This window comes from Polyangium sp. 6x1 (assembly GCF_029946515.1).
Lineage (GTDB): Bacteria > Myxococcota_A > Polyangia > Polyangiales > Polyangiaceae > Polyangium.
Genome location: NZ_JARZHH010000036.1, coordinates 1 through 57671, shown reverse-complemented (window position 1 = coordinate 57671; position 57671 = coordinate 1). Strand labels below are relative to the sequence as shown.

The 57671-nt window shown below is 69.1% G+C and carries 45 protein-coding genes and 1 pseudogene (1 of these 46 running past the window's edge); 28 read left to right on the top strand and 18 right to left on the bottom strand.

Annotation, left to right across the window (positions count from 1 at the left end; genetic code table 11):
- Positions 1 to 762, top strand: partial view of an ASKHA domain-containing protein gene (locus QHF85_RS29365; protein WP_281330663.1) — the 3' portion only. It extends 774 nt beyond the left edge of the window; only the last 762 of its 1536 coding nucleotides appear in the window; its start codon lies off the left edge, out of view; its stop codon occupies positions 760 to 762.
- 57 nt (positions 763 to 819) lie between these two features.
- Positions 820 to 4191: a carbamoyl-phosphate synthase large subunit gene (gene carB / locus QHF85_RS29360; protein WP_281330662.1), complete on the top strand. Its 3372-nt coding sequence runs from the start codon at positions 820 to 822 to the stop codon at positions 4189 to 4191.
- A gap of 39 nt (positions 4192 to 4230) precedes the next feature.
- Here the strand turns inward: carB and QHF85_RS29355 are convergent, their stop codons facing one another.
- Together QHF85_RS29355 and QHF85_RS29350 are read right to left on the bottom strand one after the other, a co-directional pair.
- Positions 4231 to 4494, bottom strand: a complete 264-nt coding sequence (locus QHF85_RS29355) for a hypothetical protein (RefSeq protein WP_281330661.1) — start codon at positions 4492 to 4494, stop codon at positions 4231 to 4233.
- Positions 4491 to 8165, bottom strand: coding sequence for a DUF3857 domain-containing protein (locus tag QHF85_RS29350; RefSeq protein ID WP_281330660.1), 3675 nt, complete (start codon positions 8163 to 8165; stop codon positions 4491 to 4493). The genes QHF85_RS29355 and QHF85_RS29350 overlap by 4 nt, the downstream gene beginning before the upstream one ends.
- Positions 8166 to 8717: 552 nt before the next feature.
- Here QHF85_RS29350 and QHF85_RS29345 point away from each other — a divergent pair.
- The 6 genes from QHF85_RS29345 to rimI all read left to right on the top strand — a co-directional run bounded on the left by QHF85_RS29345 (position 8718) and on the right by rimI (position 13869).
- Complete coding sequence (locus QHF85_RS29345) at positions 8718 to 9200, top strand: roadblock/LC7 domain-containing protein (RefSeq protein ID WP_136930304.1); 483 nt, start codon at positions 8718 to 8720, stop codon at positions 9198 to 9200.
- A gap of 11 nt (positions 9201 to 9211) precedes the next feature.
- Entirely contained in the window at positions 9212 to 9802 is a 591-nt protein-coding gene (locus tag QHF85_RS29340; RefSeq protein ID WP_281330659.1) for an ADP-ribosylation factor-like protein, read from the top strand.
- Between the two features lie 510 nt (positions 9803 to 10312).
- A complete protein-coding gene (locus QHF85_RS29335) occupies positions 10313 to 10852 on the top strand; it encodes a hypothetical protein (protein ID WP_281330658.1) in 540 nt (179 codons plus the stop codon).
- A gap of 174 nt (positions 10853 to 11026) precedes the next feature.
- Positions 11027 to 12172, top strand: a complete 1146-nt coding sequence (alr, locus tag QHF85_RS29330; RefSeq protein ID WP_281330657.1) for an alanine racemase — start codon at positions 11027 to 11029, stop codon at positions 12170 to 12172.
- Positions 12173 to 12214: 42 nt separating this feature from the next.
- Positions 12215 to 13402 carry a VWA domain-containing protein gene (locus QHF85_RS29325; RefSeq protein ID WP_281330656.1) on the top strand — a complete coding sequence of 396 codons (1188 nt, stop codon included), beginning with the start codon at positions 12215 to 12217 and terminating at the stop codon, positions 13400 to 13402.
- Complete coding sequence (gene rimI, locus QHF85_RS29320; RefSeq protein WP_348652772.1) at positions 13288 to 13869, top strand: ribosomal protein S18-alanine N-acetyltransferase; 582 nt, start codon at positions 13288 to 13290, stop codon at positions 13867 to 13869. Before QHF85_RS29325 ends, rimI begins: the two co-directional genes overlap by 115 nt.
- A 9-nt stretch (positions 13870 to 13878) precedes the next feature.
- Here the strand turns inward: rimI and tssM are convergent, their stop codons facing one another.
- Both tssM and QHF85_RS29310 read right to left on the bottom strand, forming a co-directional pair.
- Positions 13879 to 16824, bottom strand: a complete 2946-nt coding sequence (gene tssM, locus QHF85_RS29315; protein WP_281330654.1) for a type VI secretion system membrane subunit TssM — start codon at positions 16822 to 16824, stop codon at positions 13879 to 13881.
- Positions 16825 to 16914: 90 nt separating this feature from the next.
- The gene (locus QHF85_RS29310) at positions 16915 to 17712 is read right to left on the bottom strand and encodes a hypothetical protein (protein ID WP_281330653.1); all 798 of its coding nucleotides are present in this window, start codon (positions 17710 to 17712) and stop codon (positions 16915 to 16917) included.
- A 221-nt stretch (positions 17713 to 17933) separates the two neighbouring features.
- Here QHF85_RS29310 and QHF85_RS29305 point away from each other — a divergent pair, with 221 nt between their 5' ends.
- Positions 17934 to 18671: a metallophosphoesterase gene (locus tag QHF85_RS29305; protein ID WP_271927457.1), complete on the top strand. Its 738-nt coding sequence runs from the start codon at positions 17934 to 17936 to the stop codon at positions 18669 to 18671.
- Positions 18672 to 18821: 150 nt separating this feature from the next.
- Here the strand turns inward: QHF85_RS29305 and QHF85_RS29300 are convergent, their stop codons facing one another.
- The 3 genes from QHF85_RS29300 to pyrH all read right to left on the bottom strand — a co-directional run bounded on the left by QHF85_RS29300 (position 18822) and on the right by pyrH (position 20706).
- A complete protein-coding gene (locus QHF85_RS29300) occupies positions 18822 to 19634 on the bottom strand; it encodes a class I SAM-dependent methyltransferase (protein WP_281330652.1) in 813 nt (270 codons plus the stop codon).
- Between the two features lie 57 nt (positions 19635 to 19691).
- The gene (rpoZ, locus tag QHF85_RS29295) at positions 19692 to 19931 is read right to left on the bottom strand and encodes a DNA-directed RNA polymerase subunit omega (RefSeq protein WP_136930313.1); all 240 of its coding nucleotides are present in this window, start codon (positions 19929 to 19931) and stop codon (positions 19692 to 19694) included.
- 82 nt (positions 19932 to 20013) lie between these two features.
- A complete protein-coding gene (pyrH, locus tag QHF85_RS29290) occupies positions 20014 to 20706 on the bottom strand; it encodes a UMP kinase (protein ID WP_348652771.1) in 693 nt (230 codons plus the stop codon).
- A 260-nt stretch (positions 20707 to 20966) separates the two neighbouring features.
- On the opposite strand from pyrH, the gene QHF85_RS29285 reads away from it, so the two are divergent.
- Positions 20967 to 22046, top strand: coding sequence for a peptidylprolyl isomerase (locus tag QHF85_RS29285; protein ID WP_281330650.1), 1080 nt, complete (start codon positions 20967 to 20969; stop codon positions 22044 to 22046).
- 18 nt (positions 22047 to 22064) lie between these two features.
- Here the strand turns inward: QHF85_RS29285 and QHF85_RS29280 are convergent, their stop codons facing one another.
- Positions 22065 to 24737 carry a bifunctional serine/threonine-protein kinase/formylglycine-generating enzyme family protein gene (locus QHF85_RS29280; protein ID WP_281330649.1) on the bottom strand — a complete coding sequence of 891 codons (2673 nt, stop codon included), beginning with the start codon at positions 24735 to 24737 and terminating at the stop codon, positions 22065 to 22067.
- A 17-nt stretch (positions 24738 to 24754) separates the two neighbouring features.
- Here QHF85_RS29280 and QHF85_RS29275 point away from each other — a divergent pair, with 17 nt between their 5' ends.
- The 9 genes and pseudogenes from QHF85_RS29275 to nusB form a co-directional block, all read left to right on the top strand.
- On the top strand, positions 24755 to 26323 hold the full coding sequence (locus QHF85_RS29275; protein WP_281330648.1) for an acyl-CoA carboxylase subunit beta: 1569 nt from the start codon (positions 24755 to 24757) through the stop codon (positions 26321 to 26323).
- A 125-nt stretch (positions 26324 to 26448) separates the two neighbouring features.
- Positions 26449 to 26955, top strand: a complete 507-nt coding sequence (locus tag QHF85_RS29270; RefSeq protein ID WP_281330647.1) for a hypothetical protein — start codon at positions 26449 to 26451, stop codon at positions 26953 to 26955.
- Positions 26956 to 27051: 96 nt separating this feature from the next.
- Positions 27052 to 27513 (top strand): hypothetical protein, encoded by a 462-nt coding sequence (locus tag QHF85_RS29265; RefSeq protein WP_281330646.1) that lies wholly within the window; start codon positions 27052 to 27054, stop codon positions 27511 to 27513.
- A 223-nt stretch (positions 27514 to 27736) separates the two neighbouring features.
- A complete protein-coding gene (locus QHF85_RS29260; RefSeq protein ID WP_281330645.1) occupies positions 27737 to 29989 on the top strand; it encodes an Rne/Rng family ribonuclease in 2253 nt (750 codons plus the stop codon).
- 8 nt (positions 29990 to 29997) lie between these two features.
- A complete protein-coding gene (locus tag QHF85_RS29255; RefSeq protein WP_281330644.1) occupies positions 29998 to 30342 on the top strand; it encodes a PilZ domain-containing protein in 345 nt (114 codons plus the stop codon).
- A gap of 22 nt (positions 30343 to 30364) precedes the next feature.
- On the top strand, positions 30365 to 31105 hold the full coding sequence (locus QHF85_RS29250; RefSeq protein WP_281330643.1) for a riboflavin synthase: 741 nt from the start codon (positions 30365 to 30367) through the stop codon (positions 31103 to 31105).
- A 52-nt stretch (positions 31106 to 31157) separates the two neighbouring features.
- Positions 31158 to 32309: a 3,4-dihydroxy-2-butanone-4-phosphate synthase gene (gene ribB / locus QHF85_RS29245; protein ID WP_281330642.1), complete on the top strand. Its 1152-nt coding sequence runs from the start codon at positions 31158 to 31160 to the stop codon at positions 32307 to 32309.
- 10 nt (positions 32310 to 32319) lie between these two features.
- Positions 32320 to 32826, top strand: a complete 507-nt coding sequence (gene ribE, locus QHF85_RS29240; protein ID WP_136930323.1) for a 6,7-dimethyl-8-ribityllumazine synthase — start codon at positions 32320 to 32322, stop codon at positions 32824 to 32826.
- An 18-nt stretch (positions 32827 to 32844) separates the two neighbouring features.
- Positions 32845 to 33264: pseudogene (gene nusB / locus QHF85_RS29235) on the top strand (transcription antitermination factor NusB); the annotation flags it as partial.
- Between the two features lie 76 nt (positions 33265 to 33340).
- On the opposite strand, the gene QHF85_RS29230 reads toward nusB, so the two are convergent.
- From QHF85_RS29230 to QHF85_RS29215, 4 genes are all read right to left on the bottom strand, one after another.
- Complete coding sequence (locus QHF85_RS29230) at positions 33341 to 35773, bottom strand: Smr/MutS family protein (RefSeq protein ID WP_281330641.1); 2433 nt, start codon at positions 35771 to 35773, stop codon at positions 33341 to 33343.
- Positions 35774 to 37690, bottom strand: a complete 1917-nt coding sequence (locus tag QHF85_RS29225) for a sigma 54-interacting transcriptional regulator (protein ID WP_281330640.1) — start codon at positions 37688 to 37690, stop codon at positions 35774 to 35776.
- 88 nt (positions 37691 to 37778) lie between these two features.
- Positions 37779 to 39173: a hypothetical protein gene (locus tag QHF85_RS29220; protein WP_281330639.1), complete on the bottom strand. Its 1395-nt coding sequence runs from the start codon at positions 39171 to 39173 to the stop codon at positions 37779 to 37781.
- Positions 39174 to 39257: 84 nt separating this feature from the next.
- A complete protein-coding gene (locus tag QHF85_RS29215; protein ID WP_281330638.1) occupies positions 39258 to 40256 on the bottom strand; it encodes an NAD(P)H-dependent glycerol-3-phosphate dehydrogenase in 999 nt (332 codons plus the stop codon).
- A gap of 108 nt (positions 40257 to 40364) precedes the next feature.
- Between QHF85_RS29215 and QHF85_RS29210 the strand changes: the two genes are divergently transcribed.
- The 3 genes from QHF85_RS29210 (at position 40365) to QHF85_RS29200 (ending at position 44224) form a co-directional block, all read left to right on the top strand.
- A complete protein-coding gene (locus tag QHF85_RS29210; RefSeq protein ID WP_281330637.1) occupies positions 40365 to 41429 on the top strand; it encodes a hypothetical protein in 1065 nt (354 codons plus the stop codon).
- A 60-nt stretch (positions 41430 to 41489) separates the two neighbouring features.
- The gene (gene lepB, locus QHF85_RS29205) at positions 41490 to 42953 is read left to right on the top strand and encodes a signal peptidase I (protein WP_281330636.1); all 1464 of its coding nucleotides are present in this window, start codon (positions 41490 to 41492) and stop codon (positions 42951 to 42953) included.
- Between the two features lie 71 nt (positions 42954 to 43024).
- Positions 43025 to 44224, top strand: a complete 1200-nt coding sequence (locus tag QHF85_RS29200; protein ID WP_281330635.1) for a zinc-binding dehydrogenase — start codon at positions 43025 to 43027, stop codon at positions 44222 to 44224.
- A gap of 78 nt (positions 44225 to 44302) precedes the next feature.
- On the opposite strand, the gene kbl is transcribed toward QHF85_RS29200, so the two are convergent.
- Positions 44303 to 45511: a glycine C-acetyltransferase gene (kbl, locus tag QHF85_RS29195; RefSeq protein ID WP_281330634.1), complete on the bottom strand. Its 1209-nt coding sequence runs from the start codon at positions 45509 to 45511 to the stop codon at positions 44303 to 44305.
- A gap of 268 nt (positions 45512 to 45779) precedes the next feature.
- On the opposite strand from kbl, the gene QHF85_RS29190 reads away from it, so the two are divergent.
- Positions 45780 to 46874, top strand: coding sequence for a hypothetical protein (locus QHF85_RS29190; protein WP_281330633.1), 1095 nt, complete (start codon positions 45780 to 45782; stop codon positions 46872 to 46874).
- A 35-nt stretch (positions 46875 to 46909) separates the two neighbouring features.
- Positions 46910 to 48316, top strand: a complete 1407-nt coding sequence (locus QHF85_RS29185) for a DUF4331 domain-containing protein (protein ID WP_281330632.1) — start codon at positions 46910 to 46912, stop codon at positions 48314 to 48316.
- A gap of 75 nt (positions 48317 to 48391) precedes the next feature.
- On the opposite strand, the gene QHF85_RS29180 is transcribed toward QHF85_RS29185, so the two are convergent.
- The gene (locus tag QHF85_RS29180) at positions 48392 to 49198 is read right to left on the bottom strand and encodes a hypothetical protein (RefSeq protein WP_281330631.1); all 807 of its coding nucleotides are present in this window, start codon (positions 49196 to 49198) and stop codon (positions 48392 to 48394) included.
- 111 nt (positions 49199 to 49309) lie between these two features.
- Between QHF85_RS29180 and QHF85_RS29175 the strand changes: the two genes are divergently transcribed.
- On the top strand, positions 49310 to 49873 hold the full coding sequence (locus tag QHF85_RS29175) for a hypothetical protein (protein WP_281330630.1): 564 nt from the start codon (positions 49310 to 49312) through the stop codon (positions 49871 to 49873).
- Positions 49874 to 49890: 17 nt separating this feature from the next.
- Here the strand turns inward: QHF85_RS29175 and QHF85_RS29170 are convergent, their stop codons facing one another.
- Positions 49891 to 50853, bottom strand: a complete 963-nt coding sequence (locus QHF85_RS29170) for a hypothetical protein (protein ID WP_281330629.1) — start codon at positions 50851 to 50853, stop codon at positions 49891 to 49893.
- A gap of 105 nt (positions 50854 to 50958) precedes the next feature.
- Here QHF85_RS29170 and QHF85_RS29165 point away from each other — a divergent pair, with 105 nt between their 5' ends.
- Both QHF85_RS29165 and QHF85_RS29160 read left to right on the top strand, forming a co-directional pair.
- A complete protein-coding gene (locus QHF85_RS29165; protein ID WP_281330628.1) occupies positions 50959 to 52320 on the top strand; it encodes a tetratricopeptide repeat protein in 1362 nt (453 codons plus the stop codon).
- Between the two features lie 3 nt (positions 52321 to 52323).
- The gene (locus QHF85_RS29160; RefSeq protein ID WP_281330627.1) at positions 52324 to 53442 is read left to right on the top strand and encodes a HupE/UreJ family protein; all 1119 of its coding nucleotides are present in this window, start codon (positions 52324 to 52326) and stop codon (positions 53440 to 53442) included.
- A gap of 3 nt (positions 53443 to 53445) precedes the next feature.
- Here QHF85_RS29160 and QHF85_RS29155 read toward each other — a convergent pair whose 3' ends face one another.
- From QHF85_RS29155 to QHF85_RS29145, 3 genes are all read right to left on the bottom strand, one after another.
- Positions 53446 to 53730: a hypothetical protein gene (locus QHF85_RS29155; protein WP_281330626.1), complete on the bottom strand. Its 285-nt coding sequence runs from the start codon at positions 53728 to 53730 to the stop codon at positions 53446 to 53448.
- A gap of 27 nt (positions 53731 to 53757) precedes the next feature.
- Positions 53758 to 54321, bottom strand: coding sequence for a hypothetical protein (locus QHF85_RS29150; RefSeq protein ID WP_281330625.1), 564 nt, complete (start codon positions 54319 to 54321; stop codon positions 53758 to 53760).
- 246 nt (positions 54322 to 54567) lie between these two features.
- The gene (locus QHF85_RS29145) at positions 54568 to 55608 is read right to left on the bottom strand and encodes a polysaccharide deacetylase family protein (RefSeq protein ID WP_281330624.1); all 1041 of its coding nucleotides are present in this window, start codon (positions 55606 to 55608) and stop codon (positions 54568 to 54570) included.
- Between the two features lie 280 nt (positions 55609 to 55888).
- On the opposite strand from QHF85_RS29145, the gene QHF85_RS29140 reads away from it, so the two are divergent.
- The coding region (locus QHF85_RS29140) for a serine/threonine protein kinase (RefSeq protein ID WP_281330623.1) at positions 55889 to 57671 on the top strand (1783 nt) is incomplete at its 3' end.

The window sequence follows — 57671 nt, the reverse complement described above, 5'->3', positions numbered from 1 at the left end:
CTCCTCGGATCGTTCGTCGGCGGTGATACGGCCGCGGCGGTGCTCGCGACCGAGCTCGATCGGCCGGGTCCTCCGCGCATGCTGATCGACATCGGGACGAACACGGAGATCGTGCTCGCGCACGAAGGCTCGCTCTACGCGGCGTCGACGCCCGCGGGGCCGGCGTTCGAAGGGGGAAACATTTCGGTCGGGATGCGCGCGGAGCCGGGCGCGATCGTGCGGATCGAGGTGCGAGACGACGGAGCCATCCGTCCGACGACGATCGGGACGGTGAGGGCAAAAGGGATCTGCGGGACGGGCCTGCTCGAAGTGCTGGGCGAGCTCGTGCGCGCGGGGATCGTGGCGAAGGACGGCGCGATCGCGTCGGGCGCGGATCGGATCACGCTCGCGCGAGGCGTGGATCTCCTGCAGATGGACATCCGCGAGCTGCAACTCGCGAAGGGCGCGCTGCGGGCGGCGACGAAGCTGCTCTGCACGACGGCGGGGATCCGGGACAAGGACCTCGCGCGCGTGTCGGTGGCGGGCGCGTTCGGGACGCACCTCAGGCACGACGTGGCGATCCGGCTCGGCATGCTGCCGGAGGTGGATCCGTCGGCGGTCGTCGCGGCGGGCAACGCATCGCTCGAAGGGGCGACGGTGTTCGCGCGGGATCCGGAGGCGGCGCGGGCGAGGCTCGCGGATGCCCGGTCGCGCGTCCGCCACGTGGAGCTCGCCACCCGTGACGATTTCCAGGATGTCTTCGTGGCGAGCCTCGATTTCTGAGCGACCGTTCGCGCATCCATCGACGGTGCCCTGTTCCGGTGCTAACCCGCCCGCCCGATGCCGCGCCGTGACGATCTGAGAAAGATCCTGCTGATCGGCTCTGGTCCCATCATCATCGGGCAAGCGTGCGAGTTCGACTACTCGGGCACGCAGGGCGCCAAGGCGCTCGCGGCCGAGGGGTACGAGGTCATCCTCGTCAACTCGAACCCGGCCACGATCATGACGGACCCGGAGCTCGCGTACCGCACGTACGTGGAGCCGCTCGACGTGCCGACGTTGACGGCGATCCTCGAACACGAGCGGCCCGACGCGATCCTACCGACGCTTGGTGGTCAAACGGCCTTGAACCTGGCGCTCGCGCTCGACGCGGCGGGGGTGCTCGCGAGGCTCGGGATCGAGCTCATCGGCGCGAGCCCCGCGGCGATCCGCAAGGCCGAGGATCGCGCGCTGTTCAAGGCGGCGATGGAGCGCATCGGGCTCACGTGTCCGCGGTCGGGCCACGTGAAGAGCGTGGAGGAGGCGCGCGCCCTCGCGGAGACGTCGGGGCCCTGGGGCGCGCCGCTCGGGTATCCTGTGATCGTGCGGCCGAGCTTCACGCTCGGAGGCTCGGGCGGCGGGATCGCGTTCCGGCCGGAGGAGCTCGACGCGAAGGTGCGATGGGCGCTCGAGCAGTCGCCGACGCACGAGACGCTGATCGAGGAGAGCGTGCTCGGCTGGAAAGAGTTCGAGCTCGAGGTCATCCGCGACAAGGCGGACAACTTCATCGTCATCTGCTCGATCGAGAACATCGACCCGATGGGCGTGCACACGGGCGACTCGATCACGTGCGCGCCCTCGATGACGCTGACCGATCGCGAGTACCAGCGGCTCCGGAACGCGGCGCGCGCGGTGATGACGGAGATCGGGGTGGAGACGGGCGGATCGAACGTCCAGTTCGCGGTGAACCCCGAGGACGGTCGGTTCGTGGTGATCGAGATGAACCCGCGCGTGTCGCGGTCGAGCGCGCTCGCCTCGAAGGCAACGGGGTATCCGATCGCGAAGATCGCGGCGAAGCTCGCCGTGGGCTACCGGCTCGACGAGCTGACGAACGACATCACGGGGACGAGCGCCGCGTTCGAGCCGACGATCGACTACGTGGTCGTGAAGTGGCCGCGCTTCGCGTTCGAAAAATTCCCCGGCGCGGATCGGCGGCTCGGGCCGCAGATGAAGAGCGTCGGCGAGGTGATGTCGATCGGGCGCACGTTCGCCGAGGCGCTGCAGAAGGCGGCGCGCTCGCTGGAGATCGGGCGAGACGGGCTCGAGTCGCTGCTCGGCAAGGTCGACTATCGGCAGCTCGGAAGTGATCCGAACCAGGCGCGCGACATGTTGATGGACGCGCCGCGCGAGCCGTCGGCGCCGGTCGAGATGCCGCCGGCGAGCCACGAGGATCTGGTCGCGGCGCTGGAGAAGATCGTGGGCGTGCCCGTGGCCGATCGCCTCTTCTACGTGGCGGACGCGGTGCGGCTCGGGATCCCGCTCGAGTCGCTGTACGAGGCGACGCGCATCGATCGTTGGTTCCTGTCGCAGATCGATCGGATCGTGCGGTTCGAGCGGACGCTCGCGGAGGTCGCGAAGGAGAAGGGCACGCTCGACGAGGGCACGCTGCGCGACGCGAAGCGGCTCGGTTTCTCGGATCGGGCGATCGCGCGGCTCGTCGGGCAGACGGAGGACGAGGTGCGCGCGCTCCGGATGACGCTCGGCGTGCGCGCGGTCTTCGGCCGTGTGGACACGTGCGCGGCAGAGTTCGTGGCGAAGACGCCGTACCTCTACTCGACGTACGAGCGCGAGAGCGAGGCCGCGCCGAGCGGCCGGCGCAAGGTGATCATCCTGGGCGGCGGGCCGAACCGGATCGGGCAGGGGATCGAGTTCGACTACTGCTGCGTGCACGCGGCCTTCGCGCTCAGGGACCTCGGGTTCGAGACCATCATGGTCAACTGCAACCCGGAGACGGTCTCGACCGACTACGACACGTCCGACCGGCTCTACTTCGAGCCGCTCACGTTCGAGGACGTGCTCTCGATCTGCGACGAAGAGCGCAAGGACGGCGAGCTCGTCGGTGTCGTGGTGCAGTACGGCGGGCAGACGCCGCTGAAGCTCTCGGTGCCGCTCGCGCGCGCGGGCGTCCCGATCCTCGGCACGCCCGCGGATGCGATCGATCGCGCCGAGGATCGAGGTCGCTTCGACGCGCTGCTGACGAAGCTCGGCTTGAAGCGTCCGCGCGCGGCCGTGGCGTCGAGCGTCGAGGAGGCGATCGCGGCGGCGCGATCGATCGGCTACCCCGTGCTCGTGCGGCCTTCGTACGTGCTCGGCGGGCGCGCGATGATGATCTGCCACGAGGAGAGGGAGCTCGAGGCCTACATCCACGCGGCCGTCGAGGCCGCGCGCGAGGCGGGCACGCACACGATCCTCGTCGACGAGTTCTTGAAGGACGCGATCGAGGTGGACGTCGACGCGCTCGGCGACGGTCGCGAGGTCGTGATCGGCGGCGTGATGCAGCACATCGAGGAGGCCGGGATCCACTCGGGCGACTCGTCGTGCGTCTTGCCGCCGCACTCGCTTCCGCTGGAGGTCGTCGCGTCGATCGAGGAGCAGTCGCGGCAGCTCGCGCTGGAGCTCGGCGTCATCGGCCTCATGAACGTGCAGTTCGCGGTGAAGGGCGGGACGATCTACGTGCTCGAGGTGAACCCGCGCGCGTCGCGCACCGTGCCGTTCGTGTCGAAGGCGACGGGCCGGCCGCTCGCGAAGATCGCGGCGCAGGTGATGGCGGGCAAGACGCTCGCGGAGCTCGGGATCACGGACGGGATCATGCCGCAGCACGTGGCGGTGAAGGAGTCCGTCTTCCCGTTCGCGAAGTTCCCGGGCGTCGATACGCAGCTCGGTCCGGAGATGCGATCGACGGGCGAGGTGATGGGCATCGCGCCGACGTTCGCGCACGCATTCGGCAAGGCGCTGCGGGCGTCGGGGATGCAACTGCCGAACACGGGATGCGCGTTCATCTCGGTGAAGAACGACGACAAACCCGCAGCGTGCGTCATCGCGCGGCGGCTGCGCGCGCTCGGCTTCACGATCCTCGCGACGAGCGGGACGGCGCAGGCGCTCGCCCGCGCGCGGATCCCCGCGACGCCCATCAACAAGGTGAACGAGGGCTCGCCGCACGTCGTCGACGCGATGAAGGCCGGTGAGGTCTCGCTCGTCGTGAACACCACGGTCGGCGCGCGGTCGATCCGCGACAGCTACCCGATCCGGCGGAATGCTTTGCTCGCCAACGTTCCGTACTTCACGACGATGGCGGCCGCGATGGCCGCGGTCGACGTCCTCGAGGCGAGCGCGCACGACGCGCGCGCTTCGTATCGGGTCCGCTCGCTCCAGGAGTGGAACCCGTCGTCCTGAGACGCCGCGAGGGCCGCCGGTGTTCGATGCGCCGGCGGCCTACGTGCCGTTCGGATCGTTCGCGTCGTTCTTGCGCGTGTCGTTCGCGCCGTCGTCGTCGTCGTCCGACGACGCGGGGCGCTCGCGTGGCGTCAGCGCGGCCGTGAGGGCCACCGCGAGCGCGCCGACGACGACGCTCCCGTAGAAGAGAATGTCGATCGCGCTGCCTGCGGACGAGCAGTTCGCGCCCGGGCCGAGGCGCACCGCGAGCACGCCTTCGGGCAGCTCGGGCGGCCCCTCCGGCGTGCTCGCGCGTTCGGTCACTTGCCCACCACGATGCGCTGGCCGAAGGCGCGGTCGACGGCCTCGCAGAAGGAGCGGAACGCCTCGTACTCGGCCGGCGTGACGCGCGCCTTCTTGAAGGACAGGCCCGTCCGCACGGTGATCTTGCCCGGCGCTTGCTCGACCGTGACGTGGAACGAGCCGAACGGCGTGTCGAGTTTCTGCGCGGCGGGCGCCGCGCGGACCTTCATGCCCGCGGGCACCTTGATGACCCACTCCTCTTCGCGGCTCGTGAGCGCCGTGAGCGTGAGGTCGAGCGTGCGCTTCGACGAAGGCGCGAGCTCGGCGACGAGGCGCGGCGTGATGCTGGCGGGCACGCTGAGCGCGTCACCCTCGCGCCGCGCGAAGCTCGTGGCCTTGCCGCGGGTGCGGATCTTCACGGCCTGCTCCACGTCGTCGAGGTCGCCCGTCTCCACGCCCGCGCGCCCCTTTTCGAGCTCGATGGGGCCGAAGTCCGAGGCGAGGTCCTGCGACGCGCGCTCGTTGCGCGTGCCCTCGGCGAGATAACGACGGCGCCAGTCGGGCGCGTACGCGCCGGTCACCTGCACGTCGGACACGAGCTGCGCCGAGCCGCCGTCCGCGAGCGTCACCTCGACGTGGCGACGCGTGAGCGACTGCTCCGGCGGAGGCTGCGGCAGCCGCACGAGCTTGGGTTTGCCCTCGTTCACGAGCAGCCCGATCGCCGAGCGATCCATCACGGGCAGCTCCATCGAGCCCGTGTGCTCGGCCGTGCCGTCGAGGTAGAGGTCCATCGACGGCACGTAGACGATCGCGTGATCGAAGGGCGCGAGGCTCGCGGGCTCGGGGGCGATGTCGCCGCGCATGCGCGTGCGGAGCAGGACGATCGTCGAGTTGATGCCGAGCTCGCGCAGCATCGTGACGATCAAGGTCGCCTTGTCCTTGCAGTCGCCCCAGCCGCGCGCGAGCGTCTGCGCGGCGCGACGCGGCCGGATGCCCTCGATGCCGAACTCGAGCGCGACGTAGCGCGTCTGCGTGGCGAACTTGTAGATCGCCTTCACCTTCGCGGCGTCGTCGGTCAGGCCCTTCGTGAGCTCGCGGGCGCGCTTGCGCACCTCGTCGTCGACGTCGAACTGCTCGCGCGCGAGGCCCCAGTACCACGCGCCCACCGCGTCCCACGTGTCGAACGTGGAGACGTGCACCGTGCCGAGCACCTCGGACCACGGCGGCATGTTGGGCTCGGGCGCGAGCGCCGGGACGTTCGTCCCCGTGAAGCGGTAGATGCGCTTGTCGCCCTCTTCCTTCACGTCCTCGACGAGCCCGGGGAGCCGGTCGGTGCGGATGAAGAAGCGGCGCGACTTCGGCGTGATGAGGACGTACTCGCTGCTCGCGATGGGTTTGTCGTTCTGGAGGTACTGGACCTCGCCGAAGTAATCGCTCTTCTCGTTGCGCGGCGCGACGTCTTCCACGCGGTAGCGCAGCTCCACGATGTCGCCCGCGTTGAGGCGCGGGAAGAGGACGACGAACGCGCGCTGCGACGTGTACATCGAGATCGCAGGGTTGTCGGCCGCGCCCTCGCCGCTCTCGATCGCCTCGTCGATCTTCCCGTTCGCGCGGTAGACGCGCGCGGCGCGCAGATCGACGGTCTGCCTGTCGGCCTCGTACGCGAAGTCGTACTGGCGCGCGGACGCGGCGCTCTCGTCGGTGAGCGGCTGGAAGACGACCTGGTGGAAGCGGCTCGCGAGGCCGTTCGGGTACACCGTCGTCACCGTGAGGTTGCGCATGAAGCGCATCGGGTAGCCCTGCGCGGGCTCCTTGCGCATCGGCAGGAACTTCTCGGGCGCCCACGCGTACGCCTCGTCCGCGCGCGGCGCCTTCGGCTCGATGTGCTCGACGTACTCGCGCACCTCCTTCGCCTGCGGGACGATCGTGAGGATCTGCCGCAAGAGGTCGAGCTGCTTGTCGCGATCACCTTCCTCTCCGTAGAGATCGGAGAGCGCGCGCAGCGTCTGCACGTCCTCGGGCGCCATCGCGAGCGCCTGCTGGTACGTCGCGAGCGCGCGATCCTTCTGGCCGAGCGCGCGGTACGTGCGCGCCGCGAGGCCTCGCGCCCACGCCGAGCCCGCGTCGACGCCGAGGAAGCGGTTCAGCCATCGCTCCGCGCCCGCAGCGTCGCGGCGCGCCACGGCGAGCTCGACCTTCTGGCTCAGGAAGTCGGCGTCGTCGAAGCGCAGCGCGGCGTAACGCGCCTCGACCTCCTCGGCCTCGGTGTCGCGGCCGAGCGAGCGCAGTTGCGTGGCGAGCGCGGAAAGGAGCGAGACGCAGCGCGGATTTTTCTGCACCGCCTTCTCGAGCATGCCGAGCGCGGTGCGCTTGAGGCCCGCCTCGACGGAGAGCTCCACCAGGCCGAGCGTGCCGCCGAGGTTGTCCGGATCGAGCGCGAGGATGCGCTCGTAGATCGGCACCGCGTCGCGCCAATTCGCTCCCGTGCGCGCGAGGAGCGCCTCGGAGAGCAGGACGTCGAGCTTCTCCTCGTTCGTCTTCGCGAGCGCGCTCGCGCGTTCGACCCACGAGCGCCGCTGGTTGCGATCCTCGGCGAGCTCGCCGGCGAGCAGGAGCCTCGGCACCGTGGGCTCGGCCTCGGCGGCGCGCCGCGCGAGGTCCCGCGCCTTGTGATCGGCCTTCGGATCGCCGCCGGTGATCGCGAGGTAGCGCGCGTACTGCTCCAGCGCGGCGGGCGCGGGGCTCTTGCCGGACGTGAGCGCTTCGAACGCCTGCACGGGTCCGACGACGCCACGGCTTTGCTCCTTCGGCTCCTTCGTCTTCGCGCGCTCCTTCATCGCGGCGGCGGCCTCGCTGCTCGCTTCGAGGTCCGCGCGCACCTCCACGTCGAGGTCGGGCTTGCCGGTCTCGTCGCCGATGCGAAGCGCGAACTTCGGCGCCTCCTCGTCGCCGCAGACCTTCACCGTGATGCGGCTGAACGTCGGGCGAAGCGTCACGGTCGTCGCGTGCCGATCGATGTCGAGGTCGCGATACGCGGCGTCGTCGAGGATCTTCTCGCCGTCGTAGTAGAGCTTGAACGCGCCCGCGGAGCCTATCCACAAGGTCGCCTTGCGCGCCTTCGTGCCGGGCCGCGCGCGGACGAACGTCGTCGCGTAGCCGCAGACCGACTCGCGTGGGCGCAGGATGTCGCCGAAGTCGAACCACCCGTACGACGACATCGTCGGCGGCACGCGCCATCGCACGGCGCGCTCCTTTCCTTCGTACGCGCGGCCCGCGGGGATCGCCTCGCTGAGCTCCGCCTCGGGCTGGTAGTCGATCGCGAAGCCCGACTTGTTGTCGTTGTCGAAGGGGCCCACGGTCATGTAGCGGCCGACGAACCCGAGCTTCTCGATGCGTGCGAGCGCGCCTTCGAGATCGCCGCGGCGCCGTCTCGCGTACGCGCCGAGCAGCTCCGCGTAGACACGCACGGGCGCGGGGAGCGCCTTGTTCTCCGTCGCTGCGACGATCGCCTCTTCGACGTGCGTCGGGTCGGCGCGATCCCAGGTTCGCCAGAGCTCGCGCAACATCGTGTAGGCCGCGGGTCCCTTCGCGGCGGCGATCGCGGCGCTCGCTTCGAGCACTTCGGGGTGGATCGCGCCGCCCTCTGCGCTCGCGGGGTGCGTCGGGGCGATCGCGCAGCAGGCGAAAGTCAACGCGAGGGCGAACCGTGCCTTTGCGCGGGTCGCGCGATCCAGAAGAGCGCCACGTTCACGAGCCATGACGGGCTATCCCGTGCCATGACCGGCTGGTCAAGGGGATGAGGTGGCCTGCAAAGCAAGCTTCACGACCGTGCGGCCGCAGGTAGATCCCGCTGTGTGGCAGCAGGCTTTTTCACCGCGTTTTTGTGAGTTGTCGCGGGAAACGCTCGACCTGCGTGGGGTGGGGTGGTCATCCACATTACCAGGCTTCGCGATCCTCGCGGTGGCCATGGTGCGGAGGGGCTCCGGGTTTGGCGCTCGCGGAGGGGTCGGGCAGGAATCTGCGCGTTCGTTCCAAAAGGCCACCTTGCTCCGCGACGCCTGCTTCGGATAGAACCATCGCTGCACGCGTCGAATGTGCGCCCGTGCGAAAGCTCGAGCGGGTGCGCGAGGGTGGCTCTCCCGCGCCGTCATTTGGGGACGGGGCCCTCCGGCGGATCCGGCGGAACGAAAGCACTCTAGGCAACGAGACGAAGACCCCATCGCGGAAGCGCTGGCGGAGGAACGATGGTCAATCCTCAGATGGTGATGTACGAGGAGGAGTTCAATCAGATCCAGAATGTCGTGGATCGCCTCGTCAAGGACGCCAATGCGAAGGTCGTTTTCATCGTTGACAAGAACGGGCAGCTGATCGCTGCGAGCGGCGACGTGGACAACCTCGACACCACGTCGCTCGCGTCGCTGACGGCCGGCAACATCGCGGCTACCGGCGGGATGGCGAAGCTCCTCAAGGAGAACGAGTTCGCAACTCAGTTCCACGAGGGCGAGAAGGCGAACATCCACATCCAGCTCGTCGGCAACCGCGTCATCCTCGTGGTGATCTTCGACTCCAAGTCCAGCCTCGGCCTCGTGCGGTTGCGCGTTCGCCGGGCGAGCGAGGAGCTGAACAACATCTTCGAGGCGCTCTTGAAGAAGGTCGCGGATCCCGGCGCCGACTCTCCGTTCGCCGAGATCACCGACGAAGACATCGACAACCTCTTCAACGACTAGGAGCGCGCGCGATGAGCTTCATCAACTACATGGCGCGCGAGATCAACTGCAAGATCGTCTATTACGGCCCGGGTTTGTGCGGGAAGACGACGAACTTGCAGTACATCTACGAGCGCACGAACCCCGACGCGAAGGGGAAGATGATCTCGCTCGCGACCGAGACGGATCGCACGCTCTTCTTCGACTTCCTGCCGCTCGCGCTCGGCGAAATCCGCGGGTTCAAGACGCGGTTCCACCTCTACACGGTGCCCGGTCAGGTCTTCTACGACGCGAGCCGCAAGCTCATCTTGAAGGGCGTCGACGGCGTCGTGTTCGTGGCCGACTCGCAGATCGACCGCATGGAGGCGAACGAGGAGTCCGTCGAGAACCTGAAGACGAACCTCGAAGAGCAGGGCTACAAGCTCGAGAAGATCCCGTACGTCATCCAGTACAACAAGCGGGATCTGCCCGAGGTCGCCACCGTCGAGGAGCTTCGCGAGAAGCTCAACCCGATGAACGTCCCTGACTTCGAAGGCGTCGCGCGAACCGGCGTCGGCGTGTTCGACACGCTGAAGGCGGTCGCGAAGCTCGTTCTCACCGAGCTGCGCAAGGGTGGTCCGTAACCCTCGCGTCTCGCGAGATCACCCAACGCACTCAACGCCTCGGTTCTCTCGCGACGCTCGCGCGCGAGGGGCCGGGGCGTTCGTGTTCCGTGACGACAAAATGCCGAACGGCCGAAGGTCTCCGGGGAGACGTCTTCGGCCGTTGGCTTTTGGGCAAGAGCCCGGAAGCTTACCCGCGCTGGTAGATGCGGTTGCGGCGACCCTTGTTCTTCGCCTTCAACTTCGCGCGGTGGCGCTTCGACTTGCTGCGGTTGGTCTTCCGAGGACCCTTCGAGAGCATCAGGAACATGAGCCGACTTCCTCGTCTTGTGCGGCGCGATGGACGGCCGCTCCTGTAGGGAGGGCGGGAAGGTAGGCCATGTCGGCACGAAGTTCAAACGAGATCGCGAAGTTTTCTCGCGCGGTCGAGGTCGTCTGCGGAAGACCACCTTCGCGGTAGACTCGCGGTCGATGCCGCGAGCGCCCACGCCGTCACGACCCCGAGCGCCTCTGCCCAGGGCGATCACGCGGGTGCGTCTCGGTGTCGCCGCGGCCTTCGTGCTCGTGACGGCCTCCTGCGGCGCGAGCATCAACGCCGTGTACGAGGGCGACGTGCGGTTCGAGCACTGCATGGCGCTCGACATGGAGAAGCACGTCAAGCCCACGATCCGGAAGGCGTGCTGGGAGGAGTGGACGAAGTTCTACACGTTCGGACAGACGCGTGATCGCGTGGAGTACGCGAAGCTGCGCATGAAGCAGCTGAACGGCGCGACCGAAGCCGAGACGTCGGACCTCGGTACGGAGGAGCCGCGCGCAGCGTCCGCCGTGCCCGAGCCGACGACCGCGCTCGCGCCGCCGCCGATGATGCTCGCGGTGGACGCGGGGACCTCGGGGCCCGGGGCGGACGCGTCGACGGACGCAGCGGCGGACGCATCGACGGCGCCGCCCGGATCGGCCTGCGCCGCGGGATGTGAGACGACGTGGAACGAGTGCAAGGCGGCCTGCACGACGGCGACGTGCGAGCGCGGATGCACGGGGCAGTACAAGCGCTGCATGCGCAAGTGCTTCTGAGCACGGGCGCGCCGCGGCAAAAAGCCCCGGAATCTTGACGTTTTGCCAGGCGTATGGGTATCGGCAAACGAGATGACGTCGCTGCCCGCATACGAGGACGGGGTGGCTCCCCATGAGGGGGGGCGGGGTGGAATTCGGGTGTTGAAGCCGCGCAGGGCCGCACCCGCAGACGCCGTGAGGCCGACGCGCGCCGAGGTGAACCTCGCGCACTTGCGGCACAACTACCGCGTCCTCGAGAAGATGTTCGGCGACGGCACGACGAAGCCGGCGATCTGGGGCGTGCTCAAGGCCGACGCATACGGGCACGGCTCGGCGGCCGTCGCGCGTACGCTCGAACGAGCCGGGATGCCGGGCCTGTGCGTGGCCCTGCTCGAAGAGGCGATCGAGCTGCGGGACGCGGGGATCCGTGTGCCGATCCTGGTGATGGGCGGCTACTACGGGCCGCGGCGCGAGGGGCTCGAGGAGATCCTCGCGCGGGATCTCGTGCCGGTCGTTTACGACGCCGGGCAGATCGAGCGCATCGCGACGCTCGCGCGCTACGAGAACGAAGGTCGGCCCGTGCGCGTGCACCTGAAGGTGGACACGGGCATGGGGCGGCTCGGCGTGACGATGTCGGAGCTCGACGATGTGCTCGACGCGTTCGACGGTCGGCCGGAGGTGCAGCTCGACGGGCTGATGACGCACCTCGCGTGCGCGGACGGCGACGATCTCGGGCCGACGATGGAGCAGCTCGCGCGGTTCGCGGAGGCGCGAGGCCGCGTGCGGGCGCGCGGATTCTCGCCGCGGTTCGTGCACGCGTCGAACAGCGCGGGCGCGATGCGGCTCTCGGAGGCGCGCTTCGATGCGGTGCGGCCCGGGGTCGCGCTCTTCGGCGTGTCGCCGGTGCCCGGCCTCGCGCCGGAGCTCAAGCCGGTGATCCGCGTGCGGACGGAGGTCGTCGCGCTGCGGACGGTCGAAGCAGATCAGCCGATCGGCTACGGGTACACGTGGCGGGCTCCGCGGCGCAGCGTGATCGCGACCGTGCCGATGGGATACGCGGACGGCCTCGATCGGAAGCTTTCGAATCGTGGTCACGCGCTCGTGCGCGGTCGGCGCGTGCCGATGGTGGGCACGATGTCGATGGATCTGACGATGCTCGACGTGACGGAGATCCCGGGCGCGCGCATCGGCGACGAGGTCGTGTTCCTCGGGCAGCAAGAGGGCGCGCTCGGGCGTGATGTCATCACGGCGGAGGAGATCGCCGAGACGACGGGCACGATCCCGTGGGAGGTGCTGACGAGCATCTCGCGGCGCGTCCCGCGGTTCTATCGCGAGCCCTGACGATCGAGAGCGCGTGGCCCGGTCCTGCTACGATCGGGTGTGATGGACCATCACGCGCTTCGTTCGGCTCGGGGGATCGTGGCGTCGTTCGTGTTGCTCGGCGCGTGGGGGGTCGCGTCGGCGATCGGAGGGTGTGGGTCGACGAGCGATGACTTGCCGCCGCGACCGCCGCGACCCGTGGCCGATGCGGGCGGCGAAGGCGGGTTCGACGGAGTCGGTGGAGGCGGTCCGCCGGCGCCCGACGCGGGTGGGTACTGCGGCAACGAGCTGCACCAGACGATCGTCGACGCGCCGAACCTCTACTTCGTGCTCGACGCCTCGGGGAGCATGAACGCGCCCGCGCCCGGAGGGACGCGGTACGACGCGGTGCGGGCCGCGGTCGTGGGTCTCGTGCGCAAGCTCGGGCCCCTCGTGAAGGTGGGCGCGGCGATCCTGCCGGCGCATGGTTCGACGCAGGATCAATGCGCGGCGGGCAAGCAGGTCTTTCCCGTCACGCAGGGCGATCCGATCACGGGCGAGGACGGGCCCACGACCACCGGGATCCGCCTCACGACCGCGACGAATCCCGTCGGAGGCACGCCGATCTCGCCGACGCTCGAAGCGCTGACGCCGACGCTGCTCGCGCTCGAAGGCAAGACGTACGTGATCCTCGCGACGGACGGTGGTCCGAACTGCAACGAATCGGCGTCGTGCGGGAGCGAGTCCTGTCAGCCGAACGTGGAGGGCGACGAGGCATGTCTGTCCACGGGGACGAACTGCTGCGCGCCTGGACAGATTTGGGGTCCAACGTTCTGCGTGGACGAGCCCGCGACGGTGGCCGCGATCGAGGCGCTTCGCGCGGGAGGGCTCGAGGTGTTCGTCGTCGGGATCCCGGGCAGCGAGGCGTACGCGGGCGTGCTCGACGCGATGGCGATCGCGGGCGGATCGCCGAAGGACACCGCGCCGTTTTACTACCCGGTGAGCGAGCTCGGATCGCTCGGCGGCGTGCTCGCGGAGATCGCGGCGGTCGCGGTGACGTGCGAGTTCGCGATCGTGGATCCGCCGGAGGAGGAGGGCATGACGAACGTGTACCTGGACGATGAGGTCCTGCCGTACAACGATCCCGACGGATGGATGTGGAAGCCGCCGTGGATCGTGCGGCTGCTCGGCAAGGCTTGCGAGCGGCTTCAGGGCGGGCAGGTGAAGCAGGTGCAGATCGTGAGCGGTTGCCCGACGGAAGTGCCCAAGTGAGCGAGCGTCTCGAGGTGTCGGTGGCGCGCGCCACGCGCGAGGTCGAGGACGCGGAGGCGCTCGAGGCGATCGCGCGCGCGGCGTTCGCAGGGCCGTCGTTCTCGCCGGTAGACGAGCTCGAACGGCCCTGGGCGCGTGTGTGGGTCGCGCGGGGCGGAGCGCCGGGGGAGGCGTCGCGCGCGCTCGGGTTCCTCGTCGCGTGGCACGTCGTGGACGAGCTTCACGTGCTCAACGTGGCGACGACGCCGGAGCTCCGGCGGCGCGGGATCGGCGCGGTGCTCGTGGAGGCGGCGCTCGCGTTCGCGGCGGAGAATGGCGTGCGGCTCGTGCTGCTCGAGGTGCGACGCTCGAACGAGCCTGCGATCCGGCTCTACGAGAAGTTCGGCTTCGTGGTGTCGGGGGTGCGGGAGAAGTACTACGCGGACAACGACGAGGACGCGCTGGAGATGCAGCGCGTCCTCGCGTAGCTGCGACGGTTACCGCCGGAACGGGTTCGGGAACCGATCCTTGGGCTTGTCGACGTAGTTGCCGCCGCCGACGGCGGCGATGCGCGTGCCCGAGATCCGGAGCGGGTTCAGGAGCAGCGGCCGCAGGAGAGCCTTGGCCTTCTCGTCGAGCGGCTGCAGGAAGGCTTCGACCTTCTTCGCCACATCCGAGAGCTGCTCGCTCAGGTTGATCATGTCCGTCGACGTGGGCGGCGTCGGGATGTCCTGCATCACGCGACGCAGCTCCGTGAGGCTGTCGAGGTACTTCTGGAGCGGCGTGTCCGTGATCGGCTGACCCGGGCGCGTGTTCTCGGGCGGCACGCCGAACGAGATGAGGCCCGCGAACGAGGGCGGCACCGTGCTCGGGCGCTCGCCCATCTTCGTGACGTCGACGTTCGTCGTGATGCGCAGGCCGCCGGTCTTCTGCGAGAACTGTTGCTGGAGCTTCGTGTTGAACATCTTGTTCAACTCGTCCTTGTTCACGCTCGGACCGTCGCCCTTCTTGTACTTCTTCCACTGCGTGTGGTCCTCGACCGCGCGCAGGATCTGCAGGTACGGGTAGGGCGTGTTGAGCAGGATGTTGTAGAGGTCGAGCGCCTCTTTCACGGTCGACGGCGGCGGGATCGTGATGTCGGCGAGGAAGTCGCTCCACTGCTCGATGTAGCGCTGGTCGTAGTCCTCGGAGAGGCGCTTCAGGTTCGTCGGGATCTTGTCGACCGCCTCGTCGGGCCCGAGCGGCGCCACCCACTGCTCGCTGAGCAGGAGCGCCTCGGCGTTCGCGACGTTGAGGACCACGATGTAGTGACCCTTGTCCGTGTAGGGCCCCTCGACTTCCTTGAAGCGTTTGTCCTTCTGGTACCGGGCGCTCTGGATGGACTTCGTCGTGTTCGGGCGATCGACGAAGAGGTCGGCGAGGCTGATCGGCGGGTACTTGCGGTTCTCTTTGCGATCGTCGCCGGCCTCGTCGTACCGCTCGTCGTTCAGGCTGTTGACGAAGAGCTCGTAGTAACGGTCCTGGACGGGGACGGCTTGCAGCGTTTTGCGGACGCTGTCGACGAGGTCCTTGTCCGCGGGCAGCGGCAGGACCTTCTTCTCTTTGACGAGCTCCAGGTAGTACCGCACGTGCTTGGCGAGCCGCTCCTTGAGCTCGTACTCCGGCATCGTGCTGTTCGTGGCCTTCAGGATCTCGGCCCAGAGGCCCGTGAGCCGTCCCGTCTCCCAGTCGACGTCGAGGTTCCCGACGTCGCTCATCATCAGGTACGTCTTCAGGTCCGTGCGCTCGCGCAGGTACTGCTTGCCCTTCGCAGCCTTCAGGCGCGCCTCGAGCTTGCCTTTGCAAGGGAGCACGAAGCCGGTCTGCAGGAGCGCGACGTACGCGGTGACCGTGGGGCGGTAGATCTCGTCGCCGCGGTACATGCCCCAGCCGTAGCTGAGCGGCAGGTTCGAGCGGAACTCGTCGAGCTCCTTCAGGCGGTTGAAGACGGGATCGAGCTGCTCGAGCTTCGGGCCCGGCTCGCCTTCGCCCCAGTTGATCTTCATCGCGTTCTCCACGCGCTCCTGCGTGGTGAACATGAGCTCGCGGTTCTGGGCGAAGGAGCGGATGCTCGGGATCGAGAGGATCAGGCCGAGCGTGAACGCTGCGGCGCTGACGGCGATGCGCATGATCCTCTGCCGCTTGATCTCGGCCGCGCTGCGCGAGGCGACGTCGCCGTCGGGGAAGACGACGTTCATGAAGACGTCGTGGAGGAAGTAGCTCTTCGACTCCGTGACCTGCTGCGCCGCGGTCTCCGGCGGGCGGATGCCCATCGCGTGGCCCATGCGCGCGAGCACGCGATCGAGCGGACGACCTTCCTGCGTGCCGCTCGTGAAGTAGAAGCCGCGGAAGAGCGGCGTGCCCTGGAAGGCGTTCACCGCGAAGATCGTCTGCACGAGCTCGGTGAGGTTGCGCTTGATGCCCGCGAACTCGAGCGGGAACTGGTAGATGCGCTCGCGCGCCTCGCGGTTTCGCTCCTGCGCGAGGCGCTTCAGCGAGCGGGCGTGGACCTTCTGGACGAGCGTGTCGAACTCGCGCTCGAAGAGCTGCTGGGGGTTCGACTTGTTCTCGGTGAGCTTGACCGTGGCGCCCCAGGCCTGCGCGCGGTCGCTCTTGCGGATGTCGCCGAAGAACTCGATGAAGCCGGCGATGAGGTCGCACTTCGTGAAGAGCACGTAGACGGGCACGACCATCTGGAGCTGGGTCATGACCTCGTCGATACGGGCGCGTAGCTTCTTGCCGGTCGACTCGATCTGCTGCTCGGAGGCGTCGATGAGCTCGGCGATGCTGATGGCCACGAGCACGCCGTTGATCGGCTTGCGGCTGCGGTAGCGCTTGAGCATCTGGAGGAACGAGATCCACTCGTCGTGGTCGTCGCCCTCCGTCGTGTAGCGACCCGCGGTGTCGAGCAGGATCGCCTCGTTCGTGAACCACCAGTCGCAGTTGCGGGTGCCGCCGACGCCGCGGACGCCGCCGCCGCGAGGATCGGCGAAGGGGAAGACGAGGCCGGAGTGCTTCAGCGCGGTCGTCTTGCCGGCGCCCGGAGGGCCGATGATCACGTACCAGGGCAGCGAGTAGAGCGCGGCGGCGCCGCCCTTCTTGTTCTTGCCGAGCTTCGAGGTCTTGAGGGCGTTGATGCCGCCCTGGACCTGCTTCTGCAGCTCCTGGATCTCGGCGCGACGCTCAGGTCGCGCGTTGAGCGCCTGCTGCGCGCCTTGCTGCGCGATGGCGCGCTCGAGCGCGGAGGCGGCGCGGCTCGCCCGAATCCGGGTCCAGAGGAGCCGCACGACCGAGGCGAGCACGATGAGCACCGTGCCTACGATCGGCAGCCAGAGCGGCAGCTTGAGGATGTACCAGAGCGCCCAGACGATCAGCGCGAGGAGCGCAGATAGAACCCACCACACGGTGGAGCGACATTATCACGAGGGGCGGCCCTCGCTCCGCATCCTTTGGATCGAGCCGCGTCGCGCCGCGCCCGCGAGGACGACGCGTGTTCAGGAGTAGTCGTCGGGCTCGAGCTGCGCGTCGGCTTCCATGCCCGCGGCCATGCGGCGGGCGCGGATGGTCTCGACGATGATCTCGACGACCTCCAGGTGCGTCGACGGGGCGTGATACTCGGCGTCGGAGACGGGCGGGAGCAAGGCGAGCCGCTCGGCGACGGCCGCTCGGTCGTCCTCGTCGAGCTCGAGAAGCGCGGGGCCGAGGTCATCCGTGGGATCGGGGGCGACCATCTCGTCCGGCGTCGCCTCGCTCTCTGCGGCCGCCTCTGCGCCCTCGCTCTCGTCGTCCTCGTCGTCCTCGTCCTCGTCGTCCGCCTTGCGCGCCTGGATCGGCGACGCGTCACGCGGGGGCGTGGGGGGCAGATCGAGCGCGCGCGTGGCGAGCTCGATGGGTCGCAGGATCAGGTAGACGGGCTCGAGCTCGACGCGCCACGAGCGCGGATCGTGTTCGTCTTCGAGGCGCCAGAAGCCCTGGAATTTGCGGCGCGCGATCTCGCCGAGGTAGGCGCCGACGGCCTGCGCGAGGAGCGGGCGCGCCTCCTTGCGCTCGCGCGTCTCTTCGCGTGCCTTCTCGATGTAGTGATCGAGCACGGGCAAGGTCTCTGGCTCGAAGTCGAGCTTGAAGCCGATGGAGCGTTCGACGAATCGAACGCACGAGTCCGCGAGGTCCTGAACCGCGCGCGGCGGCGGCCGGATGTTCGTGCTCGAACGTTCGCTCGCGCCTTGCGTGGTCGCCGATGGGATCGCGTGACCGTTGGTTTTGCCGTTGCTTTTCCCGTTCGTCCCTGTCACGCGAGCTTTCCTTCCATCTTTTCAGCGCAGGGTCCACGAGCGCTCGAACTGCGCTCGCGAAGCGCGAGAACACGCTGGATCTTGGTGTTCGTTCTCTAACGATGGGCAACGTTTTTTGCGACGAAACCCTTTAAAAAAGGCCGATCCGAGCGAAAATTTTTTTCTGCGAAAATACTACCGTAACGGTAGGTGCCTCATGCTACCCTCCGGTCCTCACGCACATGCGGATTGGAGTCTTCAGCGACACGCATGCCAACTACGAGGCGCTCAGTGCTGTGCTGGAGGCGTACCGGCGCGAGCGCATCGACGTCTACTACTGTCTGGGCGACACGGTAGGCTATGGCGGATCCCCGAACGAATGCGCCGATCTGGTCCGGAAGATCGCCAAAAAAACGATCCTCGGGAATCATGACGCGGCCGTCGCCGGACGAATGGACTACTCGTATTACTACGAGGCCGCTCGTCAGGCCCTCGACACCCACGCGTCGATGCTCTCAGCCGAGAACGCCGCCTGGCTCAAAAACCTGCCGTACCAGGAGAAGTTGACGGATATCGGCGTCGACCTCTGCCACGGCTCACCGGTTCGCCTCGAGGAGTTCGAGTACATCTTCGCGCCGGAGCAAGCGCGCGAATGCCTGCCGATGTACAGCGAGCTCGGGCATCTGACCCTCATCGGCCACTCGCACCTCTGCAAGGTCTTCGCGCTGACGCCGACGACCGTGGAAGAGCTGCCTGCGGTCGACTTCACGCTCGACCCGAACAGGAAGTACATCGTGAGCGTCGGATCGGTCGGCCAGCCGCGCGACTACGACAACCGCGCGAGCTACACGATCTACGACAGCGAAGTGAAACGCTTCGAGTTCAAACGAGTCGAGTACGACATCGAGACCGCAGCCGAGAAGGTGCTGCGGGCGAAGCTCGAGCGCAATTTCGCGCATAGGTTGTACATCGGCGTTTAGAAAACGCCGATGTACCGGTGGGGGGCGCCGGTCGGACTGCTTTGCTGTCCTTCCTCTGCCCCTCACACCCCCCGCGGGTTCAGGCTGAAACGGCTCTCCATGCGAAACCCTCGCGGGTTCGTGGCGGGAGCCGTGATTGCGGCTGCTTGATCAGCGGCGGGCGCGGGCGCGTAGGAGCAGCGTGATCGACTCGCGGGTCGGGGGCGATCGGTCGAAGTCGCCCCACGTGTCGAGGATCTCGAAGCCGTTGTAGTGGAGGAGCGCTTCGAGTTCGCGCGGGTAGAACTGCCGGTGCGCGAGCGGCGTCATCCAGGGCTCTTCGCCCGAGACCGGCGAAAACTCCATCGCGACGAACAAGACCTGGCGGATCGGGTCGTAGTCGAAGCGCTCGGTATACCGAACCGGCATGCCCTTGCCGTCAGGCGTCGGATACTTGAAGCGCGGCGCCGCGTAGGCACGCGCAGGATCACGCGCGAGCTCCTCGGGCTGCGGGATCGAGACGTCGAAGACGAGCTCGCCGCGCGGCGCGAGATGCTCGCGCACACGCGCGAGGAAGCGCTCGACGTCGACCCGCGTGTAGAGGTGCAGGAAGGCGTTGAAGGGGCAAAAGACGAGCGGGAAGCGCCGGCCAAGGCGGACCGCCCGCATGTCGCCGCGCTTCGTGGTGACACGCGCGCGCACGTCCGCAGGCTCGTCGCGGAGACGCGCGCGCAGGTCGGAGAGCATCTCGCTGGAGAGATCGACGCCCGTGACGTCGAGGCCGAGCCGCGCGATCGGGAGCGTGATGCGCCCGTTGCCGCAGCCGTACTCGAGCACAGGGCCGCCGTGCTCCGCCGCGTAGTCCGCGTAAAAGCGGACGTCGTCGAGCCGCGAGCGGTAGGTCTTGGTGTAGTAGGCGGGGTCTTCGTAATGAGCCGAGGTGCCAGCCTCGAGCTCGAGATCACGCCGTGCACGCGTGCGCATGCGCTCGGGGCGTTTGCTCGGAGGAGAAGACATGTCCGGGGCTGCCCGGCGACGCGATCAGCGGTCGAGGGCGTGCTGGTGGCGGAGCCACTCGTACACGACTTCGGAGGAGTTCCGGTGGAAGTGCACCTTGCCAGCCGCGATCTCGCGCAAGCTGGTCACAGCGGGCTTGTTCCTCGTCTTCAGCAGAGGCTCGGCGCCCTTCATGAGCTGCCGGGTGCGGTTCGAGGCCAGGACGACGAGGGCGAAGCGGTTCTCTTCGCGCTCGAGGCAATCTTCGACGGTGACGCGTGCCATAGGTGGGACTCGGGAGGTTAGCCGTCCTCGGGCAAAGGCGCAACTTGCGTTCCCCGACGACTCTCCGTCGGGGACGCCAGGATCACGCCTCGACGACGGTGCCGATGTTTTCGCCTTTGCAGACGCGCAGGATGTTCCCGCGCGTCGTCAACTTGAAGACGCGGATGGGGAGCTTGTTCTCACGGCAGAGCGTGACGGCGGTCGAGTCCATCACGCCGATCCGGTCGACGAGGAAGCGGTCGTACGAGAGCTTCGTGAACATCTGCGCGTCCTCGTGGCGCGCCGGATCGCGGTCGTAGATGCCCTCGACCTTGGTGGCCTTGAAGAGCGCCTGCGCCTGGATCTCCATGGCCCGAAGCGCCGCGGCCGTGTCCGTCGAGAAGAACGGGTTGCCCGTGCCAGCCGCGAAGATGACCACGCTGCCCTTCTCCAGGTGTCGCATGGCGCGGCGACGGATGTACGGCTCCGCGACCTGGCGAATTTCGATCGCCGTCATCACGCGCGTGGGGACGCCGTGCTTTTCGAGCGCGTCCTGGAGCGCGAGCGAGTTGATGACGGTCGCGAGCATGCCCATGTAGTCGCTCTGGGAGCGATCCATGCCGGCGCTCGCGCCCTTCAAGCCGCGGAAGATGTTGCCGCCGCCGACGACGATGCCGATCTGCACGCCGAGCGAGGAGAGCTCTGCGATCTCGGCGGCGACGCGCTGGAGCGTGCCTTGGTCGATGCCGAAGTTGCCCTCGCCGCACAGGGCTTCGCCGCTGATCTTGAGGACGATGCGGCGATATTTGAGGCCGGGGGCCGGGCTCGGCGGAGGAGGGAGGGTCGAGTCGTCGCGGTCAGCGTCGCGGGTCACGCGGGTCTCGTAGCCCCGGTTCGCCTCGTCCGCAACGCGTCGTTCGGCGAGACCGACCCCGGGGCCTCGGCGGGCTCGTCCGCGCGGGTCCGGAAAAGGCCGGAGAAGCGGCAAGCTGCCGCGCGGAGACCTCGCAGAACCGCCCCCCAACCGCATCGAAGAAGTGCTAGACCGGCCGCTCGATGCTGGTGAGGCGCGCGCAATCGTCCCTGTTCGTCGCGGCAATCGTCGCGCTCTCCGCGGGCTGTAACGACAAGGCCGTGGCGCCGCCCGCAGCGGACGCAGCGGCGCCCGCGGCCGGGCTCTCGCAAGAGCAGGCCACGCGGACACTGGCGAAGGTCGGCGATCGGTTGATCACGCTCGGCGACTTCGCCGCGACGCTCGAGCGGATGGATCAGTTCGACAGGCTCCGCTACCAGACGAAAGAGCGCCGAAAAGAGCTGCTCGACGAGATCATCGACGTGGAGCTGCTCGCCGCCGAGGCGCGGCGCCGCGGGCTCGACAAGCAGCCCGAAACGGAAGAGGCGATCCGGCAGATCCTGCGCGACGCGATCCTCGCCGACGCGCGGAAAGGCTTGCCCGCGCCAGGCGAGATCCCCGCGGCCGAGGTGCGCGCGTACTACGAGGCGCACGCGGAGGAGTTTCGCGAGCCGGAGCGGCGTCGCGTCGCGGCGATCGTGCTGTCCGACAAGAAGGCGGCAGAGCGCGTGCTGAAGGACGCGACGAAGATCAAGACGGCGGCCGAGTGGGGCGAGCTCTTCTACAAGCACTCGGTGACGGCGCCGAAGACGAAGGATCCGAGCGCGTCGCTCGATCTCGCGGGGGATCTCGGCGTGGTCGGCGCGCTCGACGATCCGCGCGGCAAGAACCCGAAGATCCCCGAGTCGATCCGCGGCGCGGTGTTCAAGATCGGCAGCGTCGGGTCGGTGCTCGACGAGATCGTGGAGGCCGACGGGCGGTTCTACGTGGTGCGGATGAACGGCATCACGGCGGGGCACAGCCGGACGCTCCAGGAGGCGGATCGATCGATCCGCGTGAAGCTCCTGCAGCAGAAGATGCAGGAGCGCGAGAAGGCGCTCGAAGCGGAGCTCCGGAAGAAGTTCGCCGTGGAGATCGACGACGCGGCGCTCGCGAAGGTGAAGCTGCCCGAGGGCGTGAAGCCCTTCGAAGGCAAAGATCCGGGGCCTTGGGGGCTGCCCGGATACACGCCGCCCGGGCAAGAAGGCGCGGACGGCGGCGCGGGCGACGCGGGATCGCAGTAGGGTTCGGAAGGACGAACCTCAGCCCGAGCGTCGGCGCGGCAGATCGTGCGCGACGCGGAAGCCCAGGTGCGTGGCGCGCGTGAGCGCGAAGAAGCGCGTGCGCGCGGCGCTGCGCGTGTACTCGTGCGTGGTCGACCAGCCGCCTGAGCGGATGACACGCCACTCGGAGGCGTCGCGCACCGCGCCGGCGACGGGCTCGGGCTCGGTGCTGGTCTCGGACCACGTGCGCTCGCCGTGCACGTCGCCGACCCACTCGCGCACGCCGCCGGCCATGTCACGCACGCCGTACGGAGATTCGTCGAGCGGGAAGGTGCCGACGGGCTCGGGTTGCGGGAGGTAGGGGCGCGAGGCGCGCATGAGGCAGAAGGTGGGGTCGAACGGATCGCCCCAGGGATGGATGCGGCCGTCGGTGCCGCGCGCGGCCTTCTCCCACTCGAGCTCCGTGGGCAAACGCATCTCGAAGCCCTCGTGCTCGGTGTGGAACGCGCAATAGGCGGCGGCGTCGAACCAGTCGACGAGCAGGACGGGCACGTCGAGGAGGTGCCCCTCTTCGTGAGGGAACTGCTTGCGCGCATCGCCTTCGATGAGGCCGGGCACGGGCTCCCACTGGCCGTGCTTGCCGCGCCGCACGACGTACCCCTCCGTGCCGCGGAAGTCGCGCGGGGCGCGCATGAGCGCGAGCGCGTGGGAGCGATCCTCGATGCGGTCGAGGAAGTCACAGTACTGCCGGAAGGTGACGGGGAAGCGCGAGATCGCGAAGTCGGCGACGAAGGGCTCGGCGCGGCCGATCGCGTCGGGCGCGTCGTCGTCGCCGCCCGCGATGTACGAGCCGCCGGGGATGTAGATGAAGCCCTCGCCGATCTCCTCGTCGGTGTAGAGGTTGACCGTGGCCTCGTGGCGCTCACCGCGTCGGAGCAGGACGGGGTAACGGACGTCGCGGAAGCCGGGGCGGCGAAGCACGAGCAGGTAGCTGCCCGGCGAGAGGCGGACCTCGGTGATGGGCGTGCGGCCGAGGTAGCGCTCTTCGCTCGGGACGAGGACACGATCCTTTTCGACGTAGCGATAGGCGAGGACGCGCGCGCCGGGCGGGTTCGTCTCGATCACGAGGCACGCGTCGGAGCGGAGGAGCGCGGCGTAGCTGCCGACGTCGAACTCGGAGACGAGGGCCTCGTAGTAGATGCGGCTCGCGTGGCGGCGCTCGGCGTCGGCGGCGACGGCGCGCGCCCAGTAGAGATCCGCGAGGCCCGAGCGCGCCTCTTCGAGCTCGGGATCGTACGCGAGCGCCTTCGTGTAGAGGTCGATCGCCTCGGCCATGGCGCGCGCCTGCTCGCGCTCGACGGCGGCGGCGCGATCTTCGGCCGCCCACGCGGGGCGCTTGCGATCGATCGGATCGTAGCTCTTCACGTCGGCGCGCAGGCGCCGCGCCTCGGCGTCGAGCTGCGCGCGTTCGAGGCGAAGGGTCTTGTCGCGCTGGGCCGGCTCGCGCGCGAGCCCGCAGAGCCATCGCGCCTCGGCGCGGCGGCGATCTCGCTCCTTCGCGCCTTCGAGGAAGGCCTCGGCCCCGTCGGCGACGCGCGCGGCGGAGTCGGGCCTCTTCCAGGGATCCTTCGAGAGCATGGCGAGGCAGAGGTCCTCGAGCACGAGCGGACAGCTCGGCGTGACCGTGCGCGGCGGCCTCGGATCCCGCGTCTGCGTCGCGAGGATCACGCCGAGCACGGTGGGCGCGTCGAACGGGTGCTCGCCCGTGAGCATCTCGTAGAGCACGACGCCGAGCGCGAAGATGTCGGCGCGGTGATCGATCTTCGCGCGCTCGCCGCGGATCTGCTCGGGGGCGATGTAGCCCGGGGTCCCGGACAAACCGCTCGGGTAGCCGCCTTCGCCGCGGATGAAGAAGGGATCGTCGTCCGGGAGCGAGAGCGGCGAGGTGGGCTCGATGCCGGTGAGCATGCGCGCGTTGCCCCAGTCGCTCAGGTACACCTCGCCTTCGTCGCCGAGCAGGATGTTCTCCGGCTTGATGTCGCGATGCACGACGCCGCGGCGGTGCGCGTAGGCGAGGGCGCGCGAGACCTGCACGAACGCGGAGACGAGGCGCACGAGTGGCCAGTTCGGGTGCAGCTCGGGCTGCGTGAGCACGTCGTGCAAGCTCTGCTGCTTGACGATGCGCATCGTGTAGAAGGGCCGGCCGTCGGGCAGACGGCCGACGTCGTAGACGGGGACGATGTTGGGGTGCTCGAGCTGCGCGGCGACGCGCGCTTCGTGGAGGAAGAGGCCTTGGCTACCGTGCGGATCGTCGTCGTCGTCCTTGCGTGTCTTCAGCGCGACGAGGCGGCTCGCGGCGTGGTCCTCGGCGGCGTAGACGACGCCCGTGCCACCGCTGCCGAGGCGCTCGACGATGCGGTAGCGCGCGCCTCCGTCGGGCAGCGCGGGCGCGATGGGCTCCGTCTCCTCGAACGGGGTTGCGTCGTCTTTGGCGCTCGGCGGTGCCGACGCGCCAGCCTCGCAGATCGGGGCGGGCTTCATGCGTTGTGTGCCCGAGGCGAGCGCGGCCCCCCTCTTCTGTTTTCCGTCGCTCTTCTCGTCACCGCGCAGGCGCGGGCTCGCTCGGGCCAGGAAATCGTACTTGGTGGGGCGCCCAGCGCAACGCCCGTTCGGCCGGCGGGCGGCGGGGGGAGGCGGCGCGCGCGTGCCCATGGTAGGGGCTCCGCGCGATGTCCGAACAACAGAGCTCCCGCGCGAAAGACGCGATCGAACGACTCGACGACATGAACCGCCGCGCCCTCGAGGGGGGCGGCGCGGCGCGCGTCGCCAAGCAACACGAGGCTGGCAAGCTCACTGCACGCGAGCGCGTCGAGCTCTTGCTCGACCCTGGATCCTTCGTCGAGCTCGACCGGTTCGTCGTGCACCGTTGCAACGACTTCGACATGGACAAGACGAAGGTCCTCGGCGACGGCGTGGTGACCGGCTGGGGGCTCGTCGACGGTCGCAAGGTCTGCGTGTTCGCGCAGGACTTCACCGTGATCGGCGGATCGCTCTCGGGGGCCTACGCGCAGAAGATCTGCAAGGTGATGGATCTCGCGATGAGGATCGGGGCGCCCGTGATCGGGCTCAACGATTCCGGCGGAGCGCGGATCCAGGAGGGCGTCGAGTCGCTCGCGGGCTACGCGGACATCTTCCTGCGCAACACCTTGGCGAGCGGCGTCGTGCCGCAGATCAGCGCCATCATGGGCCCGTGCGCGGGCGGCGCCGTGTACTCGCCGGCGATCACGGACTTCGTCCTGATGGTCGAGGGGACGAGCTACATGTTCATCACGGGCCCCGAGGTCATCAAGACGGTGACGAACGAGGACGTGACCAAGGAGGACCTCGGCGGCGCCTCGGCGCACGCGGTGAAGAGCGGCGTCTGCCACCTGACGGCGCCCGACGATCGCGCGGCGATCGCGCGCGTGCGGGAGCTGCTCTCCTTTTTGCCCTCCAACAATACCGAGGATCCGCCTCGACGGCCCTCGACCGATCCCACGGATCGCGAGGTGCCGGAGCTCGACAGCATGGTGCCGAGCGAATCTTCGAAGCCGTACGACATCAAGAGCGTCGTCCGCGCGGTCGTCGACGACGGCTACCTCTACGAGGTGCACGAGAAGTACGCGCAGAACATCGTGTGCGGCTTCGCGCGCGTCGGCGGCCGGACGGTGGGCGTCGTGGCGAACCAGCCGAACGTGCTCGCGGGCTGCCTCGACATCCGCGCGAGCATCAAGGGCGCGCGCTTCGTGCGGTTCTGCGACTGCTTCAACATCCCGCTCGTCACGTTCGTCGACGTCCCCGGCTTCTTGCCCGGGACCGATCAGGAGTACGGCGGCATCATCACGCACGGCGCGAAGCTGCTCTACGCGTTCGCCGAGGCGACGGTCCCGAAGATCACGGTGATCACGCGCAAGGCCTACGGCGGCGCGTACGACGTGATGGCCTCGAAGCACATCCGCGCGGACTACAACCTCGCGTTCCCGACGGCGGAGATCGCGGTCATGGGGCCGGACGGCGCGGTGAACATCGTCTACCGCAAGGAGATCCAGTCGGCGTCGGATCCGGCGGCGGCGCGCGCGCGGTTCGTCGAGGAGTACAAGGCGAAGTTCGCGAACCCCTACAAGGCCGCGGAGCTCGGCTTCATCGACGAGGTGATCCACCCGAGGACGCTCCGCATCCGCCTCGATCGCGCGCTCGAGCTTTTGCGTGACAAGCGCGACAAGAACCCGCCGAAGAAGCACGGCAACATTCCGCTCTAGCCGTCCCTCGCGACGCGCCCCTCGAAGCGCGTTGCCTTGCCGCTGCCGCGCGTGTACGGACGCGTTTGTCCTCGGCCTCTCTACTCTCTTGCGAGGCCGGGGTCGCACATCCTTGGAGGTCTCCGATGAAGTGGACGTTCGCGGCGGTGTTCGTGTCGCTCGGGGCGCTCGTTGCGTGCAGCAGCGGCGGCACCGGCAACGGCGGTGAAGGCGGCGAGGGCGGTGAGGACCCGGGTGGTCAAGGCGGCATGGGCGGCAAGACCACGTCGGCGGCCTCGGCCGCGGGCGGCATGGGCGGCATGGGCGGCATGGGCGGTGCCGGCGGCAGCGGCGGCAGCGGCGGCAGCGGCGGAAACGCGGCCTGCGACACGGCGGGCGCGACCTGCCAGAACTGCCAGGTCTGCGCGCAGATGGGCGGCGCGTGTCAGACCGAGATCATGGCCTGCCAGAACAACATGGCCTGCAAGGCGCTCGCGCAGTGTCTCCAGGGATGCGCGGACGCCGCGTGTCAGCAGACCTGCGCGCAGATGAACCAGGCGGGCCTCGCGGGCTACAACGCCGTCGCCGTCTGCCTCATCTGCGGCAACTGCCCGAGCGCCTGCGCCCAGCAGGCCGCCATGTGCCCGAAGTGACCTGACCGCCGGTCTGGTCGGACATACCTTGTCCATGTAGGGCGATGTCGCCCTTTCGCAGGGAACCGCCCCGAAGTACGCTGATCCGTTGCACTTATGGCGCAACGAAACGGCATTCTCGGGGCGGCGCTGGTCTTCCTCCTGGCGTGTTCGGTGGGTGATGAAACGGGGGGGGGTTCCGGAGATTTCGGGGGTGCCGGGGGCACGGGGGCCACGGCGACCGCCGGCAGCGGCGGCGGCGGCGGCATGGGCGGCGACGCTTCGACCAAGCCGCCCGAGAACTGCGACGAGCTCGCCTCGTGCGGTGATTACAGCCGCGGCTGCACGAGCTGCGCGGTGAAGGGTCCGTGCGTCGTGGCCTACGAGGGCTGCTTCGGCGACAAATCCTGTGTCGAATTCAACATGTGCATGGCCGGCTGCGAGGACGACGTCTCCTGCCAGAGCGGATGCGCCATGGGCAACCCCCTCGGCGCCGAGCGGTACAACACGCTCATCACCTGCATCCTCTGCGAGTCCTGCCCGACCTCGTGCGCCGAGAGCGCGAGCATCTGCCCCTAGGATCGGCCCCGCAGCGAGGCTGAAACCTTCCTCCTTTCCTGCACTTCCGCGGTTCGGCCGGGCCGACCTGCTCGGCGCTCGGTCGTGCCGCTCGGGGCATCGGTGAACCGCGGGTCCGTCGCGAAAGACGAGCCCTGAACGAAAGGCGAGCCAATCGGCTTCATGGCTCGGGCTTGTCGTGGTAACCCTTCGCTCGCGGCGCGGTAAGGGCGCTCCAGTGGGCATGGGTAAGAATCTCCTCGTCATCAACGTCGACATCCGCGAGACGCGAGTCGCCCTCATCGAAAACGGGATCATCGCCGAGCTGCACATCGAGCGAGATGCGCAGAAGGGGACCCTCGGGAACATCTATCTCGGCAGGGTCAGCCGCGTTCTCCCGGGCATGCAGGCCGCGTTCATCGACATCGGGCTCGAACGTGCGGCCTTCCTGCACGTCGAAGATCTCATCCGTCCGGATGACTTCGACGCGTACCTCGCAGGTCGGCACACGCACGGCACGGCGCACGAAGAAGAAGAACGTCCGGCGCACGCTCCGCCCGAGATCACGGCGCACGTGCCCGAAGAGCCGGTGCGCACCGAGCGCGACGTGTCGATCTCGCTGCCGACGGCGCTCGACGTGATGGCCGAGCCGAGCGTCGAAGAGGTCTACGACGAGGGCGAGGGCGAAGAAGAAGAGCCCGCCGCTTCGGCGAGCAGCGTCGAGGAGCCCACGTCGGACGAGGAGCCGTCGGTCGAGTCTGCGGCGGAGGAAGCTCCCGCGGACGAGGCGCGCGCAGAGGACGAGGCGGACGACGCGGCGGAGTCGGAAGACGAAGTCGAAGTCGAGGCCGCCTTGGCCGTCGAAGCGAGCGCGGAGCCCGAGGAGCAAGACGAAGCGGCGCCGGCCGAGGAAGGCGCGGAGGCGCAGCCGGCCGAGGTGAAGGTCGAAGGCGCTGTCACCGAGAGCGAGACCTCGCCGACGGAGCCGCGCGGCGGACGTTCGCGGCGTGGGCGTGGGCAGCGTGGTCGCGTGCGTCGGTCCGGACGAACCCGCGATCGTCGACCCGAGGCCGCGGCGGCCGCCGCGGTCGCGGTGGCCGTGAAAGAGGCGCCGAAGGAGACCGCGCGCGAGACGTCGAGGGCGCCGAAGGAAGGGCGCAACCGGGACCGCGGCGAGAAGGGTCGCGGCCGGGATGGCGGTCGTGGCGGTCGTGATCGCGGGGGCGATCGTACGACGACGAAGCGAGCGCACGGCGGCCACCACGAGCCGATGCGCGTCTCGAAGACGACGCCGATCCGCGAGGTGATCCGCGAGGGCCAGGAGGTCCTCGTGCAGGTCTCGAAGGAGCCGATCGGGACGAAGGGCGCGCGCGTGACGAGCCACGTCTCGCTGCCGGGCCGGTACGTCGTGTACCTGCCGACGGTCGATCACGTGGGCATCTCGAAGCGCATCGGCTCGGAGAAAGAGCGCTCGCGTCTGCGCGAGGCGATCGAGTCGATGAAGCCGCCGCAGGGCGGGCTCATCGTGCGCACGGTGGCCGAGGGCCTGACGAAGAAGCAGCTCAAGTCCGACGTCGGCTACCTCGTGCGGCTCTGGGGCGAGGTCGTGAAGAAGCGCGAGAGCGTCGTGCGGGGGCCGGCGTGCCTCTACACGGAGCTCGACCTCGTGCTGAAGACGGCGCGGGATCTGTTCACGGACGACATCGAGAAGATTGTGATCGACAGCCGCGAGGAGTACGTGCGGCTGAAGCGCTTCATGGAGATGTTCATGCCGGAGCGCGTGGACGCCGTGGAGCTCTACGAGGGCGGCGAGCCGATCTTCGACGCGTACGGCATCGAGGACGAGATCCAGCGCGCGCTGTCGCGCAAGGTCCCGCTGCCCTCGGGCGGCCACCTGATCATCGATCAGGCCGAGGCGCTCACGGCGATCGACGTGAACACCGGAAAGTTTGTAGGCAAAGGATCGCGCGATCTCGAAGAGACGATCCTCACGACGAACCTGGAGGCGGTCGAGGAGATCGCCTACCAGCTCCGGTTCCGGAACATCGGCGGCCTCATCATCCTCGACCTCATCGACATGGAGCGCGCGGGCAACCGCGAGAAGGTGCGCAAGCGCCTGGAGGAGCTCCTGTCGAAGGACAAGGCCAAGACCACGTTCAACCGCATCTCGGAGCTCGGCCTCATCGAGATGACCCGCAAGCGCACGCGGGAGAGCCTCGGGCGCATCATGCTCGAGCCGTGCTTCTACTGCGACGGCACGGGGCAGCTCCAGTCGAAGCAGAGCATCGCGTACGAGATCTTGCGGCAGATCCGTCGCGAGCGCCTGAACCTCCCGGGGTACGTGGTGATCGTCAACGCGCACCCGGCGATCGTCGACCTCCTGAAGAACGACGAGCGCGTCGCCGTGCAAGAGGCCGAGCGCCTGTTCACGCGCCGGATCGAGCTCGTCCCCCGCAAGGAATACCACCTCGAACAGTTCGACCTGCTCGGCAGATGAGGTGACGCATGAGCGAGAGCGACCGTCCTCCTGTTGACCACGGCCCGCGCAAGGACGAGCGCGTCACGATCAACAAGGAGTTCGAGAGCTACGACTCGTTCATCAACGAGTACGTGTCGAACATCTCCCGCACGGGCGTGTTCGTCCGCTCGAAGACACCACTCGAGGTCGGCACTAAGGTCAACCTGCGCTTCACCGTGATCATGGACGACATCGAGACGATCGAGGGCGTCGGTGAAGTGGTGCGCGTGCACGACGATCCGCCCGGCATGGGCGTCGTGTTCACCGAGCTCGGCGAAGAGTCGAAGCGGATCGTCGATCGGCTGCTCGCCGCGCAGGCCAACAAAGAGTAAGCCCCGGATCGAGCCGAACAGAATGTTCACGGGCCTCGTCGAGACCATCGGGATCCTCCGGCAGAGGGCCGGCAGCCCCGTCGCGCGCGCGTTCATCGAATGCTCGCTCGGGCCGCTCGAGCTCGGCGAGTCGATCAGCGTCAACGGCGCGTGCCTGACCGTCGATCGCATCCGGCCGACCGGGTTCGAGTGCGACATGTCGTCGGAGACGCTCGATCGGACGACGCTCGGCGCGCTCGCGGTCGGCGCGCGGGTGCACCTCGAACGAGCGATGAAGCTCGGCGGGCGAATGGGCGGGCACATGGTGCTCGGGCACGTCGACGGCATCGGGCGCGTGAGCGAGCGGGCGCCGAGCGGAGACGCGACGCGGCTCGTGGTCGAGACCGACGGCGCTCTGGCGCCGTACCTGGCCGACAAGGGTTCGATCGCGATCGACGGCGTCAGCCTGACGATCAACCGGGTGACGGATCTGGGGCAGGGGCGCTCGTCACGCGTCGTGTTCGAGGTCATGCTCGTGCCGCACACGCTCGGGCGGACGAACCTCGGCGATCTTCGGCCGGGGCAGGCCGTGAATCTTGAAGTCGATGTGCTCGCGCGCTACGTCGCGCGGCAGCTTTCGATCGCGAGCGGGGCGCGCGCTACGTCTTCGTCGGAAGATGCGCCGGGGTGGGGAGGAGAGGTCGCAGAGAACGATGAGCACCACCACCACGAATCCAGGGACGAACGCCTCCTCGCGAAGCTCCGATCGGGGGGATTCCTTTGACGAGCTCGCCGCTTCTTCCAACCCGCGCGCGAGCGAGAAGGGCGGGGGCACCATGCCGCATCGACTGACGATCGACTCTGCCGTCCTCGGCCGCGTGAACCGCGCGCTCGACGAGATCCGGAGAGGCCGGATGGTCATCCTCGTCGACGACGAGGACCGCGAGAACGAGGGCGATCTCTGCATGGCCGCCGAGCGCGTGTCGCCGGAGGCGATCAACTTCATGGCCAAGCACGGCCGCGGCCTCATCTGCCTGACGCTCGAAGAGGAGCAGGTCGATCGGCTGGAGCTGCCGATGATGAGCGCGCCGGGGCGCGGCGGTCCGCCCCTCGGGACGGCGTTCACCGTGAGCATCGAGGCGCGCACGGGCGTGACCACGGGCATCAGCGCGGCCGATCGCGCGAGGACGATCCAGGTCGCGATCCAGCCGGACGCGCGGCCCACGGACCTCGTCACGCCGGGCCACGTCTTCCCGCTGCGCGCGCGGCGCGGCGGCGTGCTGGTTCGGACGGGACAAACCGAGGGTTCCGTAGATCTCGCCCGGCTCGGCGGGCTCCGGGCCGCGGGCGTGATCTGCGAGATCATGAACGACGACGGCACGATGGCGCGGATGCCGGACCTCGAGCGGTTCGCCGCGCAGCACGAGCTCGTGATCCTGTCGGTCGCGGATCTCATCCAGTACCGCCTGCAGACCGAGCGGCTCGTGCGTCGCGTGTCGGAGCGGGAGATCCGGCTCGATCTGACGGGCACGATGTGGACGGCGGCGGTCTACGAGATCATCGGCGAGGCGCGGCAGTTCCTCGCGCTCGTGAAGGGCACGGTCGACGGCACGAAGCCCACGCTCTGCCGCGTGCATTCGGGCGCGCTCGTGGCCGACCTCTTCAGCTCGACGCCGTTCGAGGGTGGGTCGAACCTGCGCGAGGCGATCTCGCTGATCGAGAAGGCGGGCGAGGGCGTGGTGCTCTACATCCCGCCGCGGCTCGATCTCGGGGCCGAGCTCGAAGCGAAGGGCCGTACGACGCAGGAGACGCGCGCGCCGCAGCAGGCGCTGCGGGAGTTCGGGCTCGGCGCGCAGGTGCTCGCGGACCTCGGCTGCCAGAAGCTCCGGCTCCTGTCGAACAGCCAGACGAAGATCGCGGGGCTCGACGGGTTCGGGCTCGAGGTGGTCGAGCGCGTGCCGCTCGTGTCGATGCAGGGCGAGGCTTGAGGAAATTCGGATGAGCACCAACGGAGAGCGCGGCGCTCCGCGCACGGTCGAAGGCCACCTGGTCGTCCCGTCGGGGGCGAAGTTCGCCCTCGTCGTGAGCCGGTTCAACCACTTCATCGTCGACAGGCTGGTCGAGGGCGCGCTCGACGCGATCGCGCGGCACGGCGGCTCGACGTCGGACGTGACGATCGTGCGCGTCCCGGGCGCGTGGGAGATCCCCGTCGTCGTGCGCAGGCTCGCGGAGAAGCGCAGCGTGAGCGCGATCGTTGCGCTCGGCGCAGTGATCCGCGGGTCGACGCCGCACTTCGACTACGTGGCGTCCGAGGTGACGAAGGGGATCGCGCAGGTCTCGTTGCAGACGGGCGTGCCCGTGACGTTCGGCGTCCTGACGACCGACACGATCGAGCAGGCGGTCGAGCGTGCCGGGACGAAGGCAGGAAACAAGGGCTGGGAGGCCGCCGTGAGCGCGATCGAGATGGTCTCGCTCGCCTCGGCCCTCGACGGCGCCGGGCTCTGATCGAAAGCTCTCGGGACCATGGGCGCTCGGTCGACCGGCCGCGAGGCCGCGCTGCAAATGTTGTTCGCGCTCGAGCAGGGCACTGGCTCGGGCGAACGCGTGATCATGCACTACTGGCGTTTGACGCCGGGTGATCCGGAAGGTCGGGAGTACGCCGACCAGATCGTGCGAGGCGTCGAGAAGAACCTCGCGAAGGTCGACGAGACCATCCGCAAGGCGAGCGTGAACTGGCGGCTCGAGCGGATGGCGCGGGTCGATCGGAACGTGCTGCGCCTCGGGGCGTGGGAGCTGATCAACGGCGGGGACGTGCCGCGCGCGGTCATCCTCGACGAGGCCGTCGAGCTCGCCAAGCGCTTCGGCAGCGAGGACTCGTCGGCGTTCGTGAACGGCGTGCTCGACCGGATCGCCGAGGATCTCGGTCGCGTGGATCGCGATCGCGCCGCGGCGAGCAAGCCCGAGCCCGGCAAGGGCGCGGGCAAGCGCGACGGCGGGGGCGGCGGAGGACACCGCCCCGCTAAGCGCGGAGCCAGACGACCGTGACGCCGTCTCCGCCCTCGCGAGGTTCGCCGGGGCGGAGGCGGGCGACGTAGGGGCTCGTTCGCATCGCGTCGCGCACGGCGTCGCGCAGGGCGCCCTTGCCGTGGCCGTGGATCAGGAAGGCCACGCGGCGGCCCGCGCCGACGCAGCGATCGAGGAACTGCTCGGCCATGCCGACGGCCTCGTGCGCGCGGAGGCCGCGCAGATCGACGGTGTTCTCGCTCGTCTGGATGGGGACGTCCGGATCGGCGGCGGCGTCGAGATCGACGCGCTTCTTGCCGCCGCCCGCGCGGGTTTTTTCGGACGAACCCCCGTCCGCCGCGCGCACCTCCGCGATGTTCGTGGTGAGCTTGAGGGGCCCCGCGGCGACCCGGAGCTGGCCGCCCGCGAGGACCTCGACGACGTCGGCCTCGGCGCGCAGGCGCGGGACGTAGACGCGGCTGCCCACGCGGATCTCGGCGGGCGCGACGGTTCCGCGGGACAAACCTTCGTCCCGCCCGGTGGGCTCGAGCTCGCCGAAGGTGCTCGTCTTCTGGGCGACCGCGTCGATCGCGCGGGCCGCGGCGCGCAGGTCGTCGGCCGTGGGCTTGGCGCGGAGGCGCGCTTGCGCGTCGCGGATGTCCTGTCGCGCCTTGCGGATCGACTCCTGAAGCTCGCGGCCGGCCTCGGTGACGTAGCGGCGCTCCTCGGCGCGCAGGCGCGTGAGCTCCTCGTCGAGCGCGCGCTGTTTGTCGCGGGCGATCTCGGCCTCGCGCTCGGCCGACGTGCGCGCGACTTCGAGCGCGTTTCGCTCGGCCTGGAGCTTCGCGACCATGTCTTCGAAGCGCACGGCCTCGCGCGAGAGGAACCGCTCGGCGCGCTCGAGCACGGTGCCGGGGATGCCGAAGCGGCGCGCCACGGCGAGCGCGCTCGACGCGCCGGGGATGCCCATCGAGAGACGGAACGTCGGGCTCATCGTGGCGATGTCGAAGCCGACGGATGCGTTTTCGAAGCGCGGATCGGCGAGCGCGAGCGCCTTCAAGCCCTCGTAGTGGGTCGTCGTCGCCACGGTGCCGCCGCGCGCGCAGAGCGAGTCGAGCACGGCGGACGCGAGCGCCTCGCCCTCGCGAGGATCGGTTCCGCCCGCGAGCTCGTCGAGCAAAACCAGCGCGCCGGGCCGCGCGTCCGCGAGGATGTGCGCGAGGTTCTGCACGTGCGCGCTGAACGTGGAGAGGTTCTTGTGCAGGCTCTGATCGTCGCCGACGTCCGTGAGCACGACCTCGAAGACGTCGACGCGCGAGCCCTCCTCGGCCGGCACGGGCAAGCCCGCGCGAACGCAGAGCGCGGCGAGGCCGAGCGTCTTCAGCGCCACGGTCTTGCCGCCCGCGTTCGGGCCCGAGACGATCATCGCGTGTCCTGCCGTGATCCCGAGGTCGCTCGGGACGACGGAGACGCCGTCGAGCGCGAGCAGCGGATGACGCGCTCCGACGAGGCGGATCGTGCCGACGGACTCGGACGCGGGCACCTCGGGGAACGTGAAGCGTAGATCCTTCGCGAGGCGCGCGGACGCGGCGCGCACGTCCGCGTGCGCGAGGGCGAAGACGGCGGCGGCGACCGAGTCGATCTCGTTTCCGATCTTCGCGCTGAGCGCCGCGTAGACGAGCTCTTCCTCGTGCTGCACGAGGGCCTCGACCATCTTCAGGCGGTTGCCCATGTCGACGACGACGCGCGGCTCCACGAACAGCGTCGCGCCGCTCCCGCTCGTTGCGTGCACGATGCCGGGGAAACGCTCGTGCGCGTCGGCGCGCACGGGCAGCACGTACCGGCCGTCGCGCTCCGTGTAGTACGTGTCCTGCAGGATGTCCGCGTGCTTGTGCATGATCTCGTCGAGCTTGCGGACGAGACGTTCCCGCAGGTTCCGCCGCTCGCCGCGGAGCTCGGCGAGGCGCGGCGAGGCGCGATCGGAGAGCGTGCCGTCGGGATCGAAGGCAGAGCTCACGTCGCGTTCGAGCGCGTCGAGGCCCGGGTCGGTCGAGCACGCGCGGAAGAGCAGCGGCAGCCGCGCCTTGCGCGCCGCGAGGAAACGCCGCAGCCGGCCGGCCTCCGCGAGGCATCGACCCACGGCGCGCAGCTCTTCATTCGCCAGGGTCGCGCCGATGCGCGCGCGATCGAGCGCGGCCTCGACCCAGGGCACGTCGGCCGTGGGTAAAGGCTCGGCCGTGCGATCGAGGTCGACGGCTTCCTTCACCTCGCCGAGCGCTACGAGCACGCCTTCGTGCGTCGAGGCGAACGGGAGATCACGGGCGATGCGCTTGCCCGCCTCGCTCGCCGCGCGATCGGCGAGCGCCGCGAGCAGCCGATCCCATTCGAGATCGGCGCGCGTTTTGTCGGGACAGGGGTGGGAGAGGGTCCGGGCTTCGGTGCTTTCCATTCAGCCTTCGGAAGGATCCCGCGGCGTGCCGCCCGCGCCGCTCGGCATCGGGTTCTGCTCTTTCTCCAGGTACCGGAAGATGGTGCGTGGATCGACGCCGAGGTCGCGGGCGGTCTGCGTGCGGTTCCCGTTGTTGCGTTCCAGCACTTCGAGGACGTACCTGCGCTGGAATTCTTCTTTCGCTTTCTCGAGCGGCAAGATGGCGGTCTCCGCGCCGGGCCCGAGATCGAGATCTTCGGGGCCGAGCAGCGTCTTGTCGCAGAGCACGAGCGCCTTCTTGATGCGGTTTTCGAGCTGCCGGATGTTCCCGGGCCAGGCGTATTTCTTGACCGCCGCGAGCGCCGCGGGGCTGTAGCCACGCACCGAGCTGCCGAGCTCGTCCGCGTACTTCGAGAGCAGCATCTTCGCGATGATGAGCACGTCGTCGCCGCGCTCGCGCAGGGGCGGGAGCCACAGGTTCACGACGTTGAGCCGGTAGTAGAGGTCCTCGCGGAAGTGGCCCACGCGGATCTCCTCTTCGAGGTTCCGGTTCGTCGCGGCGACGATGCGGATGTCGACCTTCTCCGGCTTCGAATCGCCGACGCGGAAGACGACACGTTCCTGCAGCGCGCGGAGCAGTTTGACCTGCAAGTTCAGCGGCAGCTCGCCGATCTCGTCGAGGAAGAGCGTGCCCTTGTCCGCGACCTGGAACTTGCCGGGCCGGCTCGCGATGGCGCCGGTGAACGCGCCCTTCACGTGGCCGAAGAGCTCGCTCTCGATGAGGTTCTCCGGGATCGCGCCGCAGTTGATCGTGACGAACGGGCCGCCCTCGCGGTTCGATCGCCTGTGGATCTCCCGCGCGATGAGCTCCTTGCCCGTGCCCGTCTCGCCCGTGATGAGCACGCTGATGTCCGTCGCGGCCACCTTCGTGAGCTTGCGGAAGACCTCGAGCATGCTCGGACACGCGCCGATGATCTCGCCGAACTTCTTGTCCTTGAGCTCCGCTTCGAGCTTCGCCTTGTCGGCGCGGAGCGCGGAGAGGAGCATCGCGTTCTGCAGGATGAGCGAGGCCTGCGAGGCGAAGATGCCGAGCAACTCGAGCTGCGTGCGGTCGAAGAGGTGCTTGACCTTGTCGTTGCCGACGTAGAGCGCGCCGATGACCTCGCCTTGTGAGAGCAGAGGCGCGCACATGACGCTCGAGAGCTTCATCGCGATGACGCTCTCGCTGCGGCCGAACTGCGTGTCGGCGAGCGCGTCCGAGACGATGAGCGGGCGGCCCGAGGCGAGGACCTGACGCGCGATGCTGTCCGAGATCGAGCCCTGCGCGTCCGTGATTGCCTCACGCCGCACATTGCGCGAGGCACGCACGCCGAGCTTGCGCTCCTCGCCCTGGCCGTCGCGGCGCGCGCCCCTGCCCGGATCTGCGGCCTCCTCGGCGCCCTCGACGAGGAGCAAGAACCCCTTGTCCGCGTGGGTGAGCTCGATGATGTCGTCGAGCATCGCTTCGAGTAGCTCGTCGAGGCTGCGCCGGTTGATGAGCTTCTCGCTGAACGCGTAGAGCTTGCGCACGCCCGCGAGCTCCGCCGAGACGCCGGGCGTCGCGGGTTTCTCGTTCTCGCCGTCGTCGTCGGACCGCGTCTTCGGGGCCTCGGAGAACATCGAGAAGCCGAGCTCGACAGCGCCGAGCATGACGCGGTCGCCGTGGACGAGGCGCGCGCGGCGCTTCTTCTTGCCGTTGATCTGGATGTCGCCGTCGCGGTCGAGCTCTTCGAGCACGAAGTCCCGGCCGTCGAAGGAGATCTGCGCGTGGTGGTCCGCGAGACCCGTCCCCGCGAGCGCGACGTCGTTTCCGAGCGCCTTGCCGATCGTCGTGACCGGCTTGTGCACGGCATACACCCGAGGCGCCCCGCGGGCGGCGAAGTACTTCAGTGTCGGCATGGGGTTTCGGAGGATAGCGCTTTTGCCGCGGGCGTCGGCCCCGGCGCGCCGTTCGATGTCAGGAGGCCCGGCTACACGTCGCCGGGCTTCAATAAAGCTCGCCGATCAGCGAGACACCCGCGCCGGGGCCCTGAACCGGCATGATGGTCGGGCCGAGGATGCGCGCGAACTTGGGGTGATTTCCGATGCCCATGGTCGTCACGGGCGGCTGGGTCGTTTGGCTCTTGGACTCGGGGGCGCCGATGAGCGCGCCGCCGGCCACGCCGAGCAGGGAGAGGACTCCCTGGAAGATCAGGCCGCTGCGCGGATCGGCGTCGTCGGAGAGCGCGTAAAACGGGTAGACGAGCGCGGAGACGGCCGCGCCCGCGCCGAAGCCGCCCCACATCCATCCGAGCTGGTTCCACGACGGCGTCCACACCGCGGAGACGCCCGCGGCCGCGACCATGCCGAGGTTGTAGCCGATGACGCCGCCGAGGAAGACGCCGTCGTTGGCCCACGCGCTCCACGATCCGCTGCTCCCGCCGCCGCCGAACGCGCCGCCCGCGATCGAGCCCCAGAGCGCCGCCGAGCCGACGAACATGCTCGTCTGCGGGCGGAACTTGAGGCCGTAATGCGCGAGGTAGCCGCCGACGCCGCCGATGGTCGAGCTGATGACGTGGGCGCGGAAATATTGCTTCGGGCCCCACTCCTCGCCCGCCTTGGCGGTGGTGTACTGACGCGCCCAGATGAGCGCGGCTTCGCCCGATCCGAGCAGGATGCCGGTCGCGGTCGCGGCGGGGCGACCGAGCGGCATCTTCGGCCGGTCGAGGAAGAACATTGCCGTCGGCGCAGCGGCGCCGAAGAGCGCGGGCGCGATGAGCGCGAGGCCGGGGTTTTCGGTCTCGGCTTCGAGATCGATCCAGATGCCGGTGGTCACGCCCCAGGCGATCGAGGCGCCGTAGAGGTAGCCCATTTCGAGCTTCGTCCGATCCTGCACGATCGGGACGACAGGCTGCATCGACGGGCACGGCGGGCCATAGGGCTGCTGCACGCAGGGCTGCTGGCCATAGGGTTGCCCATAAGGTTGCTGCCCATAAGGTTGTTGCCCATAAGGTTGCTGCCCATAAGGCTGCTGCCCATACGGCTGCTGTCCGTACGGCTGACCGTACGGGTTCGGCTGTTGCGGCTGCGTGGGCTGCGTGGGCTGCGTCGGCTGCTGCGGGATGAGCGGCGGCAGGCCCGGGATCGTGGGCAGGCCGGGGAGCGTGGGCTGCTGCGGCTGCTGCGGCTGCTGCGGCTGGTTGGGATCCGGCTGCGGCGCCGGCTGCTGGGGGACGAGCGGCGGCAGGCCCGGGATCGTGGGCAGCGTCGTCGGCAGCGGGAAGGGCTGCGGAGGAGGCGGCTGACCGGAGGGATCCGGGACCGGGTTCTGCGCCGCCGCGGTCGCGGCGACGCCAAGGGAAAGAGCTGCAGCAAGGAGAGCGAACCAACGCGCACGTAGCATCGCGCCAGAGAGTCTACACCTTTCCAGCTCTCCTGCCTTCTTCTGCGCGAGATCGATCGTGACCGCGAGGCGCGATCGGGCGCGTCATTCCTTGCGCAGCGACCGGTTCATGAGGTCGACGACCGCCTGGAGCGGGGTCTTTTGCTCGTAGAGCACGCGGTAGACCTCGGTCGTGATGGGCAGGTCGACGTCGAGCTTCACGCCGAGATCGTAGGCGCTCTTCGCGGTCTTGACGCCCTCGGCGACGTGGCCGAGGTGCGTGAGCACGTCGTCGAGCGTGCGCCCGCGTCCCATCTCGTAGCCGACGGTGCGGTTGCGCGAGAGCTCGCCGGTGCACGTGAGCACGAGGTCGCCCATGCCGGAGAGGCCCGCGAGCGTGAGGGGGCTGCCGCCCTTCACCATGGCGATCCGAGCGATCTCCGCGAGCCCGCGCGTGATGACGCCGGCCCGCGCGTTGTGCCCGAAGCCGAGCCCGTCGACGGCGCCCGCCGCGATGGCGACGACGTTCTTCAGCGCGCCGCCGATCTCCACGCCGACGACGTCGTCCGATTGGTAGACGCGCAGCCGCTCCGTGGCGAACGCGTGTTGCACCGCGACGGTCTCGTCGTTGCTCTTGCCCGCGACGACGACGGTCGTCGGTTGCCCCGCGGCGACCTCCTTCGCGAAGCTCGGCCCCGACAGATACGACAGGCGCCGCTCCATGCCGTGCCCGAGCTCGTCGAGGAGCACCTCGCTCATCAGCATGAGCGATTCGTTCTCGATGCCCTTCGTCGCGCTGCAGAGGAGCGCGCGCGCCGGGATGTACGGGCGTGCGAAACGCGCGACCTCGCGCATCGCGTGCGAGGGCACGACGAACACGACGAGCTCGGCGCCTGCGAGCGCTTCTTCGAGGTCAGCCGTCGCGCGCAGCGTCGGCGGCAGCGGGGCCGAGGGCAGGTACCGCTCGTTCACGCGCCGCTCGTTGATCAGGAGCGCGAGGTCGGGGCGGTGCGACCAGAGGAACGTCGGGTTCTGTTTGTCTGCGAGGACCTTCGCGAGCGCCGTGCCCCACGCGCCCGCGCCGAGGACTGCCACCTTCGACATGAGGCGAAAACGCTATCACTCCTTTCAATGCTTGGGGCTCCGCTCCGACAAGCCGAGCTCTGTCCCAAACCTGCCCGAGGCCGTGCGTATGCACTATCCTCCCCCGCCATGTCCTTCCGTGCCGTCACAGCGCGCCTCCTCTCCGTCGCTTTCGCGCTCTCCTTCGTGGGCGCGAGCTGCGGCCAGACGTCGCTCGCGGTGATGCCCGGCGTCGTGAACGATCCGGGCAACCTCACGCTCCGCCGCGGCATCTTCTCGTTCGCGCGCGGCCAGATCTGCCGCGAGGTGCAGAAGCGCAGCGTGCCGCTCAAGCTGCGCGAGGAAGATCCGGCGACGGGCCGCTTCTTCCCGCTCTCCTGCGCCGCGCAGGAGCTCGCCTCGGGCAACCTCTTCCTTCAGTTCGGCGGCTACGGCTACGCCTGGACGAACCTCACGAAGCGCATCGGCTTCGATGCGAGCGCGGCCGTCGAGTACGACCACGACTTCCTGATGGATGGCAGCACGATGTACGTGTACTTCCGCGAGCACGCGACGAGCGCCACGACGTTCACGTCGCGCCTCATCGAGCAGCCGCCCGCGCCCGGGGCCTTCGGACTGCCCGGCGGATCGACGCAAGGCTTCCTCGATCAGGTCGGCGGCGCGGTGCTGAAGAAGGAGATCAGCCGCGGCTTCACGGTCATCCGTGATCCCGACGGCAGCGTCGACTTCGGCCTCGGCGTCGTCGAGAAGGGACAGCGGCCGGGCTCGCCGTACAAGACCGCGGACAACGGTCGCCTCGTGCTCGTGAACGAGCGCATCGAAGTGCACCAGAACCAGCGGGACTACGCGGGCCCGTTCGAGGTGAAGGGGAAGGGGCAGGCGCTCTATCTGAGCGTGGCCGTCGACGGCGCGCCCGCGGTCGACGTGATCGTGGTGCATCGCGGCGTCGGCGACGCGTGGCTGCAGCAGTACACGACGAACGCGACGCTCGGTCCGCCGCCCGCGCCCCCCGTCCTGGACGAGCCCGTATCGAGCGGCATGGTATGGCGGAGGCCGCTGCCGCTGCCGGCCGGCCAGTACTACGTGATCTTCGACAACACGGCGGCAGCCGGCAGGACGGCTCCGCCCAGCGTGGCCGGTGATGACCGAGCCGCACTCGTCAGTTACGCGGTCGAAGTCGGGGCCGCGCCTTGAGCTGCGCGGCGCCTCTCGCCCTTGCCCTGCCCCAGGGCGGCGTATAGAAAGGCTAACCCCTTGGCAACCACGCCGGATGAACGGTCTCCCGAGAGCTCGCCCGCCCTCGACAAAGAAGGCGGCGCGACGGAGGGATCCGACCCTTCCCCCTCGCAACGACCGAACCCGGGCAACGCCGGACCGTCCTGGCTCCGCGGGCTTTTCTACGCGATCTGGATCGTCACGCTCCCGTTTGTCCTGGCCATTCTCGCCGTCTGGCTCCTGACCCCGGCGCCCGGCGACGTCTCGGCTGGAGGCCTGCGCGTCTTCGTCGCGGAGCAGCAGATTCCAGCGGGCATCGTGCTCTTCACGATCTTCGCGATGCTCGCGTGGCACTACCGCTACGAGCTCCCGCTCTCGAGCGCGATCGGCGTCGGGCGCAAGGACATCCCGCCGCAAGCGCGGGCGCGGTACGAGGAGGCGCAGGCGCTCGTCGACGAGGCGCGGCGTATCCTCAAGCAGAACGCGCGCGACGTGCAGAAGGGGCTCAGGACCGCCGAGCGCGAGCGCCTCGACGAGGCCTTGAACGGCCTCGAGAAGGTGATGACCGCCGAGAAGTTCGACCTCGCGGAGTTCGACACGGCGCACGCGCGGGCCGACCGCGCGGTCGGCGAGCACCTGTCGCGCTGGCGCAAGGGCGAGATGCGCGAGTACGCCGAGTCGATTGGCGTGGCGGTGGCGGTCGCGCTCATCCTGCGCGCGTTCGTGATCGAGGCCTTCAAGATCCCGAGCGGCTCGATGATCCCGAGCCTGATGATCGGCGATCACATCTTCGTGAACAAACTGACCTACGGCCCGCTGATCCCCTTCACGGAGAAGCGGCTCTTCTCGAGCCTGCCGCCGACGCGCGGGGACGTGATGGTCTTCAAGTTCCCGGAGAACAAGGAGCAAGACTTCATCAAGCGGGTGATCGCGGCCCCCGGCGACACGCTGGAGGCGATCAACGGCCGCCCGATCATCAACGGCTGGCTCGTGCCGCACTGCTACGTCGGGCGCTACGGCAACGACGGCTGGCTCTACGTGGAGTACCTCGAGGACAAGTCGTACTTCACGCTGTTCGCGCACGACGACACGCACCCGAACGGCCCCGACGAACCCACGTGCAAGGGGCAAGAGGACTGCGGGATCGGGCAGTCGTGCAAGGCGGGCATCTGTGGCCATCACCAGGGCCCGTTCAAGGTCAACGCGAACGAGGTGTGGGTGATGGGCGACAACCGCTACAACAGCCACGACTCGCGCAGCTGGCGCGGCGGGATGGGCGCGGGCGTGCCGTTCGAGAACATCAAGGGCCGCGCGATGTTCGTGTGGATGAGCTTCGCGCCGGGCGGTGGTATCGCGCAGGACAGGCTCTTCGTGAACGTGATGGGCCGTCCGAAGCTCCCTGGCGGGCTCGACGCATCGCTGCAAGGGGGCCTCGACAAATGCATGCGTGAGCGCCCGCCTGTCTCGCAGACGACGCCGCCGCCGGGTCGCAAGCTGCGTTAGCTCATCGCGTCAAGCAGCCTTCAATCGCCTTGGGACTTGCGCTGTCGCGCGCCGCGACGACACTGGCCGACGTGTCTTTCGAGGAGGCGCACAACGTGAGCGACGCGATGCAGGCCCTGACATACGACCGCGAGACCGATCCGTGGGACAACACCACGGGCCTGCGAAAGACCGAAGTCGAGCGTCCGCGCATCGACGAGACGACCGATTACCACGACCGGTCGCAGGTGCTCATCAAGCCCATCATGACCGGCTTCTGCGGCTCGGACCGCGGCATCTGGTTCCGCACGGCCTTCAAGGACATGATCTTCAAGTCGCTCGAGCGCGACAAGAAGTCGTCCCGCGTGATCGGGCACGAGCTGCTCGGCCGCGTGGTGGAGGTCGGAACGGACGCGAAGCGGCAATACGGGCTCGACGTGGGCGACGTCGTGACGGCGGAGAGCCACATCCCCTGCGGCGTTTGCTACCAGTGCCGCATCGGCGACACGCACGTCTGCGCCGACGACAAGATCATCGGCATCAGCGAGGACGGCTGCTTCGCCGATCTCGTGAAGCTGCCGGCGAAGAACCTCTGGCGGACGGACATCACGAAGATCCGGCCCGAGGTCGCGGCGATCCAGGAGCCGTTCGGCAACGCGGTGCACGCTTGCACGAAGGTGAACCTGCGCGGCAAGCGCGTGGCGATCGTCGGATGCGGGACGATCGGCCTGTTCGCCGTGGCGGTCGCGCGCGCGATGGGTGCGAACTACATCATCGGCGTCGAGCCGATGGAGAGCCACGCGGAGATGGCGCGGCGGCTCGGCGCGGACGTGGTGCTCCGGCCGCACTTGCAGAACGGTTCGACGGACAAACCGCACAAGAGCGATCCGGAGCTGACGGAGCGCATCCGGAAGCTGACGGACGGCGTGGGCGTCGACGTGGCCCTCGAGATGAGCGGCGTGAACTCGAGCGTGAACAACGCGATTCACGCGGTCCGTCGCGGCGGCGACGTGATCCTGTTCGGCTTGAAGAGCGGCGACGCGGTGATCGAGAACTTCGATCGGCTGATCGTGGACGGCATCAGCCTGCACAGCGTGATCGGCCGCCGGATCTTCGAGACCTGGCACATCACGCGGCACCTGCTCGAGTCGCGGGATCCGAACATCCACGACCTCATCTGGGAGGTCATCCTGAAGCGCGGCGAGGGGACGATGTTCGACTTCCGCGAATACGACGCGGGAGACTTCCAGAAGGCGATCACGACCTATCCGAAGGTCGTCATCCGCTACTGATTCTACGGATTCGACGCACGAATCCGGCCATTCACCCCCTCTCCCCAGCGGGGAGAGGGGGCAGGGGGTGTGGGGAGGTCAGGCCACGACGCCGAGCTTCTTGCCGACGCGCGTGAACGCGTCGATCGCGTGTTCCACGTGCTCGGGCGTGTGCGCGGCGCTGAGCTGCACGCGGATGCGGGCCTCGCCCTTCGGAACCACCGGGTACGAGAAGCCGATCACGTAGATGCTCTCGTCGAGCATCGCGGCGGCCAGGTCCGCGGCGAGGCGCGCGTCGCCCAGCATGATCGGCACGATCGGGTGGATGCCCGGCTTGATGGTGAAGCCCGCCGCCGTCATGCCCTCGCGGAAGCGGCGCGCGTTCGACATGAGCCGCTCGCGCAGCGCGGGCTCGCGCTCGAGCAGCGAGAAGACCTCGATCGACGCGCCCGCGATCGGCGGCGCGACCGTGTTCGAGAACAGGTACGGGCGCGAGCGCTGGCGGAGCAGGTCGATGATCTCGCGCCGGCCCGTGGTGAAGCCGCCGCTCGCGCCGCCGAGGGCCTTGCCGAGCGTGGACGTCATGACGTCGATCCGGTGCAGGACGCCGCACTCCTCGGGCGTGCCGCGGCCCGTCGCGCCGATGAAGCCCGTCGCGTGCGAGTCGTCGACCATCACCATCGCGCGGTACTTGTCCGCGAGGTCGCAGATGACGTCGAGCTTCGCGAGGTAGCCGTCCATCGAGAAGACGCCGTCGGTCGCGATCATGCGGATGCGCTTGTCCTGCGTCTTGCGCAGCGCCTCCTCGAGCGCGGCCATGTCGCCGTTCGCGTAGCGGTGGCGCTCGGCCTTGCAGAGACGGATGCCGTCGATGATCGAGGCGTGGTTCAGCGCGTCGGAGATGATCGCGTCCTCCTCGCCGAGCAGCGTCTCGAAGAGGCCGCCGTTCGCGTCGAAGCACGACGAGTAGAGGATCGTGTCGTCGGTGCCGAAGAAGCGGCTGATCGTGCCTTCGAGCTGCTTGTGCAGGTCCTGCGTGCCGCAGATGAAGCGGACGCTGGAGAGGCCGAAGCCGTGCGTGTCGATCGCGTGCTTGGCCGCTTCGATCACCGCGGGGTGCGAGGAGAGGCCGAGGTAGTTGTTGGCGCAGAAGTTCAGGACCTCGCGCGGCGCGGCGCCCGCGGGGCCGCCGCTCGTGCGGATGTTCGCGCCCTGGGGCGTCGTGATGACGCGCTCGTCCTTGTAGAGGCCGGCAGCGCGGATCTCGCTGAGGGTCTGGGTGTAGATGGACTTTGCGACGTCGAACATGGCGCGCGCAGTCTAGATCGAGGCTCGTTCGTGGTCGATGTCCGCGGCTTCACGCGCGCAACTACGCGCGAACACGCCATTTCGCGAATGACGCAGAGGATCCGCGCAACCGTGGCCACGCGTCGGGCGTAGCCCGCGCACCCCGATAAAGGGGTTCGCTGGTCGATCCACGCATCCCCTCGTCGCGGTTCGTGTCACTCGCTCATTCCAACGTGGCACGGGTTGCAAGCGCGGCGGCTGGGTGGGGAGGCCCATTGAAGGAGGAAGCATGAGGGAAACGAGGCATCACAGCCTCCTGCGCCCCATCGCCGTGACGGGCTTGCTTTTCGTCGCCATCGCCGCTCAGGGTTGTAGTGACGAACCGGCCGGAAACACGACGACGTCATCGAGCTCGTCCAGCAGCAGCAGCGGGACGGGGGGCACGGGAGGCGCCGGTGGCATGGGTGGCACCGGCGGCATGGGTGGCACCGGCGGCAGCGGCGGGGCGGGCGAATTCACCGTCGCGACGGCTTCGAACAATGCGGCGGCCCGGCGCCCGTTCGACGCGACCCCGGATCCGGCCGGCGCCGACGTGTATTTCACGGCGCTCGACGTGAATGGCGATCCGGCCATTTTCAAGGCGAAGGGCGACAACTCCGCGGCGCCGACGCAGCTCTTCACGGGCGCTCCGCTCGTGGCGCCGCTCGGCATCGCGACGAGCACCGACGGCGGCAAGCTCTTCATCGCCGACGTGGGCGCCGAAGATCCCACGGCGGATCGGGGTCGCATCTTCACGATCGCCAATGACGGCGGCGCGGTTTCCGAGATCGCGGCGGCGGACGCCTATCGGCCGCGCGGCATCGAGGTCCGCGACGAGGGCGGCAAGGACGTCATTTATTTCTCCGGCAACGACCCGCAGGGCGTGCCCGGCGTTTTCAAGCTCGCCGCGGATGGCAGTGGAAGCGTCTCCACCGTCGCCAAGGGCGCTCCGTTCCAGGATCCGAGCGGCGTGGCCATGGCCGTCGAAGGCGCGGTCTACGTCTGCGATACCGTGCAAGGCGACGGGCTCGGCAGCATCATCGAAATCGCGGCGAATGGCACGGCGACGACGATCCTCTCGGGCATTCCCGTGGGGTATCCCTGCGGCGTCGCGCTCATGGATGGCGACAAGACCCTGCTCGTCTCCGGGCTCGACGCGAGCTCGCGCACCGACGTCGTGATCTCCGTGGATCTCGGGACGAACACGCCGACGCTGCTCTCGCAGGGCATCAGCACGTTCACCGAATCCGCGGGCCTGCATCGCGCCAAGAAGGGCGGCAATACGTTCGCGTTCGTCGATAGCACGGCCAATGGTGGGACCGTGTTCCGCGTGACGTTCCCGTGAGCGCCAGAGGGTAAAAAGAAGGAGTTTGTCTCATCATGATGAAGCGAATGACCTGGACGAGCGCTGCCCTCGCGGCACTCACGATTCTCGGGACGGCGGGCACGGCGATGGCTTCGAGCCACGGCGAGGCGCCCGGCATCGGCGAGGACCCCCGCGCCGACAACACCGATCTTTATGCCTGGGTCGAGGGCGGGAACCTCGTGATCCTGGCGAACTACATCCCCCTCGAGGAGCCCGCCGCCGGCCCGAACTGGCACAAGTTCTCGGACGACGTGCTCTACGAGGTCCACATCGCGCGCGGCCCGGGCAGCCTCGACGACGCGCTGACCTATCAGATCCGCTTCTCGTCGTCGGCGTATCCCGCCGTGGATCCGGGGGACCTGCAGGCGCCCGTCGGCGGCGGCAAGGAGTTCTTCTCCCAGCTCTCCGGCTCGGAACAGACGTATTCGGTGACGAAGCTCGTCAATGGGAAGAACCCGACGGTCCTCGTGCAAAACGCGAAGGTCGCCCCGCCGAACGTCGGCCCACGGACGAACACGATCGCCTATCAGGTCCCGATGGGCAAGACGTACGAGCAGTTCTTCGTGGACGAGGCCGCGACGTCGCGCGTGACTGCGCTCGGCGGCGGCGAGGGCCGCGTCTTCGCCGGGCCGCGCGACGACGGCTTCAGCGTGGATCTCGGCGCGGTCTTCGATCTCGCGGGCCTCGAGACGGTGCTCGGTGGCACGCCGTACGACAACGTGTCGGGTTACAACGTGCACACGATCGCCCTGGAAATCCCGCTCCAGGTGGCGAACGGCGGCACGGCCGTCGTCTCCGGCGCGGCGAACGACAACCAGACGATCGGCGTCTGGGCGTCGGCGAGCCGCCGCAAGACCCGCATTCTGCGCAGGAAAGAGTCGGCGGATAGCTTCGGCCCGTGGGTCCAGGTCTCGCGCCTCGGCCTGCCGCTGATCAACGAGGCGGTGATCGGCATTCAGGACAAGGACAAGTTCAACCGGACGCACCCGAAGGACGACGTCGCGAACTTCGGCGCGTACATCCTGAATCCGGTGATCGTGCGCGACGCCGAATTCGCGGGCTTCTACGCCGGCCCGCTCGCGGGTTGCGTGGGCGCCGGCGGCGTCGCCGCGCTGAAGTCGAACCGCACGGACATCATCGACATCATCAGCCTGAACGGCGGCCTCGGGCACAACATCACGGCGATCGGCGACGTGCTGCGCGTCGACCTCGGCATTCCCTCCGGGTTCCCGAACGGCCGCAAGGTCAACAAGGGCACGAACAAGGAAGAGGACGTGACCGATACCGAGCTGAGCCTGCTGCTCTGCAAGCTCGCCGCGCCGATCGCCGACGGCGTGGACACGAACGACGCGACGTTCAAGAACTCGTTCCCGTACCTCGCGCCGCCCTGGGAGGGGGCGACGCGCGGCAAGGGCGAGTGATCGCCGCTCTTCGATGGTCACGGTTGCCATGGAAGGCCCCGCTCCGGCGGGGCTTTCCGCTTTTTCGGGGGAGGATCAGGGCGCGGGGGGCGTGAGGCGCGCGCCCGCGGGCAAACCTCGCATCGTGGGGTCGTCGAGGTATTTTTGCACGTACGCGCGCTTCGGCGCGATCACGTCCTTCAGCGCGGGGGACGCATTCGCCGCGATCTCGTCGAGCGCGCGCGCCAGAAATTCGGCCGCGCGGGGGACTGTGATGGTTTGTCCGCGAAGAATTTCGATTTTCTCGGCGTCCGTGGGCGCCGCGCGGACGGCCTCGATCACGACGAGCTCGGACAAGACGTCCATCGCGAGGCGCTGCGCGAGCTGCATGCGACGCATGCCCTCGCCGCCGTCGAAGGCCGCGAGCACGGCATTCTCGGCGTCGTCGTACGAGACGACGATCCAGGGGTCGCCGACCTTCGGCGGAGGCGAGACACGAATGCCCTCGCCCGGGAGGTCGAAGCCCGAGACGTGCCGCATGGACAAACGCGAGCGGAGCCGATCGGGGTGGTCGAGCGGCGGGAGGTTGCAGAGCGCGGCGACATACGCGACGAACGCAGGCGACGTGCCCTTCGCGAGCGCCGCGTCGATGTGCGCTTGCGTGAGGCGCGCAGGCAGGCCGTCGCTCGGTCCGACGGCGGTGCGGAGGGTGATCCGGCGGCTGCCGCTGCCGAAGAAGGCGAGCGCGGCGAGCAGGAGCGTCGCGGCCGCGGCGATCGCGGGCCTTCGGCGACCGAGGCGTGCGGCGATCTGCGGGCGCGAGAGGGCGAGGACGAGCGCCACGAGCCCGAGCACGGCGACGTAAAAACCCAGGAAATGCCCGCCCGACATGCTCCCGCTCATCGGAGGACCTCAGCGGCCGGGAGCGACGGGCGTTTCGCCCGCGGGAAGGTCGGGATACGATGGAGGCTCGTGGAGGTCGGCATGGCCAGTCGCTGGGTGACAAGGTGCTTCGTGATCACGTGCCTCGGCGCTTTCGGGGCCGGGTGCGTCGATCCGGGGCGAGAGGACAGGGCGCTCGCCGAGATCGACGCCGTGCGGCGGGAGTCGGCCGCGCGGGAAGCGCAGATCCGCGTGCTGGAGGAGCGGCAGGCCGCATTCACCCAGCAGATGGCCATGGTGATGGCCCTGGCGCAAGCGAGCTATGGCCGCGACGCGCGCAGGGACCGGGACGACGAGCGCGACCAGCGGATCGCCGAGATGGCCGCGCGGCTCACCCGCGTCGAGGGCATGGTGTCGCGGATCCACGAGACCGAGCTGCCGGCCGAGCCTGACATTGGGGCAGCGCGCCGCGCGGCGGAGCAAGGCACGGCCGAGGAGCGAGCGGTCGCGGTGCGGAAGGTGCAAGCGCTGCTCGATTCGGGCCAGGTGAAGGTGACGGTGCGCGGGGGGAAGGTGCAGCTTTCGCTGCTGCGCCCGCTCGACGGGAAAGATCCTTACACGGGGCAGCCCGCGCCGCCGCCGAAGCCCGCGGCGCCGCCGCCGCAGATGGACGCGGATCTGCTCCAGTGGCGTTGAGCTAGCCCGCCGGTTCGTCACAACATGCGGCACTTCATCCCGCAGGTGCCGGCCTTGCTCGCGCCGCGGTGCATGCAGCCGCCGCGGCATTCGAAGTCGCGCTCGCACGCCGCGCCCTCTTCCTTCGGCCCGACGCATTTTCCTTTGTCGCAGCGGAGCCCGGCGGCGCAGGCAACCTTGCAGGTTTGTCCCTCGCCGGGGAGCGCGCCCGCGCCGCATTTGCCCTCGTCGCAGATCTTGCCCGCGCCGCACTCGATCTCGGTCTTGCACGCGCCGCCCTCGGCCGTGAGATCGCTGCAGCGGCGCTGCGCGCAGTAGCCGCCGCACTCGGGGTGCCGCGCCTCGAACGAGTCTTGCCGCGTGAGTGACGCGAGCGTGTCGACCGAGATGCCGCATGGATACCCCTTGGGGAGCGGCTTGCGACACGTGCCCATGTCCGTCGGACCCACGCCGAGGCATCGGAGCCCGTCGCCGCATTCGAGCGATGAACGGCACGGTTTGTCCGCGGCGACCACGCCGCGCACGAGGCCGTCACACGCGGCGGGCAGCGGCGCGCCCGTCGGCCCGACCCACGCGCATCCGTCGTGCGCTTTCTCGATCGCGCTGATGCATGCGTCGGCCGCGGCCGGGTCCACGGTGACGGACGTTTCCCGCAGCGCGTAGCTCAACGTGCGCGTGCACTCGGCGGCGAGCGAGAACCCGGGCGCGTGTCCGCAGCACGTCGCCTTGCGCTTCGTGGGCAGCCCGTGCAGCGCCTCGCAGAGCTTCTCGGCGAGCGGATCGGGCGGGTCGTTGGTCTTCGGATAGACGGGGCGCACCTCGTCGTCGGTCGACGACGTGTTCGCCGCGGGCGCGCTCGCGCTCGGCGCCGCGGAGGCTTGTGCGCTCGCCGAAGGCGCGGCCCCGAGCCCCGCGTCCTTTCCGCACGTGCAGCCTCCGAACACCCCGAAAACGAAGAGCAGAAGGAAAGCGGGCCTCATGCGTAGTCATCGCATCGCAGAGACGGTCGCCGCCCAGCAAGGCTTTTTTTTGATACGTTTTCGTCGGGCCGGAGAGGCCCGTCGCGCGTAGCGCGTGAAGCCATCGTGCCCCCGAGCGAGCGTATCTCCCGAACCCCGAGCCGGCTCTGCCTCGCAGCCCTGCTCGTCCTCGTGATCCCCGCCTGCAACAAGGCCGAGCAAGTCGCGACGCCCGCGGAGAGCCCATCGGCCGCGGCAGCCCCATCGGCCTCCGCGCAGGACGACGCGACGCGGACGACGCGCGCGCTCGCCCTGCAAAAACCGAACGGATCGAGCGCCGTCGACAAGGAGATCGAGGTCCTCGTGCAGCGCATCGAGAAGACGCCCGATCCGATCGATCCGTGGATCCTGCTCGGGCGCGCGTGGATCCGGAAGGCGCGGTATGCGTCGGATCCGGGCTACTACCTGAACGCGGGGGCGGTCGCGGATCTCGTGCTCAGCCGCGAGCCGAAGAACCGGCCGGCGCGGAACCTGCGCGCGGCGGTGCTGCTCGACAGCCACGCGTTCGTGGAGGCGAAGGATCTTGCCGCTCAGATCCTCGCCGACGATCCGGACGATCTGCTCGCGCTCGGAACGAAGGCCGACGCGGCGCTCGAGCTCGGCGACTTCGAAGAGGCGCTTGCGAGCGCGCAGCGGCTCATGGACTTGAAGCCGAGCCTGCCGGCGTACGGGCGCGCGGGGCTTTTGCGCTGGCTGCAAGGGGATCCCGCGGCGGCGAAGAAGAACTACCGCGCGGCGATGGACGCGAGCGACCCGCGTGATCCCGAGCCGTTCGCGTGGGTGCTCGTGGAGGCGGCGAAGGTCTTCTGGCACGAGGGCGACGTCGACGGCGCGGACAAGGGCTTCGATCGCGCGCTCAGCGCCGTCGCGGAGTATCCGCCGGCGCTCGTGGGCAAGGCGCGCGTGGCGCTCGCGAAGGGCGACGCGAAGCGCGCCGCCGAGCTCGCCGCGCGCGCGTTTGCGAAGAGCCCGCTCTGCGAGACGGCGTGGCTGCTCGGCGACGCGCGCGCGGCCGCGGGTGACGAGAAGGGCGCGGAGGAGGCGTACAAGCGCGTGCGAGAGATCGGCCGCGCGAGCGACAAGCGCACGCTCGCGGCGTTCCTCGCGTCGAAGGACAAGGACCACGACGAGGCGCTCGCGCTCGTCCGCGAGGAGATGAAGGTCCGCAAGGGCATCCACACGACCGACGTCCTCGCGTGGGCGCTCTATCGAAAAGGCGATTTCGCCGCCGCGCGCAAGGAGAGCGACGTGGCGCGCGCGCACGGGACGCGCGAGCCCGCGCTGCTCTTCCACGCGGGCGCGATCCGCATCGCGCAGGGCGAGAAAAAAGAAGGCGAGAAGCTCGTGCGCGAGGCGCTCGCGATGAACGCGCACTTCGACGCGGCCGCCGTGGCCGAGGCCAAAAAGCTCCTCGGCGAGGGAGGCTAGCGCGTGCGGCCCCGCGCCCTCTTCGCTGCGCTGATCACGCTGCTCGGCGCGCTCTGCGTGCTCCTGCCGCGGGTCGCATGGGCCCATCAGGTGGGTTTGTCCCGGGGCGAATACAAGATCGACGGCGCGACGCTCACCGCCGAGATCGTCTTCGCGCGGCGCGAGGTGCTCTCGCTCGTCCGGAACATGGACGAGGACGGCGACGGCGCGATTTCACCGACGGAGATCCAGCACGCCCGCGAGGCGCTCGGCCGCGCGGTGGTCGAGCGCGTCTCCGTGCGCGCCGGCGAGGGGGTTTGTCCGGGAACGCTCGACGACGCGTTCCTCGTGGAAGAGGACGGTTTTTCCCTGCGCGTCGTCTACCGCTGCCCCGCGTCTCCCCGCGCGGTGCGCGTGCGTCTCGACGTGCTCGACGATCTCCCGTACGGCCACCGTCACGTCGCGCGCGCCGACGCGGGTGCTGGGCCCACCGAGCACGTGCTCTTCGGCGCGAACCGCGAGATCGGAATCGCGGGCCTGCCGGGCGGCGCGAAGGCCCCCGCCGCGCCGAAGGCGAGCCACGAAAACGAAGGCTTCTTCGGCTTCTTCCGGATGGGCATCGAGCACATCCTGTTCGGCTACGACCACCTCGTTTTCCTCTTCGGCCTCGTGCTCGTCGGCGGCCGCCTGCGCGCGCTCCTCCTCGTCGTGACGGCGTTCACGGTGGCGCATTCGATCACGCTCGGGCTCGCGGTGCTCGGGATCTGGGCGCCGAGCGGGCGGATCGTCGAGCCGATCATCGCGCTCTCGGTCGCGTACGTCGGGGTCGAGAATCAGCTCGTGAAGGACGCCGAGAAGCGCTGGCGCATCACGTTTCCCTTCGGCCTCGTGCACGGCTTCGGGTTCGCGGGCGCGCTCGGGGAGATCGCGCTGCCGCGGCCGCAGATCCCGAGCGCGCTCTTCGCGTTCAACCTCGGCGTCGAGGCCGGGCAGCTCGCGGTGCTCGCGGTCGTCTTGCCGTTGCTCGTCACGGCGCAGAAGCGCAAATGGCTTACGATACGTGGCGTGAAGATCCTGAGCCTCGGTATCGCCGCGCTCGGGCTCGCGTGGTTCGTCCTGCGAATCGTGGGCGCGGAGGCCTGAGCGTCAGCGCTTTCGATCGTCCGTGATCGGCGCGGGGATCGAGATGCGGGGCGGAGGCGGGACGAAGGTGCGGGGCACGCGGATCGAGGCGGCGACCTGCGCGACCTCGGGGAACATCTTGCCGATCCCCTCGACGAACGCCGCGCGGGAGGCGTCGTCGGGCGACCGCGCCGAGGCCCCGGCCGTCGCGAGCGCGGCCGAGAGCTCGTAATACCAGGCCGAAAGAGATGCGTGCGCCTCCAGGAGATCCCGGAGCGTCTCCTCCGACACGATGACGTTTTTACCCATACGCGCACAGCATAACCCAGGTGCGCGTCACCCAGGCAGCCAGAGCAGGCCCTCCATGATGGGTTCGAGGCAGCTCACGACCTGCGATCCGACGTCGCCGCACGAGAGGTTTTTCAGGCAAACCTCGAACGCCATGCGGCCGCGACGGTTCATCGCGCCGACCGCTCGTACGAGGTGCGGCGCGAGGCCATTGCCGAGCTCGCCCCTGCACTCGTCGTACGTGGCCTCGCCGCAGCGGGCCATGCGTCCGCAGATCGCGGTGACGTACGGCGTGATCTCCTCGCCCTTCACCTCGACCGCGTCGAGCGCGGACGAGCCGCAGCGGCTCACCTCGGCCGCGTAGGTGCTCGTGAACGGATCGCCGTCGAACTTTTCGAGCGCGGCGCGCGAGCAGCTCGCCGTGCGTCGCAGCATCTCCGGCGACGCCATCGTCTTCGCCTGAATGCACTCGTCCCGGCTCGGCCAGCGCTCGTTGTCCCCCGTGGCGCGGTGGTAGAGCGCTTCGAGGTACTCGCACCAGACGCGCTGCGCGGCGCGCTCGTCCGCTGCTTCCACGACGGCCGGGTCTTCCGTGGTTCCCGCGACTCTCACGATGTTCGGGTTGGCCGAGCGGGCCGGATTTCCCTTCGGTGCCGCGCCGCAACCCGAGGCCGCAAAGGCGGCTCCGGCCGTGGCGAGCGAAAGCAGAGCAGCCCCGAGGGTGCGACGACGACGTTTGCGTGACACGAGCCACCTGACCTTCCCGGGCGGAAGCCCACGAGCGGGAGGGGCAAACACCGGGCCCCGGCGATGAGCAGATCGGAGTCGCTCGGGAGAGGACGTCCGGGCTGCATGGTCTCAAGGCCTCGCGATGAGCAGCGCTTTGAACATCGCGCCTTCGAGCTCCGGGCCCATCGCGATGCGAGGCACGTTGAGCGGGTCCGCTCGGTCGCGCATGCAATAGCCCGTCGCATTCGTGAAGCCGAGGTCGAAGCCAGCGTCGCGCGCGATGCGCAAGAACGCCCCCTGGACCTGGTGGCCCACGGGATACGCGACGGTGCGCACGTCCTGTTCGAGCACGTCGGAGAGCACGCGGCGCGATCGATCGAGATCGGAGAGCGCCTCCGCGGGCGTCATCGTCGCGATCACGCGATGCTCGTGCGAATGCGATGCGACGCTCATCCCGGCGTCCGCGAGCGCGCGGACGTCGCGGAACCCCATGATGGTGCGCGCCGCGATCGCTCGCTCCTCCGCGGGGTCGAGCGTGACGTCGGCGGCGCGCGAGAGCTCGTCGAAGAAGCGCGCGAGGTCGAGGCCCGGCGTGCGCTTGACGAGGCCGAGCAAGAGGCGCTTGGCGCCGACGGGATCACGCCCGAGGTCGAGCAGGATCGGGTACGGGTACGAGAGCGCGAGCGCGCGCTTCTGGCAGCGCTGGAGCAAGAGCGCGATGCGATCCCACCAGAAGATCCGGCCCGCGTCGGGGTAGGCCGTGGGGACGAAGAACGTCGCGATCGCGCCGGCTCTTTTCAGAATGGGCAGGGCGACGTCGTGGCAATCGCGGTAGCCGTCGTCGAAGGCCAGCATCACGGCGTTCGGGGGGAGCGGCCCGCCTTGCAGGAAGCGCCGCACGTCGGGCAGCGACACGAACGAGCCGTGTTGCTTGACCACCTTGATCTGCTCGGCGAACCCGTGCGCGTCGGTCTCGCGCACGTCCGCGTCGAGCTCTCCCACGACCGACGCGTCGGCGATCCGATGGTACGTGAGCACCATCAGCGATCGCGTCGCGAGCCTCGCCCGCAGCGACAGCAGCCGATCCAGGACTCCCAGGCTGTCGAGCACGCGCGTGAACCGCGCACGCTTGGAAAGCCGCGTCGTGGGGCGCACCGGGTGGAGGCGCATCGTAGTGATGTAGTTCAGCACACTTTTGGCGAAGCGCTCGTGGCCCCGGGGTGTGCTGGCTTCGTTCTATTTTTCCACCCTCAACGTTCGGAGGCTGCGCCGGCGAACAGGATCCGCCGACAGCGTGCCTGCGATTTGGGGAAGACGACTCGCCTCCGGTATGATCGCGCCAATGTTCCCGAGTGAGCCCGTTCCCGAGCGTATCGGGGCGTACAAAGTGCTCCGAAGGTTGTCCGGAGTGGGCTCGGCGGACGTGTACGTCGGACGCATGGAAGGCCCGATGGGCTTCTCGCGTCTCTGCACGCTGAAGCTCGTCCGGAACACGATCGAGGGGGACGCGCACTTCGCCGAGGAGCTCGTGCGCGAGGCGGCGATCTGCGCGGTCCTGAACCATCCGTCGATCCAGCGGATGTTCGACTTCTTCGAGCACGACAAGCACCTCGTGCTGGTGCTCGAGCACGTGGAGGGCGTGACGCTCGACCGTGTGCAGGAGGTGCTCGGGCGGCAGAAGTCGAAGCTCGACGACAGGACGATCGCGTTCCTCGGCCGCGCGCTCGCCGGCGCGCTCGCGCACGCGCACGCCGCGAAGGACGAGGAGGGGACGCCGACGCCCGTGATTCATCGGACGATGCACCCCGAGAACGTGCTGATCGGCTGGGACGGGCACGTGCGGCTGACGGGGTTCGGCCTCGGGAAGATCCTCGGGCGGAGCCCGGACACGGTGGCGTTCGTGATCAAGGGCGCGCCGGGGTTCATGGCGCCGGAGCAGGCGCGCGGCGAGCGCGTGACGCCGAAGGCCGACGTGTACGGGCTCGCGGTGCTGCTCTGGTCGCTCTACGCGGCGACGAAGCCGCCCGAGGTGGGCACGAGGCCGAAGCCGCTCGCCACGCTGCGGCCGGATCTGCCGAAGGAGCTGACGAGCGCGATCGACGGGGCGCTCGAGCCGTCCGCGGACAAACGCAAGGTGTCGTGTCAGGAGCTCGAGCGCGTCCTGAACAAGGCGCCGGGGATCGAGGAGGGGCAGAAGGACCTCGAAGAGAAGGTCGCGCCGCTGAAGGGGCCACGGTCGAAGGCCGCCGAAGGCGAGGGCGGGCCGCGCAAGCGCGTGCCGCTCGAATCGGTGCGGCCCGCGAAGCCGCCGCCGTCGAGCAAGCAGAGGCTCTCGGTGCCGCCGCCTTCGAGGCCACCGGGGCGTTTGTCCGAGAGGCCCACGGAGGCGAGCGACGCGGCCCCGGCCTCGGTGTACCCGCTTCTCCGTGCGCTGGCCGAGCGCGTGCCAGGGCCGCCGAGGCTGCCGCTCGCGGTGGTCGAGGCCGAGGCCGACGTGCAGCCGGAGGCGCCCACGGTGCGGCAGGCGCAGGCGCAGGCGCGCACGGCGCGGGGGCCGTCGAAGCCGACGATCGCGGCGCCGCTCGGAGCCGTGGTGCCGGAGGGCGAGTGGAAGGAGTCGGTGCCGGACGAGGAGCTGTTCGACCAGCTCTTCGACGACGCGACGTCGCGCTCGGGCATCAGCCTCGCGGCGATGGGGATCGGAGCCGCGGAGAGGGAGAAGGCCGCGCTCGCGATCACCGAACCTGATCAGGTCACGGCGCGAAAAGACAGGGTGACGCCTCCTCCACCCCAGGTCACGCCCGGCGCGGGCAAGGTGATGGCCGCGCCGGCCAAGGTGATGACCGGACCGGAGAAGGTCGTCACGTCGACGTTGAAGGTCCCGAGTGGTGTCGAGAGGGTCGTCCCCGGGCCGTCCAAGCTCACGCCCGGCGCGGGGAAGGTCGCGCCCCCGCCTCCGCCTTTCACGCCCGGCGCGGGGAAAGGTGACGCTTCGCCAGCCGGTTTTGGAATCCCGGCGCCCAAGGACGTGCCGCCGACGTTGCCGGAGGTGCTCGATCCCGCGGCAGCAGGGAAGGTCGGGGCCAAGCGGCTGGAGCTCGCGGATACGGTGATGGAGCTCAAGGTTCCGCCGCCGCCGCCGGCCTTGCCTGCGTTCGCGCCGCCGCCCGTGCCGCCGGCCGCCACGAAGCCGCCCGCGCTGGCCGCGCCGCCGGTGCCGCCGATGGCCGCGC

Coding starts and splice junctions, on each gene's coding strand:
- carB (WP_281330662.1), top strand. CDS start 820: ATGCCGCGCCGTGACGATCTGAGAAAGATCCTGCTGATCGGCTCTGGT.
- QHF85_RS29345 (WP_136930304.1), top strand. CDS start 8,718: ATGGTCAATCCTCAGATGGTGATGTACGAGGAGGAGTTCAATCAGATC.
- QHF85_RS29340 (WP_281330659.1), top strand. CDS start 9,212: ATGAGCTTCATCAACTACATGGCGCGCGAGATCAACTGCAAGATCGTC.
- QHF85_RS29325 (WP_281330656.1), top strand. CDS start 12,215: ATGGACCATCACGCGCTTCGTTCGGCTCGGGGGATCGTGGCGTCGTTC.
- QHF85_RS29305 (WP_271927457.1), top strand. CDS start 17,934: ATGCGGATTGGAGTCTTCAGCGACACGCATGCCAACTACGAGGCGCTC.
- QHF85_RS29300 (WP_281330652.1), bottom strand. CDS start 19,634: ATGCGCACGCGTGCACGGCGTGATCTCGAGCTCGAGGCTGGCACCTCG.
- rpoZ (WP_136930313.1), bottom strand. CDS start 19,931: ATGGCACGCGTCACCGTCGAAGATTGCCTCGAGCGCGAAGAGAACCGC.
- QHF85_RS29285 (WP_281330650.1), top strand. CDS start 20,967: ATGCTGGTGAGGCGCGCGCAATCGTCCCTGTTCGTCGCGGCAATCGTC.
- QHF85_RS29280 (WP_281330649.1), bottom strand. CDS start 24,737: ATGGGCACGCGCGCGCCGCCTCCCCCCGCCGCCCGCCGGCCGAACGGG.
- QHF85_RS29275 (WP_281330648.1), top strand. CDS start 24,755: ATGTCCGAACAACAGAGCTCCCGCGCGAAAGACGCGATCGAACGACTC.
- QHF85_RS29270 (WP_281330647.1), top strand. CDS start 26,449: ATGAAGTGGACGTTCGCGGCGGTGTTCGTGTCGCTCGGGGCGCTCGTT.
- QHF85_RS29265 (WP_281330646.1), top strand. CDS start 27,052: ATGGCGCAACGAAACGGCATTCTCGGGGCGGCGCTGGTCTTCCTCCTG.
- QHF85_RS29260 (WP_281330645.1), top strand. CDS start 27,737: ATGGGTAAGAATCTCCTCGTCATCAACGTCGACATCCGCGAGACGCGA.
- QHF85_RS29255 (WP_281330644.1), top strand. CDS start 29,998: ATGAGCGAGAGCGACCGTCCTCCTGTTGACCACGGCCCGCGCAAGGAC.
- QHF85_RS29250 (WP_281330643.1), top strand. CDS start 30,365: ATGTTCACGGGCCTCGTCGAGACCATCGGGATCCTCCGGCAGAGGGCC.
- ribB (WP_281330642.1), top strand. CDS start 31,158: ATGCCGCATCGACTGACGATCGACTCTGCCGTCCTCGGCCGCGTGAAC.
- ribE (WP_136930323.1), top strand. CDS start 32,320: ATGAGCACCAACGGAGAGCGCGGCGCTCCGCGCACGGTCGAAGGCCAC.
- QHF85_RS29230 (WP_281330641.1), bottom strand. CDS start 35,773: ATGGAAAGCACCGAAGCCCGGACCCTCTCCCACCCCTGTCCCGACAAA.
- QHF85_RS29225 (WP_281330640.1), bottom strand. CDS start 37,690: ATGCCGACACTGAAGTACTTCGCCGCCCGCGGGGCGCCTCGGGTGTAT.
- QHF85_RS29220 (WP_281330639.1), bottom strand. CDS start 39,173: ATGCTACGTGCGCGTTGGTTCGCTCTCCTTGCTGCAGCTCTTTCCCTT.
- QHF85_RS29215 (WP_281330638.1), bottom strand. CDS start 40,256: ATGTCGAAGGTGGCAGTCCTCGGCGCGGGCGCGTGGGGCACGGCGCTC.
- QHF85_RS29210 (WP_281330637.1), top strand. CDS start 40,365: ATGTCCTTCCGTGCCGTCACAGCGCGCCTCCTCTCCGTCGCTTTCGCG.
- kbl (WP_281330634.1), bottom strand. CDS start 45,511: ATGTTCGACGTCGCAAAGTCCATCTACACCCAGACCCTCAGCGAGATC.
- QHF85_RS29190 (WP_281330633.1), top strand. CDS start 45,780: ATGAGGGAAACGAGGCATCACAGCCTCCTGCGCCCCATCGCCGTGACG.
- QHF85_RS29185 (WP_281330632.1), top strand. CDS start 46,910: ATGATGAAGCGAATGACCTGGACGAGCGCTGCCCTCGCGGCACTCACG.
- QHF85_RS29180 (WP_281330631.1), bottom strand. CDS start 49,198: ATGAGCGGGAGCATGTCGGGCGGGCATTTCCTGGGTTTTTACGTCGCC.
- QHF85_RS29170 (WP_281330629.1), bottom strand. CDS start 50,853: ATGAGGCCCGCTTTCCTTCTGCTCTTCGTTTTCGGGGTGTTCGGAGGC.
- QHF85_RS29155 (WP_281330626.1), bottom strand. CDS start 53,730: ATGGGTAAAAACGTCATCGTGTCGGAGGAGACGCTCCGGGATCTCCTG.
- QHF85_RS29145 (WP_281330624.1), bottom strand. CDS start 55,608: ATGCGCCTCCACCCGGTGCGCCCCACGACGCGGCTTTCCAAGCGTGCG.